This window comes from Campylobacter sp. 10_1_50, from assembly GCF_000238755.1.
Classification (GTDB): domain Bacteria; phylum Campylobacterota; class Campylobacteria; order Campylobacterales; family Campylobacteraceae; genus Campylobacter_A; species Campylobacter_A concisus_R.
Genome location: NZ_JH414887.1, coordinates 364,449 through 422,119, shown reverse-complemented (window position 1 = coordinate 422,119; position 57,671 = coordinate 364,449). Strand labels below are relative to the sequence as shown.

At 38.9% G+C, this 57,671-nt stretch carries 53 protein-coding genes, 4 tRNA genes, 2 pseudogenes and 1 CRISPR repeat array (1 of these 60 only partly in view); of the genes and pseudogenes, 45 read left to right on the top strand and 14 right to left on the bottom strand.

Annotation, left to right across the window (positions count from 1 at the left end; translation table 11 throughout):
* Together HMPREF1019_RS02070 and ccoS are read left to right on the top strand one after the other, a co-directional pair.
* A protein-coding gene (locus HMPREF1019_RS02070; RefSeq protein ID WP_009294021.1) for a heavy metal translocating P-type ATPase crosses the window boundary here: on the top strand, positions 1 to 1,919 show its 3' portion. It extends 460 nt beyond the left edge of the window; only the last 1,919 of its 2,379 coding nucleotides appear in the window; its start codon lies beyond the left edge, outside the window; it ends in the stop codon at positions 1,917 to 1,919.
* The gene (gene ccoS / locus HMPREF1019_RS10570; protein ID WP_009294019.1) at positions 1,919 to 2,236 is read left to right on the top strand and encodes a cbb3-type cytochrome oxidase assembly protein CcoS; all 318 of its coding nucleotides are present in this window, start codon (positions 1,919 to 1,921) and stop codon (positions 2,234 to 2,236) included. The genes HMPREF1019_RS02070 and ccoS overlap by 1 nt, the downstream gene beginning before the upstream one ends.
* Here the strand turns inward: ccoS and HMPREF1019_RS09800 are convergent.
* Positions 2,130 to 2,732, bottom strand: a complete 603-nt coding sequence (locus tag HMPREF1019_RS09800) for a LysE/ArgO family amino acid transporter (protein ID WP_009294018.1) — start codon at positions 2,730 to 2,732, stop codon at positions 2,130 to 2,132. The two genes, ccoS and HMPREF1019_RS09800, sit on opposite strands and share 107 nt — an antisense overlap.
* 117 nt (positions 2,733 to 2,849) lie before the next feature.
* On the opposite strand from HMPREF1019_RS09800, the gene HMPREF1019_RS02055 reads away from it, so the two are divergent.
* Positions 2,850 to 4,514, top strand: a complete 1,665-nt coding sequence (locus HMPREF1019_RS02055) for a DNA polymerase III subunit gamma/tau (RefSeq protein WP_009294016.1) — start codon at positions 2,850 to 2,852, stop codon at positions 4,512 to 4,514.
* 821 nt (positions 4,515 to 5,335) lie between these two features.
* On the opposite strand, the gene glnA is transcribed toward HMPREF1019_RS02055, so the two are convergent.
* Complete coding sequence (gene glnA, locus HMPREF1019_RS02050; RefSeq protein WP_009294014.1) at positions 5,336 to 6,766, bottom strand: type I glutamate--ammonia ligase; 1,431 nt, start codon at positions 6,764 to 6,766, stop codon at positions 5,336 to 5,338.
* An 86-nt stretch (positions 6,767 to 6,852) separates the two neighbouring features.
* Positions 6,853 to 7,632 (bottom strand): histidinol-phosphatase, encoded by a 780-nt coding sequence (locus HMPREF1019_RS02045; protein WP_009294011.1) that lies wholly within the window; start codon positions 7,630 to 7,632, stop codon positions 6,853 to 6,855.
* 137 nt (positions 7,633 to 7,769) lie between these two features.
* On the opposite strand from HMPREF1019_RS02045, the gene HMPREF1019_RS02040 reads away from it, so the two are divergent.
* From HMPREF1019_RS02040 to HMPREF1019_RS10620, 17 genes and pseudogenes are all read left to right on the top strand, one after another.
* Positions 7,770 to 8,519 (top strand): hypothetical protein, encoded by a 750-nt coding sequence (locus HMPREF1019_RS02040; protein WP_009294009.1) that lies wholly within the window; start codon positions 7,770 to 7,772, stop codon positions 8,517 to 8,519.
* Positions 8,519 to 9,778, top strand: coding sequence for a peptidase U32 family protein (locus HMPREF1019_RS02035; RefSeq protein WP_009294007.1), 1,260 nt, complete (start codon positions 8,519 to 8,521; stop codon positions 9,776 to 9,778). The genes HMPREF1019_RS02040 and HMPREF1019_RS02035 overlap by 1 nt, the downstream gene beginning before the upstream one ends.
* Positions 9,775 to 10,269: a 5-(carboxyamino)imidazole ribonucleotide mutase gene (gene purE / locus HMPREF1019_RS02030; protein WP_009294005.1), complete on the top strand. Its 495-nt coding sequence runs from the start codon at positions 9,775 to 9,777 to the stop codon at positions 10,267 to 10,269. The genes HMPREF1019_RS02035 and purE overlap by 4 nt, the downstream gene beginning before the upstream one ends.
* Before the next feature lie 11 nt (positions 10,270 to 10,280).
* Complete coding sequence (locus HMPREF1019_RS02025; protein ID WP_009294003.1) at positions 10,281 to 10,754, top strand: DUF3972 domain-containing protein; 474 nt, start codon at positions 10,281 to 10,283, stop codon at positions 10,752 to 10,754.
* Positions 10,755 to 10,757: 3 nt separating this feature from the next.
* Positions 10,758 to 11,174: a GyrI-like domain-containing protein gene (locus tag HMPREF1019_RS02020; RefSeq protein ID WP_009294001.1), complete on the top strand. Its 417-nt coding sequence runs from the start codon at positions 10,758 to 10,760 to the stop codon at positions 11,172 to 11,174.
* A gap of 10 nt (positions 11,175 to 11,184) precedes the next feature.
* Positions 11,185 to 12,045, top strand: a complete 861-nt coding sequence (gene glyQ, locus HMPREF1019_RS02015) for a glycine--tRNA ligase subunit alpha (RefSeq protein WP_009293999.1) — start codon at positions 11,185 to 11,187, stop codon at positions 12,043 to 12,045.
* A 6-nt stretch (positions 12,046 to 12,051) separates the two neighbouring features.
* Entirely contained in the window at positions 12,052 to 12,774 is a 723-nt protein-coding gene (locus HMPREF1019_RS02010) for a Nif3-like dinuclear metal center hexameric protein (RefSeq protein WP_009293998.1), read from the top strand.
* A gap of 17 nt (positions 12,775 to 12,791) precedes the next feature.
* Positions 12,792 to 13,500: pseudogene (locus HMPREF1019_RS02005) on the top strand (zinc ribbon domain-containing protein).
* 8 nt (positions 13,501 to 13,508) lie between these two features.
* Positions 13,509 to 14,644 (top strand): annotated as a pseudogene (waaA, locus tag HMPREF1019_RS02000) (lipid IV(A) 3-deoxy-D-manno-octulosonic acid transferase).
* Positions 14,641 to 15,399 (top strand): RluA family pseudouridine synthase, encoded by a 759-nt coding sequence (locus HMPREF1019_RS01995; protein WP_009293994.1) that lies wholly within the window; start codon positions 14,641 to 14,643, stop codon positions 15,397 to 15,399. Before waaA ends, HMPREF1019_RS01995 begins: the two are co-directional and overlap by 4 nt.
* Before the next feature lie 62 nt (positions 15,400 to 15,461).
* Positions 15,462 to 16,802: a signal recognition particle protein gene (gene ffh, locus HMPREF1019_RS01990; protein WP_009293993.1), complete on the top strand. Its 1,341-nt coding sequence runs from the start codon at positions 15,462 to 15,464 to the stop codon at positions 16,800 to 16,802.
* A gap of 71 nt (positions 16,803 to 16,873) precedes the next feature.
* Positions 16,874 to 17,101 (top strand): 30S ribosomal protein S16, encoded by a 228-nt coding sequence (gene rpsP, locus HMPREF1019_RS01985; RefSeq protein ID WP_009293992.1) that lies wholly within the window; start codon positions 16,874 to 16,876, stop codon positions 17,099 to 17,101.
* Entirely contained in the window at positions 17,101 to 17,343 is a 243-nt protein-coding gene (locus tag HMPREF1019_RS01980; RefSeq protein ID WP_009293991.1) for a KH domain-containing protein, read from the top strand. The genes rpsP and HMPREF1019_RS01980 overlap by 1 nt, the downstream gene beginning before the upstream one ends.
* Positions 17,336 to 17,866: a ribosome maturation factor RimM gene (gene rimM, locus HMPREF1019_RS01975; protein ID WP_009293990.1), complete on the top strand. Its 531-nt coding sequence runs from the start codon at positions 17,336 to 17,338 to the stop codon at positions 17,864 to 17,866. Before HMPREF1019_RS01980 ends, rimM begins: the two co-directional genes overlap by 8 nt.
* Positions 17,863 to 18,555, top strand: coding sequence for a tRNA (guanosine(37)-N1)-methyltransferase TrmD (gene trmD / locus HMPREF1019_RS01970; RefSeq protein ID WP_009293989.1), 693 nt, complete (start codon positions 17,863 to 17,865; stop codon positions 18,553 to 18,555). The genes rimM and trmD overlap by 4 nt, the downstream gene beginning before the upstream one ends.
* 8 nt (positions 18,556 to 18,563) lie before the next feature.
* Positions 18,564 to 18,920, top strand: coding sequence for a 50S ribosomal protein L19 (gene rplS / locus HMPREF1019_RS01965; RefSeq protein ID WP_002941851.1), 357 nt, complete (start codon positions 18,564 to 18,566; stop codon positions 18,918 to 18,920).
* A gap of 136 nt (positions 18,921 to 19,056) precedes the next feature.
* Positions 19,057 to 19,578: a ComEA family DNA-binding protein gene (locus tag HMPREF1019_RS10620; protein ID WP_009293988.1), complete on the top strand. Its 522-nt coding sequence runs from the start codon at positions 19,057 to 19,059 to the stop codon at positions 19,576 to 19,578.
* Positions 19,579 to 19,737: 159 nt separating this feature from the next.
* On the opposite strand, the gene HMPREF1019_RS09945 is transcribed toward HMPREF1019_RS10620, so the two are convergent.
* The gene (locus HMPREF1019_RS09945) at positions 19,738 to 19,836 is read right to left on the bottom strand and encodes a S26 family signal peptidase (protein WP_107945455.1); all 99 of its coding nucleotides are present in this window, start codon (positions 19,834 to 19,836) and stop codon (positions 19,738 to 19,740) included.
* A gap of 121 nt (positions 19,837 to 19,957) precedes the next feature.
* On the opposite strand from HMPREF1019_RS09945, the gene HMPREF1019_RS01955 reads away from it, so the two are divergent.
* Together HMPREF1019_RS01955 and HMPREF1019_RS01950 are read left to right on the top strand one after the other, a co-directional pair.
* On the top strand, positions 19,958 to 20,251 hold the full coding sequence (locus HMPREF1019_RS01955) for a type II toxin-antitoxin system RelE/ParE family toxin (RefSeq protein WP_009293987.1): 294 nt from the start codon (positions 19,958 to 19,960) through the stop codon (positions 20,249 to 20,251).
* Positions 20,248 to 20,526, top strand: coding sequence for an addiction module antidote protein (locus HMPREF1019_RS01950; RefSeq protein WP_009293986.1), 279 nt, complete (start codon positions 20,248 to 20,250; stop codon positions 20,524 to 20,526). Before HMPREF1019_RS01955 ends, HMPREF1019_RS01950 begins: the two co-directional genes overlap by 4 nt.
* Positions 20,527 to 20,721: 195 nt before the next feature.
* A CRISPR array of direct repeats spans positions 20,722 to 22,993; the repeat unit is 30 nt; unit sequence GTTTCAAACTCCAACGGAGTAAATTCTAAT.
* Positions 22,994 to 23,145: 152 nt separating this feature from the next.
* Here HMPREF1019_RS01950 and cas1 read toward each other — a convergent pair.
* The 9 genes from cas1 to HMPREF1019_RS01905 all read right to left on the bottom strand — a co-directional run bounded on the left by cas1 (position 23,146) and on the right by HMPREF1019_RS01905 (position 31,316).
* Positions 23,146 to 24,144, bottom strand: coding sequence for a CRISPR-associated endonuclease Cas1 (gene cas1 / locus HMPREF1019_RS01945; protein WP_009293985.1), 999 nt, complete (start codon positions 24,142 to 24,144; stop codon positions 23,146 to 23,148).
* Positions 24,145 to 24,153: 9 nt separating this feature from the next.
* Positions 24,154 to 24,432 carry a CRISPR-associated endonuclease Cas2 gene (gene cas2 / locus HMPREF1019_RS01940; RefSeq protein WP_009293984.1) on the bottom strand — a complete coding sequence of 93 codons (279 nt, stop codon included), beginning with the start codon at positions 24,430 to 24,432 and terminating at the stop codon, positions 24,154 to 24,156.
* Positions 24,433 to 24,440: 8 nt separating this feature from the next.
* Positions 24,441 to 24,941 (bottom strand): CRISPR-associated protein Cas4, encoded by a 501-nt coding sequence (locus tag HMPREF1019_RS01935; RefSeq protein WP_009293983.1) that lies wholly within the window; start codon positions 24,939 to 24,941, stop codon positions 24,441 to 24,443.
* Positions 24,941 to 27,154, bottom strand: a complete 2,214-nt coding sequence (gene cas3 / locus HMPREF1019_RS01930; RefSeq protein ID WP_187364900.1) for a CRISPR-associated helicase Cas3' — start codon at positions 27,152 to 27,154, stop codon at positions 24,941 to 24,943. The genes HMPREF1019_RS01935 and cas3 overlap by 1 nt, the downstream gene beginning before the upstream one ends.
* Positions 27,151 to 27,891, bottom strand: coding sequence for a CRISPR-associated protein Cas5 (cas5, locus tag HMPREF1019_RS01925; protein ID WP_009293981.1), 741 nt, complete (start codon positions 27,889 to 27,891; stop codon positions 27,151 to 27,153). Before cas5 ends, cas3 begins: the two co-directional genes overlap by 4 nt.
* Entirely contained in the window at positions 27,891 to 28,766 is an 876-nt protein-coding gene (gene cas7b / locus HMPREF1019_RS01920; RefSeq protein WP_009293980.1) for a type I-B CRISPR-associated protein Cas7/Csh2, read from the bottom strand. Before cas7b ends, cas5 begins: the two co-directional genes overlap by 1 nt.
* Positions 28,759 to 29,175, bottom strand: coding sequence for a hypothetical protein (locus HMPREF1019_RS01915; RefSeq protein WP_009293979.1), 417 nt, complete (start codon positions 29,173 to 29,175; stop codon positions 28,759 to 28,761). Before HMPREF1019_RS01915 ends, cas7b begins: the two co-directional genes overlap by 8 nt.
* A gap of 2 nt (positions 29,176 to 29,177) precedes the next feature.
* Entirely contained in the window at positions 29,178 to 30,569 is a 1,392-nt protein-coding gene (locus tag HMPREF1019_RS01910) for a TM1802 family CRISPR-associated protein (RefSeq protein ID WP_009293978.1), read from the bottom strand.
* A gap of 63 nt (positions 30,570 to 30,632) precedes the next feature.
* Entirely contained in the window at positions 30,633 to 31,316 is a 684-nt protein-coding gene (locus tag HMPREF1019_RS01905) for a CRISPR-associated endoribonuclease Cas6 (RefSeq protein WP_009293977.1), read from the bottom strand.
* A 210-nt stretch (positions 31,317 to 31,526) separates the two neighbouring features.
* On the opposite strand from HMPREF1019_RS01905, the gene HMPREF1019_RS01900 reads away from it, so the two are divergent.
* From HMPREF1019_RS01900 to HMPREF1019_RS01855, 10 genes are all read left to right on the top strand, one after another.
* Positions 31,527 to 31,602, top strand: a tRNA-Lys gene (locus tag HMPREF1019_RS01900).
* 13 nt (positions 31,603 to 31,615) lie between these two features.
* A tRNA-Glu gene (locus tag HMPREF1019_RS01895) sits at positions 31,616 to 31,691 on the top strand.
* A gap of 16 nt (positions 31,692 to 31,707) precedes the next feature.
* Positions 31,708 to 31,783: transfer RNA gene (locus HMPREF1019_RS01890), tRNA-Val, on the top strand.
* Between the two features lie 12 nt (positions 31,784 to 31,795).
* Positions 31,796 to 31,872: transfer RNA gene (locus HMPREF1019_RS01885), tRNA-Asp, on the top strand.
* A 551-nt stretch (positions 31,873 to 32,423) separates the two neighbouring features.
* Positions 32,424 to 33,437: a bifunctional 3,4-dihydroxy-2-butanone 4-phosphate synthase/GTP cyclohydrolase II gene (locus HMPREF1019_RS01880; RefSeq protein ID WP_009293976.1), complete on the top strand. Its 1,014-nt coding sequence runs from the start codon at positions 32,424 to 32,426 to the stop codon at positions 33,435 to 33,437.
* A 10-nt stretch (positions 33,438 to 33,447) separates the two neighbouring features.
* Positions 33,448 to 35,001, top strand: a complete 1,554-nt coding sequence (locus tag HMPREF1019_RS01875; protein ID WP_009293975.1) for a type I restriction-modification system subunit M — start codon at positions 33,448 to 33,450, stop codon at positions 34,999 to 35,001.
* Positions 34,998 to 35,990, top strand: coding sequence for a virulence RhuM family protein (locus HMPREF1019_RS01870; protein WP_009293974.1), 993 nt, complete (start codon positions 34,998 to 35,000; stop codon positions 35,988 to 35,990). The genes HMPREF1019_RS01875 and HMPREF1019_RS01870 overlap by 4 nt, the downstream gene beginning before the upstream one ends.
* A 129-nt stretch (positions 35,991 to 36,119) precedes the next feature.
* A complete protein-coding gene (locus tag HMPREF1019_RS01865) occupies positions 36,120 to 36,722 on the top strand; it encodes a restriction endonuclease subunit S (RefSeq protein WP_009293973.1) in 603 nt (200 codons plus the stop codon).
* Positions 36,723 to 36,724: 2 nt separating this feature from the next.
* Entirely contained in the window at positions 36,725 to 37,291 is a 567-nt protein-coding gene (locus tag HMPREF1019_RS01860; RefSeq protein ID WP_009293972.1) for a restriction endonuclease subunit S, read from the top strand.
* A 10-nt stretch (positions 37,292 to 37,301) separates the two neighbouring features.
* Entirely contained in the window at positions 37,302 to 40,397 is a 3,096-nt protein-coding gene (locus HMPREF1019_RS01855) for a type I restriction endonuclease subunit R (RefSeq protein WP_009293971.1), read from the top strand.
* A 36-nt stretch (positions 40,398 to 40,433) separates the two neighbouring features.
* Here HMPREF1019_RS01855 and HMPREF1019_RS01850 read toward each other — a convergent pair whose 3' ends face one another.
* On the bottom strand, positions 40,434 to 40,892 hold the full coding sequence (locus tag HMPREF1019_RS01850; RefSeq protein ID WP_009293970.1) for a methylated-DNA--[protein]-cysteine S-methyltransferase: 459 nt from the start codon (positions 40,890 to 40,892) through the stop codon (positions 40,434 to 40,436).
* 122 nt (positions 40,893 to 41,014) lie between these two features.
* On the opposite strand from HMPREF1019_RS01850, the gene HMPREF1019_RS01845 reads away from it, so the two are divergent.
* The 13 genes from HMPREF1019_RS01845 (at position 41,015) to HMPREF1019_RS01785 (ending at position 57,624) form a co-directional block, all read left to right on the top strand.
* Positions 41,015 to 43,600 carry a bifunctional aconitate hydratase 2/2-methylisocitrate dehydratase gene (locus tag HMPREF1019_RS01845; protein ID WP_009293969.1) on the top strand — a complete coding sequence of 862 codons (2,586 nt, stop codon included), beginning with the start codon at positions 41,015 to 41,017 and terminating at the stop codon, positions 43,598 to 43,600.
* Positions 43,601 to 43,636: 36 nt separating this feature from the next.
* Positions 43,637 to 44,848, top strand: coding sequence for an ankyrin repeat domain-containing protein (locus HMPREF1019_RS01840; RefSeq protein ID WP_009293968.1), 1,212 nt, complete (start codon positions 43,637 to 43,639; stop codon positions 44,846 to 44,848).
* An 8-nt stretch (positions 44,849 to 44,856) separates the two neighbouring features.
* Complete coding sequence (locus tag HMPREF1019_RS01835) at positions 44,857 to 45,603, top strand: SDR family NAD(P)-dependent oxidoreductase (RefSeq protein ID WP_009293967.1); 747 nt, start codon at positions 44,857 to 44,859, stop codon at positions 45,601 to 45,603.
* Between the two features lie 9 nt (positions 45,604 to 45,612).
* On the top strand, positions 45,613 to 47,316 hold the full coding sequence (locus HMPREF1019_RS01830; protein WP_009293966.1) for a Na+/H+ antiporter NhaC family protein: 1,704 nt from the start codon (positions 45,613 to 45,615) through the stop codon (positions 47,314 to 47,316).
* 2 nt (positions 47,317 to 47,318) lie between these two features.
* A complete protein-coding gene (gene trmA, locus HMPREF1019_RS01825) occupies positions 47,319 to 48,428 on the top strand; it encodes a tRNA (uridine(54)-C5)-methyltransferase TrmA (protein WP_009293965.1) in 1,110 nt (369 codons plus the stop codon).
* Positions 48,429 to 48,442: 14 nt separating this feature from the next.
* Positions 48,443 to 49,654 (top strand): threonine ammonia-lyase, encoded by a 1,212-nt coding sequence (gene ilvA, locus HMPREF1019_RS01820; protein ID WP_009293964.1) that lies wholly within the window; start codon positions 48,443 to 48,445, stop codon positions 49,652 to 49,654.
* A 94-nt stretch (positions 49,655 to 49,748) separates the two neighbouring features.
* Positions 49,749 to 50,582 carry an MBL fold metallo-hydrolase gene (locus HMPREF1019_RS01815; RefSeq protein WP_009293963.1) on the top strand — a complete coding sequence of 278 codons (834 nt, stop codon included), beginning with the start codon at positions 49,749 to 49,751 and terminating at the stop codon, positions 50,580 to 50,582.
* 57 nt (positions 50,583 to 50,639) lie between these two features.
* On the top strand, positions 50,640 to 51,335 hold the full coding sequence (locus HMPREF1019_RS01810; RefSeq protein WP_009293962.1) for a DUF4230 domain-containing protein: 696 nt from the start codon (positions 50,640 to 50,642) through the stop codon (positions 51,333 to 51,335).
* 23 nt (positions 51,336 to 51,358) lie between these two features.
* Positions 51,359 to 52,282, top strand: coding sequence for a Dyp-type peroxidase (locus HMPREF1019_RS01805; protein WP_009293961.1), 924 nt, complete (start codon positions 51,359 to 51,361; stop codon positions 52,280 to 52,282).
* Between the two features lie 51 nt (positions 52,283 to 52,333).
* On the top strand, positions 52,334 to 52,756 hold the full coding sequence (locus HMPREF1019_RS01800) for an EamA family transporter (protein WP_009293960.1): 423 nt from the start codon (positions 52,334 to 52,336) through the stop codon (positions 52,754 to 52,756).
* 97 nt (positions 52,757 to 52,853) lie between these two features.
* Complete coding sequence (locus HMPREF1019_RS01795; RefSeq protein WP_002942837.1) at positions 52,854 to 53,429, top strand: cytochrome c; 576 nt, start codon at positions 52,854 to 52,856, stop codon at positions 53,427 to 53,429.
* 10 nt (positions 53,430 to 53,439) lie between these two features.
* Entirely contained in the window at positions 53,440 to 56,007 is a 2,568-nt protein-coding gene (locus HMPREF1019_RS01790) for a molybdopterin-dependent oxidoreductase (protein ID WP_009293959.1), read from the top strand.
* A 294-nt stretch (positions 56,008 to 56,301) separates the two neighbouring features.
* On the top strand, positions 56,302 to 57,624 hold the full coding sequence (locus HMPREF1019_RS01785; RefSeq protein ID WP_009293957.1) for a nitrate- and nitrite sensing domain-containing protein: 1,323 nt from the start codon (positions 56,302 to 56,304) through the stop codon (positions 57,622 to 57,624).
* Positions 57,625 to 57,671: the final 47 nt, after the last annotated feature.

Genomic DNA, 57,671 nt, shown 5'->3' with positions numbered 1-57,671 from the left:
AAAAAGAGGACGAGCTAGTCAAAAAAAGGCGAAATTTCTACGCAAAAGCGCTTGTTGGCGTCTTTGCCACGATGAATATCATGTGGCTGGCGATCGCGCAGTATGGCGGCTACTTTAGCGGTATCAGAAGCGACGTGAAGGATCTGCTAAGCTTCGCGCAGTTTGTGCTGGCAACGCCTGTGCTTTTCTACACTGGCAGTGAGTTTTTTAAGGGGGCAAAGATCGCCATTAAAAATGCCTCGCCAAATATGGACCTGCTCGTTATCACGGGGGCTAGCATAACCTATATCTACTCGATTTTTGCGATGCTTACGAGAAGTGGCGAGAGTTATTTTGACTCCGTTGCGATGATCATAACCTTTGTTTTTATCGGTAAATTTTTAGAAATTTTAGGCAAGAAAAAGGCGCTTGAGACCTCAAATTTCTTAAGTGATATGCTGCTTGCAAAGGTGTGCGTTTTAGAGGATGGCAAGGATGTTTTAAAAGAGCCAAAAGATGTAAATTTAGGCGAAAAGATCGTGCTTAGATCAGGCGAGAGGGCGCTGCTTGATGGTGTGGTGCTCAGTGGCGAGGCAAGCATCGATAGTTCAAGTCTAACAGGTGAGAGTTTGCCACTTTTACTAAGCTGTGGCAGCGAGGTCAAAAGCGGCGTCGTCTGTCTAAACGGACAGATCGTCTATGAAGCAAGGCAAATTTTTAAAAACTCATATCTTAATAAGCTTATAAATTTACTCCAAAACGCAGAGCTAAAAAAGCCAAATATCGAGCTAGCGGTCAATAAAATCGCCTCGAAATTCTCTCTTGGCGTGCTAACTCTAGCGTTTTTTACATTTTGGTTTTGGTACTTTAAATTTAGCTTTTCAGAAGCGGTGGTGACAGCCGTGAGCGTCATCGTGATCGCTTGCCCTTGTGCGCTTGCCCTTGCCACGCCAGTTAGCAGTGTCTGCGCCCTTGGGATTGCCTTTAAAAACAAGGTGCTTTTTAAGGAGGCTAAATTTTTTGAAAGCCTTGCAAAGTGCGATGTGGCGGTATTTGACAAGACTGGGACGCTCACAAAGGCTAAATTTGAAGTTGGCGAGTTTTTTATAAAAGAGGGCGTTGATATTGATAAAATTTACTCGCTTTGCCTCATCTCAAACCACCAAATAAGCATGGCAGTGGCTGATTTTTTAAAGCAAAAAGGCGCAAAAAAAGTTGAGCTTGAAAATGCAAATTTAAGCGTAGCAAAGGGAGTTAGCGCTGATATTATGGGTGAGCGTTTTGTGGCTGGAAGTAGGCGCTTTTTGGCTGAAAATGGTGTGAAATTTCAAGAGTGCGAAGAAAATGTGAGCTTTTTTGTTGGCAAGCAGGGCGAGCTGGTGGCTAAATTTTACCTAAAAGATAGCGTAAAGCCCGAAGCAAAGGCGCTTATGGACGAGCTAAAGAGCGCTGGTATGAAGGTGTGTATCCTAAGTGGCGACGTGCAAAATGTGGTAAAAAACGTAGCAGACGAGCTTGGCGTGAGCGAGTTTGGAGCAGGGATGCTGCCTGATGAAAAGGCTAAATTTATAAGTGAGCTAAAGCAGCAGGGCAAAAATGTGCTGATGGTAGGGGATGGCATAAACGACGCAGCCGCGCTTAGCCTCGCTCACGTAGCTATTTGCATGGGAAGTGGCGCAGCCGTGAGCTTAGAGAAAAGCGACGTGGTGCTACTTGATGATAGCTTGCAAAGCCTTGCAAAAGCGGTGAAAATTTCAAAATTTACCTATAAAACGATAAAGCAAAATTTGCTCTTTTGCCTGCTTTATAACGCCCTTAGCCTGCCATTTGCCGTGTGTGGCTACGTCATGCCGCTATTTGCCGCGCTTTTCATGTCGGCAAGCTCGCTAAGCGTCATACTAAACTCGCTTTATATAGTTAGAAAATTTAAGGACAAATAGTGGATACAACGACTCTTGCGATGCTTGTTTTTATCTCGGTTTTGATGGGGGCGGCCCTGCTTTTTGGTGTGCTTTGGGGGATAAAAAATAGGCAGTTTGAAGACTACCGCAAATTTTTAGACGGAGCAAATTTAGATGGCGAAGACGCGCTAAATGAAGCCTACCAGCTCGAACTTCGCAAAAAAGAGGCGCTAAAAAAGAGGCTAGAAGCTAGCAAAAAGGAGCATGAAGGCAAGGGCGAGCATGATGAGGCCGACAAAAAAACTCTAAAATTTTCCAAGAGATGGACCTTGCAAAGATGGGTGCTAAAAACCTAGCCAGATAGCCAAGTGCAAAGAAAAAACAAAATGAGGCAAGGCAGGCTCCCACGCCAAATATCAAATTTTCATCTTTAAATTTAGTCGAAACCGAGCCTATTAGTATCATCGTGTCAAGATAGACGTGAGGGTTTAGCCAGGTAAAAGCGAGCGTTAAAAGGATATTTTTCTTTAAATTTGATCTGGCATTTTCGCCGCTGGTATCCATGCTAAGATCCTTAAAAAAGCATGAGTGAAAGCTCTTTAGCGCGTAAAATAGTAAAAATAAAAAACCGCCATATAGGGCGATTTGCTTGATGATGGGGAAGCTTTGCACGAGGCTACCAAGCCCAAAAACTCCTGCAAATATCAAAACAGCGTCGCTAATAGCGCAAATGAGGCAGATGATAAAGATATTTTCTCTTTTGGTGCCCTGTTTTAGCACAAATGCATTTTGCGCGCCAATGGCTAAAATGAGCGATAAAGAGGTGAAAAATCCAGATATAAATGCTTGCAAATTTATCCTTCCCGCTAAATTTTGGCTTAAATTTAGCAAAATTTAACTTTATCATAACCATAAATTTATGCCTTTTTTTATAAAATCAGCAAATTAAAATTGCAAAAAGGAAAGCAGTTGCAAGCACTAGCCCTAAAATATCGACCGAAAAATTTTGACGAGCTCATCGGACAAGAAGCCGTAAGCAAGAGCCTAACCCACGCACTTGACGAAAACAGAGTGAGTCATGCCTATTTGTTTTCAGGCCTTAGGGGGAGCGGTAAGACATCGAGTGCTAGGATATTTGCAAAGGCTTTGGTCTGCGAGAAAGGGCCAACTTCTAGGCCTTGCGAGGTCTGCGCGCAGTGCGTGATGGCAAACGAGTCGCGCCACATGGACATCATCGAGATGGACGCAGCTAGCCACAGAAAGATCGACGATATAAGGGAGCTCATCGAGCAGACAAAATACGCTCCTACGGCTGCTAGATATAAAATTTTCATCATCGACGAAGTGCATATGCTAACAAAAGAGGCGTTTAATGCCCTTCTTAAAACACTTGAAGAGCCGCCAAGCTACGTTAAATTTATCTTAGCAACGACCGATCCGCTTAAGCTTCCAACGACGGTGCTTTCAAGGACGCAGCATTTTAGATTTAAGCAAATAAGCAGGTATGAGATCGTAAAACATCTTGAATTTATCCTTAGCAAAGAGGGCGTGAGTTACGAGAGGGAGGCGCTTGAGATACTAGCTAGAAGCGGCGGCGGCTCGCTAAGAGATACGCTAACACTACTTGATCAAGCTATCATTTATGGCGCTGGCAATATCACAAAATCAAGCGTGGCAGCGATGCTTGGACTTCTTGATCCAAGTAGGATCGAGCAGATCATCGAGCACGTCGCAAATGCCGATAAAAACGCCATAAGAGTGCTTGTGACCGAGCTTGAGACCTATGAGCCAGAGATGATCATAGATGAAATTTTGGCAAATTTAAAGCAGAGATTTTTAGACAACGACCCAAAATTTTCACTTCTTATATATGAGAGATTTTTTAGGATTTTGGCGCAGGCAAAGTCGATGTTAAGCGTATCAAGTGACAATGGCTTTGTGCTGATGCTTATGCTTTTTATGATGATAGAGGCGCTAAATCTGCAAGATATCGATGAAGCGATAAAACTTGCCAAGAGCGAGCCTAGCGTGGCTATGATCGAGCCAAAAGCTGGCGTGAGTGAGCAAATTTTAGCCATAAAAGAGACGCCAAAGACGCCCTACGAGCAGTTTGTGGCAAAAATTTATGATAGAAGCTTTGAGCTTGGAGAAATTTTTAAAAATCACATAAGTTTTAGCTTTTTAAATGAAAATGAGCTTGGACTAATCGTCAATGCAACTGGCGATGAGCTGGCATTTTTCAAAAAAAGCTGGGGCGTAATGCATGAAATTTTACATACAATTTTTGGTAAAAAAATAAAGATCGTAAATGCTAAGACGCAAATTTCTGCCCCAAAGTCTGAGCCACAAACTAAGCCACAAGAGCCACAGGATAAATATAGCTACCTTGACGAGGAGATCGCTAAGATAAAGGCTAGGCAGCAAGACGAGCAAAAAGATGAGCCAGCAAGCAAGCCAGACGTAGTGCTTGAAACTAGGGTAAATGCGCTATCTCAGCCGCAAAATGACTTTGCAAAAGAGCTGATGTCGCTAAGTCAGAGCAAAAGCCCAGAGGAGCTTAAAAAGCAAAGAGAAGAGGGCGTGATAAAAGAGGCAAATAGGCTCTTTGGACAGCCTGAAGTGCAAAATAGCTAGGGATTTGGCTTTTTTGTAAATTTTTAAATAAAAGTGGTCAAAATTAGCTTTTAATAAAATTATCTGCTGCTATCCTAACTAAATGAAATCTCAAATTTATATTACAAATTTAAAAGAGTTATGGCTTATTAAATTTGAACTTTTAGTGATGCAGATAAATTTAAAACTCTGGTAAATTTGTCCCCTGTTTGCAAAATCAAATTTAGTTCAAAATTTATCTGCTGTAGCTATTTCGGATATAAACTTAAGGTTGAAAATTTGTATTAGTTTAGGTTTATTAAATTTAACCTTTCTAAAGCAAAATTTCTAAATAAAATTAGTCAAAATTTATCTTGTCGTTTAGACTTGATACTTAAATTTAAAGCCTAAATTTATCTGTTATAACCATTTTGCTAAGCAAAATCCCTAAACTATGAAAGTAAATTTACAATGGCTATGACTTGTTAATTTTTAAATTTGTCCTTTTGGACAAAATTTCTAAGCAAAAGTAGCCAAAATTTAGATAGGTATTCTTGTTTTTATGTTTAAAGCATGAAGTCTTAAATTTATTCGCATGGCTTTTTGGATATGAGTTTAAAAATCTAAATTTGCATGAGTTGGGCTTATTAAATTTTTAAATTTATTCTTGTGTGTAAAGCCAAATTTAGCCCAAAATTTAACTATATAGATTTTATATTTTTAAAAAATTTATCTGTTGTGGTTAAAAAAAATAAGCAATAATACTTATTGGATTTAGCTCTAAATTTAATAATCGCAGGATTTTATATTTTAAATTTGATTAAAGAAGTCTCCAAGCCCAAAATGAGCTTGGAGATTGCGTTTTAGCAAGAGAAGCAGGTCTTAAACTCATAAGCGGTTGGGCGCGCTTCATAAGGCCAAACCTGAGTTTCAAATTTCATGTGCTGATAAGTGTCGATGAAAAGATCGCTCATTATCGGTTTTAGGTATTCGTTATCGCGGATAAGCGCTTCAAGGCTGCCACGAAGTGTGTGCGGTAGCTGCTCGATGCCGCGCTCTCTGATCTCATCGAGGTGTAGTTTAAATAAATTTTCATCCATCGGACCAACTGGCTCGTATTTGTTTTTAACGCCATCAAGCCCTGCCATTAGCATCGCTGAGAAGGCTAGATAAGGGTTTGCTGTGCTATCTGGAAATCTCATCTCAGCTCTAACTGACTTCTCGCCAGCGCCGTAAGGTATGCGGATGCTCGCTGAGCGGTTTTGGCTCGAGTAAGTGAGGATAGACGGCGCTTCAAAGCCTGGGATTAGGCGTTTGTAGCTGTTTGTGCTTGGGTTTGTGAAGGCTGCAACGCTTCTTGCGTGTTTTAAAACGCCACCGATGTAGTGCCTTGCAAAGTCACTTAAATTTGCGTAGTTGCCCTCTTTATAAAATAAATTTTTACCATCTTTCCAGACTGATTGATGCACGTGCATGCCGCTGCCGTTGTCGCCATAAAGCGGTTTTGGCATAAATGTAACTGTCTTGCCGTTTAGGTGAGCGACCATGCGAACGACGTATTTGTAAATTTGAACGTTGTCAGCAGCCTCGACTAAGTTGCCAAATTTCACGCCGATCTCGCCTTGACCTTGCGCGACCTCGTGGTGTCCTAAAAATACTTCAAGGCCAACTTGCTCTAAAACTTGCATCATTTCAGCTCTTAGATCGACCATGCTGTCGATTGGCTGGGTCATCAAGTAGCCGCCTTTTCTGCGTGGGCGGTGACCTGTGTTGTAGCTATCTTTAAAGTCCGCAGCGTCGTTCCACTCGCCTTCTTCGCTATCTACTTGATACATCGCGCAGTTTGGGCTGTCGATGATTTTGACGTTGTCAAATACAAAAAATTCATTCTCAGGGCCAAAATATGCCTCATCGCCAAGTCCGCTATCTTTTACATATTGCATCGCTCTTTTTGCGATCGAGCGAGGGCATTTTTCATAAATTTGACCTTTGTAAATGTCGTAGATATCGCAAAAAACAACGACTGTGATGTCAGAGGTAAATGGGTCCAAAAACGCAGATGTCGCTTCTGGCTTCATTATCATATCGCTCTTGTCGATTGGCTGCCAGCCGTTCATCGAGCTAGCGTCCATTGGGATGCCGTTTGTGAAATTCTCTTTTGTAACAGCTTTTATGTTGTAGCTTATGCTGTGCCAAGCGCCGTTTAGATCGGTAAATCTAAAATCTACAAATTTAACTTCATTTTCTTTGCAAAAATCAAAAAAATGATCGATGTTTTGGACAAATTTTCCCATTTTTATCTCCTTCTGGTTTTTAATTTTCGTATTGTATCACAAAATTTTATATTTAAGATTATTTTTATATTTTATTTGACCCCAAACTAAAATTTTACTAATTCTCTATCTCTATTTTTAAATATCGCACACTTTGAATATCCCAAATTTCTAGCTATCTGCTCGCAAATTTCGCCGTTTTTACCGATGTCTTCTTTGGCATGAGCGTCTGAGCCAAAGGTGATGGTGATGTCATTTTCGGCGATTAGCTCTAGTAAATTTACGCTTGGATATTGCTCGCCGATAGGCTTTCTAAAGCCAGCTGCGTTTATCTCGACTACCAAATTTGCCTCTTTTATCGCTTTTACCGCGTTTTTGGCTAGGATCCTGACATCTTTTTTGGGTAAAAATTTAAAGAGTTTTAAAAGATCGATGTGCCCCATGATGTCAAATTTACCAAGCCTAGCTGATCTTTCTATGTGGTCAAAATACTCTTGCCAAATTTGATCCAAGTCTTTGCCCTCGTAGCCGCCGATAAATTCAGGGTTGTCAAACGCCCAGCCGTTAAAAAAATGCACAGAGCCTATTAGATAATCAACCTTTCTAGCAAAAACTCGCTCGTCCATAAAGCCATCTAAAAAATCCATCTCGTAGCCAAGTAAAATTTCTATCTCGCCGCTAAATTCATCTCTTAAACGTAAAATTTCGTCTTCGTAGCTTTGCATCTCCTCAAATTTCATCCTATAAGCTTCATCGTAGTTCATCGGCGCGTGATCGCTAAAGCCAAAGTATTTTGTGCCAGCTTTTATGGCGCATCTCACAAATTCTAGCGGTTCGCCAACTGCGTGGTTGCAAAGAGGTGTGTGGTTGTGAAGATCGACGGTCATTTTTTAGCCTTTTAAAGTCGTTTATTTTTCAAAAATGCTACCTAAAATTTGATAAATTTAAAGATAAACGCATACTTTTTAAACTTTCTTTTTATTTAAATCCTATATAATCAAGGCAAATTTTATTAGGAGCTTTTATGACCCAAGAGGAACTTGACGCGCTTATGGCGGGCGGATTAGAGGATGATTTAGGTGATACTAAAGATGCCAGCCAAGAGGTCGCGGACGTCAAAGAGGAAACAGACGAGGTAGCAGAAGTTGCAGAGGCAATGAGTGCTAAAGCAGATGAGCCACAAGCAAATAGTTCAAAACATGGCGAAAACTACAGAGTGAGCGCAGACGGCGTTTGGCCACCACCACCACCGACTGAAGACCATAAAATGGTACATCAGCTTGACGATGTGACAAGAGATAGCGAAGAGAAAGCTACTCAGATGTTTGACAAGCTTGAGACGATAAATAACTTTTTTATGGATGCCGAGAGCGACTCAAATAGCCTAAAAGACGCGATAAACTCAAATGTTGAGCTATTTACGACGCTAAGTGAGAAATTTCCAAATATTGCCGCATTTAGCGAAGCTTTAGAGAAAAACAACACACTTCTTGGCACGATCGATAATATCATCGGAAATTTACAAATGGGACAAGATGAGATTATGATGGCTATGGATATGATGCAGTATCAAGACATCCACAGGCAAAAGATAGAGCGTGTTATCAACGTTATGAGGGCGCTTAGCAAGTATATGAATACCTTGTTTGAAGGTCGTATCGATGACGATAAGCGTGTTGGCTCTGCTGTTCATATCGCTGGTGATACAACGACTGAAAACCTTGTCAGCAACGACGACATCGAAGCCTTGATAGAAAGTCTAGGTAAAAAATAGTGCTAAAAAGGCCTGAGCTTTTATCTCCAGCTGGAAATTTAACAAAACTTAAAATCGCCCTTGAATACGGAGCCGACGCTGTTTATGGCTCGGTGGCTAGCTTTTCACTAAGGACTAGATCGGCAAGGGAGTTTAACCTTGAAACATTTAAAGAGGCGATAGACTACACACACGAAAAGGGAAAGAAATTTTATGCAACCATAAATGCCTTTCCTTTTAACTCTCAGATAGAGCCGCTAAAAAGGCACTTACAAACTATCTCAGCGATGAAGCCAGATGCCTTTATCATCGCAACGCCAGGCGTAATGAGCCTAGCAAAAGAGATCGCTCCAGATATCGAGATACATCTCTCAACTCAGGCAAACGTTATGAACGTTTTGGACGCTAAAATTTATCACGATATGGGCGCAAAACGCATCGTCGTGGCACGCGAAATGAATTTAAAAGATGTTATAAAGATAAAAGAGGAAATTCCAACTCTTGATATCGAAATTTTCGTCCATGGCTCGATGTGCTTTGCCTACTCTGGTAGGTGCCTAGTAAGCTCAGTGCAAAGCGGACGTATGTCAAACCGCGGCAGCTGCGCAAACGACTGCAGATTTAAGTATGAACTCTACGCCAAAAACGAAGAGAGTGGCGTGCTTTTTCGCTTAGAAGAGGATGAAAACGGCACTCATATCATGAACTCAAAGGATCTTTGCCTCATCTCGCACATCAAAGAGATCGTTGATAGCGGTGTCATTGATAGCTTTAAGATAGAGGGCCGCACAAAGAGCGAGTACTACGCAGCTTGCACGGCAAGAGCCTATAAAATGGCGATAGATGACGCTATGGATGATAAATTTGACGCGCAAATTTATGAAAATGAGATAAATACACTGAAAAATCGTGGCTTTACGGATGGCTACTTGGTGCATAGACCTTATGAGCGAACCGATACGCAAAATCACACGAGCAGCCTAGAAGAGGGCACTCATCAGGTAAATGCTATAAGTGAAGACGGTGAGTTTTTTAAGTGCAAGTATAAAATTTCCCCAGATAAGAGCTACGAGATCGTGGCTCCAACTGGCTCGCACATAGATGATAGTGAAAATGAAATTTCAAAGGTCTATTCACAAGATGGCAAGAAATTTATCAAATTTAAGCAGCTCGTTACCAAAAAAGGCAAGGTCATGAGCGAAATTCATAGCGGCAATGAAAATGAGATAAACCTTGGCGTTAAGCTGCCAAAATTTAGTTTTTTAAGGGAGAAGATATGAAATTTGTTTCTATTATAATGGGAAGTAAAAGTGACTATGAGATCGTTAGCGAGGCGGCAAAGACTCTGGAGAAATTTGGCGTAAAATATGAACTGATAATCAGCTCAGCCCACAGAAGCCCAAAAAGAACTAGCGAGTACGTAGCAAATGCCGAGAAAAAGGGCGCAAAAGTCTTTATCGCAGCTGCTGGTATGGCGGCTCACCTAGCTGGTGCGATCGCTGCAAACACAACAAAACCAGTGATCGGCATACCAATGGCAGGCTCAGCTTTAAGCGGTGTTGATGCACTTTACTCAACCGTGCAAATGCCAAGTGGCATGCCAGTGGCAACCTTAGCTATCGGCAAGGCTGGTGCGATAAATGCAGCCTATCTTGCGGTGCAAATTTTAGCCCTTGAAGATGAGGAGCTAGCAAGTGCGCTAAAGGCCGACAGAGAGGCAAAGATAAAGGCTTTAGAGGATGATTCTTCAAAGGTTGAAGTGATACTATAAAAGGAGAAGCGGTGCAGACCTATCTTGGAGTTGATGAATTTTGCAAACTTGTGCACTTGGAGCGCGAAGTTATCGAGGATATGATAAATCGTGACGTTTTAAAAACCAAAGAGGAAAATGGAGAAATTTTGATAGAAGCGAGCGAGGGAACGATGAGCGTGGTGCCTAGTGTTTCGCAAAATTTATCCTTGCAGCCGCAAAGCCAAGATGGTTTTAGCTTTGTCGAAAAGACGATCGGCACGATACTAAATTTACACGAAAAGGTACTAGACGCAAAAGATGAGACGCTTGAGACCTTAAGAAATGAGAATAAATTTTTAAAAGAGGCGCTCATTTCGATGCAAGAGCTCTATGATGAAGATAGAAAAACGGTCGAGACGCTTACAAAACAGCTTAAAATTTCACAAGATGAAGTTGAATTTTTAAAACGAAAATACAAGCTCATGTGGAACCAAGCGGTTGAAAATTTTAACGGACAAAAGTAGTTTATGAAGATTATAAATTTAGATGATAGCTTTGAAATTTATGGAGTAAAAACTCGCACTAAAAATGAAGATGAAATGGACGGCAAGGGCAAAATTCCAGCTTTATGGTCTAAATTTATGGGCGAGCTCTATGATGGCAAGAGCGAAATTTATAGCGTTTACTGCAATTACGAAAGCGATTTTAATGGACATTACGATAACTTTATCGGCACAAGATCACGCCAAAAGGGTGATGAAAATTTAGATATACAAAGCGGAAAATACGCTCTTTTTAGCTTTGCAAATGAGCCGCAAAATGTTGCAAAATTTTGGGGTGAAATTTGGAGATATTTTGAAAGTAGTGAGCTAAAAAGAACCTATAAAACAGACTTTGAAAAATACCTAAAAGACAAAATAGAAATTTATATATCAATAAAATAAAAGGCAAAAAATGACATTTTCACAAATAATACTAACGCTTCAAAACTATTGGCAAGAGCAAGGCTGCGTCATACTTCAGCCATATGACATGCCAGCAGGTGCGGGCACATATCACCAAGCGACATTTTTAAGAAGCCTTGGACCAAAGCCGTGGGCGACCGCATACGTAGCTCCAAGCCGCCGTCCGACTGATGGTAGATACGGCGAAAACCCAAACCGCCTTGGCGCTTACTATCAGTTTCAAGTGCTCATAAAACCAAGTCCAGAAAATATCCAAGAGCTTTATCTAAAAAGCCTCGAAAGACTTGGTCTAAATTTAAAAAATCACGACATCCGCTTTGTTGAAGACAACTGGGAGAGCCCTACACTTGGCGCTTGGGGGCTTGGCTGGGAGGTCTGGTTAGATGGCATGGAAGTGACGCAATTTACCTATTTTCAACAAGTTGGCGGCATAACATGCGAGCTCATATCTGGTGAGATAACATACGGTCTTGAGCGCTTAGCTATGTATCTACAAGATATAAATAGCGTCTATGACATCGTTTGGGACGACTCTAATGACAACATCGTAACCTACGCTGATGTGCATAAACAAGGCGAGTATGAGTGGAGTAAATATAACTTTGAGGTGGCAAACGTTGATATGCTTTTTAACCAGTTTGAAAACGCATTTAATGAGTGCAAACGCTGCTTGGAGGCTAAAATTTCACTGCCAGCGTATGATTATTGCATGCTTGCAGCTCATACATTTAACGTCCTTGACGCGCGCGGAGCGATCAGTGTTACACAAAGACAAGACTACATCTTAAAAATTCGTGAGCTTGCAAAAGAGTGCGCGCTAACATATAAAGAGAGCTTGGAGCAAAAGTAAAATTTGATGAAAATAGCTGAAATTTATAAAAATTTAGATGAAATTTGCCCATTTGCGAGCCAAGAGTCTTGGGACAATAGTGGTCTGCAAGTTGGCTCATTTGATAGCGAATTTGAGCGAATTTATCTAAGTCTTGATCTTGATAGCGAGCTTTTGCAAAATGTCTTGCCAAACTCGCTCATCATAACCCACCATCCGCTCATTTTTAAAGGGCTAAAGAGCCTAGACTACAGCCTCTATCCAAGCTCGCTCATAAGAGAGATGATGATAAAAAATATCTCGCTCATCTCGCTTCACACAAATGCCGACCTTGCCTTTTTAAATGAAAAATTTGTGACGCAGGTTTTGGGACTTGAAATTTCAAGCAAAGAGGGCTTTTTGATCTACGCTGATGTGAAGATGAAATTTAGAGAGCTTTGTAAATTTGTAAAAGAAAAACTTGGGCTAGAAAATTTAAGAGCGGTTCGGGCAAAAGATGAAATTTCTAAAATTTGCATCTGCACTGGAAGTGGCGCAGATCTCATGCAAGATGTCAAAGCAGACGCCTTTTTAACAGGCGATCTAAAGTATCACCAAGCCCTTTACGCAAAGGAAAATGGACTAAATTTGATCGACATAAATCACTATGAAAGCGAGCGTTATTTTAGTGATTTTTTAGCAAAATATTTGCAAAATCTAAAAATTGAAGTTATAATAAGCAATTCTAAAAATCCATTTACATATTGCTAACAAAAAAAGGAAACATTATGAATAAATATTTGCAACAATTAGTTGAATTATCTGATCTTGACAAACAAATAGATGGTTTCACGCCGCGCATACAAGAAGTAGAAAAAGCCTATAAAAGCATAGAAGAAGAGTGTGAAACTATAGCGGTTAATGTAGAAAGACTTGACGAAGAGGTAAATGATCTAAAATCACAAAAATCAGGCACGAACGCTCACATCGCAGAATTTAGCGCTAAGATCAAAGATGTAGCTAAAAAAAGCTCAAGCGCAAAAAAGCGAAAAAGAGATAAAAGCGCTAGGTCTTGAAGAAGATATCGCAAAAGAGCAACTTGAAGCAGCAAACGAAGAGATCACTAGACTTGAAAAACTAATAGACAATAAAAATGCTCAAAAAGATGAGCTAAATGCTAAAAAAACAGAGCTTGAGGGGAATTTAGAAAAGATAAAAAGCGAGGTTTCATCTGAGCTTGAAAAGATCGAAAAAGAGCGCAAAGAGGTTTATGCTAAAAAAGATAAACTTGTCGCTGCGATGAACCAAAAAATCCTAGCATTTTACGAAAAAATAAGAAAATGGGCTCACAACACAGCCGTTGTGCCTGTTAAGAAACAAGCTTGTTATGGCTGCTTTATGCAGATAAATGATAAAACTTTCTCTGCGGTTGTAAAAGGCGAAGATATCGTTACTTGTCCGCATTGTGGCAGAATTTTGTATAAACAAGAGCAATAACATATTTCGTGATAATAATATATTATTTTTTAGCCTCAATACTCTATTTTTTTGGGGCTATTTTTCTACTTTTATTAAGTTTCAAAAAAAATACAATAGATCAATCCCAGCACGTTTTTTTATCTTTAATAACCCTAAATTTCAAGATGCAGATGTGCATTTTCACGCTTGTTCGTTTGGCGAGATGCAAGCGCTTAAGCCTTTGATGCAAAAATTTGACAGCAAAGCCATAAGCGTCGTGACAAATACTGGCTTTGAAGCGGCAAGCAAAATTTGCTCTAACACGAGATTTTTGCCATTTGAAATTTTCTTGCCATTTTGGTTAAAAAAGAGCAAAATTTTAGTCATTTTTGAGGCTGAGCTCTGGCTTATGCTAGTTTTCATGGCAAAGCTAAAAGGCAGCCGTGTGATCCTCATAAACGCTAGAATTTCAGATAGAAGCTATAAAAGCTACCTGAAATTTGGCTTTTTTTACAGATATCTATTTAAATTTATAGATAAAATTTACGCCCAAAGTGAGCTTGATAAAGAGCGGCTAAAGTCGCTTGGAGCAGGTGAAATAGAGGTCGTTGGCAACATAAAAGCTGCGTTTTTACCAAGTGTGAGTAGAGTTTATGAAAAACCAAAAGCTAGAGTGATCGTGCTAGCAAGCACACATGCAGGCGAAGAAGAGATGATTTTAGGTAATTTAAATTTAAAAGAAAACGATCTATTAATCATCGCACCACGCCACCCTGAGAGATTTGCAGAGGTGGAAAAGCTAGCGAGCGAGTACGCTAAAAAGCATGATTTTAGCTTTGCTAAATTTAGCCAAAGGCATAAATTTGAAGCTAAAGTAAATTTGCTTGATACTTTAGGCGAGCTTGTAAATGTCTATGCCATTAGCGATATAGTCGTGCTTGGAGGCAGTTTTGTGCCAAATATCGGTGGGCACAATCCAATCGAGTGCGCACAATTTAACCCAGTGATAATTATCGGCGAGTTTATATTTAACCAAAAGGCGTTATTTAGCCTAGTTGAAAACATCTATATCACAAAGGCTAGCGAGATAGGCGGTATAATAGATAGTGACGCCAAAAAGAGCAAGATCGCCGTGCAAGCAAGCGCTGATGCGATCATAGAAGATATAAGGAGCACTTTATGAGTGAAGAAAAAGCGTATAAAATTTTAGCCAAACAAAAAAATATCTCAAACAACGAGGCAAAGGAGCTAATCGACAGCGGACTAGTCTATGCTAAGGGGCAAAAGGTGATGATCGCTCGTGCGCTAATGAGCGAAAATACTAAATTTAGCGTCGAAGAGATGCCAAAGCCAAGCGTTATCTTTGAAGATGAAAATTTAATAGCCATCAATAAACCAGCTGCCATAACTAGCGAAAAAATCAGCCAAATTTATAAATTTCCACTACTTCACAGGCTCGATAAAGACACAAGTGGCGTGCTGCTTCTTGTAAAAAATGACGAATTTGCTAGCCTTGCCATAAATGAGTTTAAAAAGATGAAGGTTGAGAAAATTTACGTGGCTGCAGTTAGGGGTATCATGAGCGAGGAGGTCGTCGTAAATGAGCCGATTTTAACGATAAAAAATAAAAATGGCGCCTTTTCAAAGATATCAAAAGATGGCAAAGAGGCGATCAGTGAAATTTCACCGCTCATGGTTGTGGGTAAAAAAACGCTTGTAAAAGTTGCCATAAAAACAGGCAGAACGCACCAGATAAGAGTGCATTTGGCTAGTTTAAATTTACCTATCGTTGGCGATGAGAAATATGGCAAAAATAGGGCAAATAGAATGTTCTTGCATGCCTATTCTATCGCTCTTTTAAACTATAAATTTAAAGCGCCAATCCCAAAAGAATTTAACTCTCTTGGATTTGAGCTATCTAATAAATTTGAAATTTAAAGAGCAATAAAGAAATTATTTAGTAATATACGCCCTTTAATAACAATTTAGAAAGGTGATTAGTGTTCGAACAAATTAGCGAGTCTTTTAGATTAGCCGTTAGCAAGATACGTTTTGTAGATGATGAAAAAGCTCTAAAAAACGCACTTGACGTGTTAAAAAAAGCTCTTTTAAAAGCTGATGTTCACCACAAAGTCACCAAAGATCTACTCGCGTCTATCGAAAGCGAACTAAAGCAAACTGGTGTTGGACAAAAGAATTTTCTAGATGCGATCAAGTCAAATTTAACTACTGTCTTAACAGCTCCTGGTAACCAAGGCTTTGTCTATGCACCAGTTGCACCGACCATTGTTTTGATGGCTGGCTTACAAGGTAGCGGTAAAACTACGACAACTATCAAGCTTGCAAACTATCTAAAACTAAGAAAGAAAAAAGTTTTAGTTGCGGCTTGTGATTTGCAAAGATTAGCGGCGGTTGAGCAGCTAAGACAGCTCTGCGTTGCAAATGAGATAGATCTTTTTTATATAGAAAATGAAAACAACCCTATAAAAGTAGCAAAAGAAGCACTAGAAAAAGCAAAAAGCGGTCTTTATGATGTGCTTTTAGTGGATACCGCTGGTCGTCTTGCGATTGATGAAAAGTTGATGCAAGAGATAAAAGATGTAAAAAATGCGATAAATCCACATGAAATTTTCTACGTTGCTGACGCTATGAGCGGACAGGATGCTGTAAAAACAGCTACAAGTTTTAATGAAATTTTGGGAATTTCTGGAGTTATCCTTTCTAAATTTGACTCTGACTCAAAGGGCGGCGTAGCTATTAGCATCGCAAAACAGCTAAATATCCCACTTAGATTTGTTGGTACTGGCGAGAAAGTAGCTGATATCGAGAGCTTTATACCAGACCGCATCGTAAGCCGCATAATGGGCGAGGGCGACTTAGCCACTTTGGTCGAGAAGACATCGACTATTATCGATGAAAAAGAGGCAAAACGTCTAAATCAAAAGATAAAAAAAGGTCAATTTAACTTTAATGACTTTTTGGATCAAATGGAAAGCGTTAAAAAACTTGGTAGTATGAAATCTTTGATGGGGATGATACCTGGACTTTCAAATATTGCAAATCAGATAAAAGATATAGACCTTGATAATTCAAAAGAAATTTTGCATATTAAGGCTATGATAAACTCTATGACACAAAAAGAGCGTGAAAATCCAGATCTTTTAAACAATAGTAGAAAAAGGCGTTTGGCAGCTGGCTCTGGACTATCTCAAGTAGAGGTAAATCGCTTTTTGAAGCAGTTTGAAAATGCTTCAAAGCTTGCTAAGAAATTTTCGGGAAAGGGCGGAGCAAAAGGACTTGCAAATATGCTTTCACAAGCAAATTTAAAAAGACCTGTTTGATAAAAGGGTTTAAATTTGGATATTTGTTATCTAAATTTAAGCTTTATTTAAAAACAAGAGGAGAATATAATATGGCAACAGTAGTAAGACTAACAAGAATGGGACGTAAAAAAAGACCTTTTTATCGTATAGTTGTTACAGATAGCAGAAAAAGACGTGATAGCGGTTGGATAGAGAGCATTGGTTATTACAACCCTATGGTTGAGCCAAATGTTATAAATTTCAACAAAGAGAGATTGGATTACTGGAAAAGCGTCGGTGCTAAACTTAGTGATAGAGTTGCACAAATTACAAAATAATGGTTGAAAATTTTTTATACGAATACGCCAAGCTGATAGCTGATTTTCCTGAAAAGGTGACTATTGAGCGTCAAGAGCTTGGTGAAAATTTTGTCGAGATCATTATAAGTGCCGATAAGGTTGACACTGGAAAGCTTATCGGTAAAGACGGCAAAATGATAAATGCTATAAAGACCGTTATTATTGGCTGTAAAGCCAAAGACAATACAAGTTATAGAGTAACGGTAAAAGCTATTGAATAGTGATATTGTTGAAGTCGCTACCATCGGGAGATGTGTTGGTTTAAAGGGCTATTTAAAGCTTCACAACAAGAGCGACTTCCCAGAGCAATTTAAAAAAGGTGCAACCTTTTTTGATAAAAACAGTGTTCAGCTCACAATAAAAGACTATAACAGACAAAAAGAGCTGGTTCTGTTTGAAAATTTTGATGATTTAGACCTTGCTAAAACACTCGTAAATAGAACTATCTATACCACAAAAGAGCTTACTAGAAAAAACTGCAAACTAAAAAAAGATGAATTTTTTCAGTTTGATATCATCGGTTTAAAAGTTGTAGAAAATGGCGAAATTTTAGGTATTGTAGAAGATATCCAAGATAATTTTGCAAATTCACTTTTATACATAAAAACTGATGAAGAGCTTATCGCATGCGGTAAACCAAAGAATTTTTACATTCCATATTTGGAGCATTTTATCGAAAGCGTAAATTTGGATAGTGGAGAGATTTTGGTAAAAGGCGCTAGAGATATCTTAGAAAATTCATGAAATTTACGTTTATTACACTTTTTGAAAATCTAGTCAAACCTTACTTTTGTGATTCTATTTTAAAACGTGCAATTAGCAATAAATTTATTGAAATTGATTTTATAAATCCAAGAAATTTTACCAACGATAAGCACAATAAAGTTGATGATTGTATGATAGGAGGTGGAGCAGGGCTTTTGATGTTTCCGCAGCCTTTGGATGAGTCAATCAAATTTCTAAAAGAAAAAGATAAAAACACCCATGTGATTTTTTTGACGCCAGCTGGTAAAAAATTTAGTCAAAATGACGCGAAAAGGCTCTCTAAAAAAGATCATATTTGCTTTGTCTGCAGTAGATATGAAGGTCTTGATGAGAGAGTTGTTGAGCTTTGGGCGGACGAAGTTTTTTGTATAGGTGATTTTATTTTAACTGGCGGAGAGCTGCCTGCACTTTGCATGAGTGATGCGATATCAAGAAATGTACCCGGAGTTTTAGGAAACGACATGAGCCTTGAAGTGGAGAGTTTTGAAGGTAATTTGCTTGAAGCCCCATCTTTTACAAAACCTGATAATTTTAAATCCCTCTTTGTGGTTTCAGAGTTTTTAAAGGGTAATCATGCTAAAATCCACAACTTAAAAAACAAGATGGCTCACTGCAAAACAAGGTACTTTCGCCCTGATTTATATCAAAAGCTAAAGCCACATAAATAAGGAAAAACATGAGAAATAAATACATTGAAGCGTTTGAAAATGCTCAAATTGCTGGTAAGAATATCCCTGACTTCCGTGCAGGAGATACATTGCGTGTGGCTACTCGTATTCACGAGGGAGACAAAACGAGAATTCAAAATTTTGAAGGCATTTGTATAGCTAGACGTGGTAGCGGTACTGGTGAAACATTTATCATCAGAAAAATCGGCGCCAACAGTGTTGGTGTTGAGAGAATTTTCCCAATATTTAGCGATTCTATCGAAGAGATAAAGGTTCTTAGAAAAGGTCGTGTTAGAAGAGCTAAGCTATTCTATTTACGCGAACTACGCGGTAAGGCAGCTAAGATCCGCGAACTTAGAAAATAAAACTTTTTCCCTGAAATTTTCAGGGACTCTCTCCTATAAACTATATTTAAAATCATTTTTATATTACTTCATATTTATACTTCATTAATCACTCTTTGCTAGAATTTTACCTCAAATTTACTTTTAAGGAATGGAAATGAAAAAAATTTTGATTTCACTTGCAGCTATTGCGTCTTTGGCTATGGCAGCAATTAATCTAAACACAGCTACAAAAGAGGAGCTTATGAGCCTTGATGGTATCGGCAGTGCAAAAGCAGATGCTATCATTGAGTATAGAAAAGCAAATAAATTTAACTCAATTGACGATCTGAAAAATGTAAATGGCATCGGCGATAAAACTTTTGATAACCTAAAAGGTGAGATTTCTACTACTGGCAAGAGCGAAGTAAGCGAAAAGGCAAAAGCTAGTAAGAAGAAAATGGATGAGGCAAAAGACGAGATGAAAGAAAAAATCTCTGATAAAAAAGATAAATTTAAAAAGAAAGCTTCTAAAACTAAAGAAGAGCTAACTTCTAGTAAAGAAGATGAAACTGGCATGAGCGAAAAAGCAAAAGATGAAAAAGACAAAGTTGTTGACAAGGTAAAAGAAAAGAAAGAAAAAGCTGCTTCAAAAGCTAAATCTAAAAAAGAAAAACTTAAAGAAAAACTAGAGAAATAAAACATTTTAAAACCTGCTTGTCTTTACAAGTGGGTTTTAAAAATTTATATATTTTTTTTAATTATAATTGACAAAAAATATCACAACTTTCTTCAAATTTCATTGATCCAATGATTTGCTTCATTATAATCTTTAGCCAAGGTTTTTTGCTAATTTGTGCTAAAACAGCTGCCATCTAACTTTGCCAACTAAAAATTTATATGGAACTGCCCCGAAAAAACGGCTATCAAAAGAGTGATTGCGGTTATCGCTAACCATATTCAGTGAGCTTCAAACTCCAACAGAGTAACTTCTAATGAACCCGCCGACCTTCGGGTTATGAGTGTTATGCGCTATTTTTATAAGTAGCCATTAAGCTACATTTGTTAAAATTTGCCCTATGAAAGTATTAAAAAGTTCGACATTTGATAAGTGGTTGCATAAGTTAAATAATCCTATTGTCAAGGTTTCTATATTAAGAAGATTAGAGCAGATAGAAACAAAAGATCATTTAGGGGATTATAAATTTATAGATACAGGCTTATACGAACTTAGGTTTTTCAATCGTGGTGGGCTAAGGATATTTTTTACTTTTGATGGCGATGAAATAATTATATTATTAAATGCTGGCGATAAAGATAGCCAAAGCGATGATATTAAAAAAGCAAAAGAGATATTAAAGGATTATAGATGAAAGAAGAATTTACAAAATTTAATTTAGAAGACTACTTAACAACTGATGAATTAAGAAAAGAATATTTAAATCAAGTCTTAGCCGATGGCGATATTGAAGAATTTAAAAGAGCATTATTTTATATAGCAAAGTCAAAAGGTATTGAAAACGTTGCAAAGAAAGCAAATTTAAATAGAGAAAGCTTTTATAAGATGTTTAAAGAGAATTCAAAGCCTAGATTTGAAAGTATATTTAAGGTTGTGAATGCTCTTGATATTAAGCTTGTTTATGCTTAGTCTATTTCATTATTATTTCTAGCTTCTTTTTTTGCTGTATTTGCTGGGGTTTTGGTTTTTCGAAGTATCTGCATAAAACAGTATTATCGTTTGTTTGATACATCTTTGCAAGATAGCAATTATTATTTATTCGATCTATTATTTTAAATCTCTTTTTTGAAAATTTTTGACTTTTAAATTTGTCGCTTATGCGTTGTTTCAAACTCCAACGGAGTAAATTCTAATCCATCTGAAAGGAGTTTATAAGGGGTATAGAAAGGTTTCAAACTCCAACGGAGTAAATTCTAATATTAGTCAAATTGAAGAGATCGACGACGCACTTGAGTTTCAAACTCCAACGGAGTAAATTCTAATACTCTTTTGTGGCACTACTCTGTCCAAAAAGCGAGCGTTTCAAACTCCAACGGAGTAAATTCTAATTTTATAAACATTCTTAATCCTTTATGCTGCTATCCGTTTCAAACTCCAACGGAGTAAATTCTAATAAGATATTTAGGTGGTTTGAAGATGCAAACGACACTTAGTTTCAAACTCCAACGGAGTAAATTCTAATTAAATTGTACGACACCTGTTGGTGGATTATATGGGTTTCAAACTCCAACGGAGTAAATTCTAATCAACGTATGAGGCTCAAGGATGATCTTGTCAAATGAGTTTCAAACTCCAACGGAGTAAATTCTAATAAGTTGGCGCGCTATTTGCTGCTGGTTGCGTACCTAAGTTTCAAACTCCAACGGAGTAAATTCTAATGATTTTCTTTGCCTTGCACCCAAACTTCACTACCAGTTTCAAACTCCAACGGAGTAAATTCTAATACTTAGAGTTCTGCACGCTAGACCTTGCCACTGGGAGTTTCAAACTCCAACGGAGTAAATTCTAATCCAGATACTCGCTTATCCACGCCACGCTCCATTTGGTTTCAAACTCCAACGGAGTAAATTCTAATATGCATCTGGAAAGACCCAGTTGTAGCACAGCAACGCACGTTTCAAACTCCAACGGAGTAAATTCTAATGGCTAACTATTGGGACGCTATGAGGCTTGACGAAAGTTTCAAACTCCAACGGAGTAAATTCTAATTGGGTTTAGTTTTTTATCTTTTACCGCTAGCAACAGTTTCAAACTCCAACGGAGTAAATTCTAATAGCACTAGCTGGTAAATACGTCCCAGAAGATGTCGCGTTTCAAACTCCAACGGAGTAAATTCTAATTGATTATGGGTAGATTAAATTTGGCACAAAGGCTGTGTTTCAAACTCCAACGGAGTAAATTCTAATTTACGGCAAATATTATTAGCGGGGGGCTTTCGTCGTTTCAAACTCCAACGGAGTAAATTCTAATATTAGTTTTACAAGCTCATCGAGATACTCGCCTCTGCGTTTCAAACTCCAACGGAGTAAATTCTAATCGATAAGCGGATTTATGGGCGTTGATGTAAAAAACGTTTCAAACTCCAACGGAGTAAATTCTAATAATACGTTGCTTCACGCCTACCGATAAATGATCGCCGTTTCAAACTCCAACGGAGTAAATTCTAATCGTTTGGGTTTTTGTGTAGTGCGTTTTTAGGGCTGTGTTTCAAACTCCAACGGAGTAAATTCTAATCCCGACGGCAAAGATACATTTTTTCGCCTCGGACACGTAGTTTCAAACTCCAACGGAGTAAATTCTAATTCAAAAGCGCCTTGCGCGTCGTATCTACCATTGTTAGTTTCAAACTCCAACGGAGTAAATTCTAATACGTGTACAAAAAGAAAATACCAAGCCCTATGTAAGTTTCAAACTCCAACGGAGTAAATTCTAATAGCTTTTTAAGCTCTAGGTAGCGTTGTCCGTATTTGGTGTTTCAAACTCCAACGGAGTAAATTCTAATTATAGCGTTTGGCTATCCAGCCGTTGTTGTAAGCGTTGTTTCAAACTCCAACGGAGTAAATTCTAATCCACACGCAAAGTTAGGCATTGTTCCTTGTTTCGGGTTTCAAACTCCAACGGAGTAAATTCTAATCCTTTTTGTGTTAATATGTTAGTGGCTACATCATTGTTTCAAACTCCAACGGAGTAAATTCTAATTTCTGTCGGTTTTTCTATGGTATCGTCTAGCCAAGTTTCAAACTCCAACGGAGTAAATTCTAATGGTAAATTTATCGACGAAACCGTAGGGCTCGACGCTTTGTTTCAAACTCCAACGGAGTAAATTCTAATTTCGATTTTTTGAAGTGGCATTTTTATTCCTTTTTAGTTTCAAACTCCAACGGAGTAAATTCTAATTCAAGGCGTTTCCGTGCCAGTCAAGTTGTATCACAAGGTTTCAAACTCCAACGGAGTAAATTCTAATTTTTATATCTTGCAAGGACTCATCGTTCACGCTAAAGCGTTTCAAACTCCAACGGAGTAAATTCTAATGCAAGCTTTAGGGCGACTATTGGTAGCGGCAAAAGTTTCAAACTCCAACGGAGTAAATTCTAATAGCACCAAAAAGCTGATTTATAGGCCTTTTGATGCAAGAAGTCTATATTTTTTCGCCTTAAATTTGACTAAATTTTAGCCATGTATAAATACGCCAAGCCCTAAATTTCAAGCTTTTTAAAATCTTAAAAAACGCTTTATTAAAATGCGATTTTACTCCCACCTAAAGCCTTCATAAGGCGCGTCCTCGCAGATACACTTTTTAAGCTTATTTGCTTCGCGGCGGATCACCTGCCTCCACGTTAGCTCCCTACCGCCCACCGTGAGCGTATCGCAAAGGCGCGAGATCATCTTTAGCTCGATCTTTTGCACGGCGTCGTTGCTAAATTTTATCCTGCCAGCGTCCGTTTGGAAGTCTTTTGCGGTGATCTCTTTTTTATTTAGCATGTTAAAAATCAGCGTATCTCCCAAGATCGGCTTAAAAATCTCCGCAAGATCGAGATGTAGGCTTAGCGCGCGGTAGTTTGGCTCGTGCAAAAAGCCGATGCGAGGATCTAGCTCGGTCTTGTAAATTTCACTTAAGCAGATATTGTAGATACGCGTATTTACGTAGCTTATGAAGCTGTTGATCTTATCAGCTGGCGGGCGCTTTGAGCGGACGGTAAATTTAAAGCTTCGCTGATCTGCGATGATCTCGTTCCACTTTTCGTAGTAGAGCTTTTGGAATGCACCCTCTACCGCCATGATAGCAGGCACGCTAGTGGCGGCATCTAGTGCCTTTAGGTGTGGCTGTGCGTCAAATTTTACGCCGTGTCTTTTGCAGTTTGCAGCGTCATTTATGATGTGGGCTCTAGTTATCTCGCGCGCGATATATGCACGTTTGATCGCATCATCAAAAGAGCGGAGCTGGCAAAGCAGCACAAAGCCGCTTTTATTTACAGAGTTTGGTGTATTTGGGTAGAAATTCCCGCGAAAACTCTGATACGGACTAAAGATGTGCAAAAGGATGCTATTGTCCGCCAAAAACGCGATGGTGTAGGTGTCGATCTGCACTTTTGCCAGCACGTAAATTTCATCGATCGCATTTATCGGAAGGATCTTACTAGCGACAAGCGCGCCCGTTTCGTCAAATTTTTCAAAGTAGATATTGTTATCTTGCCTATAAAGCCTGCCTGGACTAAGTATAAAGTGCGTCCTGTCGTTCTTTTGCATATTTGCTCCTTAGCTAAATACCGGGCTATTTTTATCTACGCCAATGACGATGCGCTCGGAGTATTTTAGCGAGTTAAATGTATAGATGACGATAGAGTCTAGCTCGCTTACGCACTCTTTTTGCAGCGTCTTGCTTAGTTTTTTAAAGTCGCTCTCACGGATCTCACCCTCATAGACTGAAAACTGCACGCGAGGCAGAAATTTCTCGACGGCTTTTCTGATGCGATTTGCGTTATTTCGCTCTTTTTGCTCGTGTCCTGCGATGTCGTAAAAAAGTATCACATACATCTTATCTCCTAAGCAGTGCAATAGTCGTGATATGCGCAGTTCTGGCAAAATTTACCCTGCGTAAATTTGGGTGGCTTTTCTAAATTTGCAAGTGCGCTTATCTCGCTTAAAATTTGCTCTACTAGAGCGAAATTTTCGCTGCTATCCTCCACTAAAATCACCTTTTTACCGCTTATTAGCTTGCCTTTTACCTCTTTTAAATTTAAGCCCGTTTTTAAAAGGTAGATGTAAAAAAGTAGTTGCATCTTGCCTGCAAGCTCGTTTTTTAGGCTCTTTTTATACTCAGTGATGAGGTAGTGGCCGTGCTGTTTTGAGAGTTTGTCAAATTTTAGGTTGCCAAAGGCAAATTCTTGCAGATCTCGCTCTTTGATATCAGCCAAAGCCTTGCCCATCAGCACGTTTTCATCCTCTTGATCTGCGTGGATCTGATGCGCGTAAAGCCACGCCTCGCGCTTACAGGTGACGTAGTAATTCACAAGCGTACCAGTGACCTGATCTTTTGAGAACATTAGTCAAATACCTCGTCTACTGCCGTTAGCTCAGGCAAAAATCCGTCAAATTTATTATAAAAATCGCTAGGCGCTAAAACATACCTGCCAAAAAATTCTCTAGTATAAGACTTGATATTGCCAAGCATATTTTTGCCAACCGTAATGGTATATAGCGACAGCTCTTTTTCAAGCTCTTTGATATTTGCTAATATGATAAATTTATCTTTGCCTGAAACCAAAAGAGCCTCTCGTTTTTCTAAAAATTCATTGAAATGACCATTGTATTGCTCTATAAAAAGCGATACTTTGTAGTCTTGCTTTGGCATGAAGTTGGCATTAAATTTATCAAATAACGTTTGAAATTTTAACTCTTTAGCAAGGCTTAGCAGATCTATGCTTGTCGTTTCGTCTTTGGTGCTCTGAAAATAACTCTCTAAAATTTGATAAATTTCGCTCTCTTTTATGGAGCGAGATAAAATTTCTTTTACCTTCTCTTCTTGTAGGTCTATATCGTGGTATGGAAATGTTTCGCCGTCTATGTAGTCAAAAACCACGACTTTTGCCGGTTTGCTTGATGTGGCGTTGCGATTTACCCTACCAGCTGCCTGGATGATGGCACCAATGGGTGCAAATTCGCGAAACCCCACGTCAAAACTAAGATCAACTCCGGCCTCGATGAGCTGAGTGGCGACTAGAGTGATTTTCTCGCCACTTTTAAGCTTCTCTTTTATCTCGTCTATTATTTGTACTCTATGAAGTGGGATCTGATGCGTCGTCAAAAGATAGACGCCTTTTTTGCCACTGTTTTTCATGGTTTCATATAGTTTTTTAGCTTTTGAAATGGTATTTACAACGCAAAGCGCGCTTTCGTCTTGATGTTTTAAAATTTCACTTACCAAATCATCAAGCCCTTTTATATCCGGCTCGTAGATGATCTCATATCTATCTTTTTCACGTTTATATAAAATAGGTTCAGAAAGCTCGGTAAAGCTCTCTAGCTCAGCTGCGATATGAGGCATAGTTGCCGACATGATTATAAAATGGATATTGTATCTTTTTGAAAATTCGTTAAAAGCGACTGCGATGGATTTTAGCAGCACTCGCGGAATATTTTGTATCTCGTCTATGATGATGACGCTATCTCGCAGAGTTTCAAGCTTGAGATTGTCTTTATTGTGGTTTGAGAAAAAAGCAAAAAATAGCTGGTTAAAAGTTGTAACTATAAAATTTTCATGCCAGATGTCGGCTAAGAATACCTTTTGCATAAACTGCTCTTGTTCATCGTCGTTTTGGCTTTTATAGCTTGTTAGATGGTGATACTTTAAAACGTCTTGATCTGCTATGATCTTTTGATATTCGGTGTGTGTTTGATCTATGATAGAGGTAAAAGGTATAGCCGTTATAATGCGCCTTTTATTGCCGTTTCTAGCTATTTCTAGGGCTAAATTTAATGCCAAAAACGTTTTGCCGATACCAGTTGGTGCTTTTATGAGAAATGTTTTCTTGTCTTTGTTGGCGTTAAAATTTTTAAATATAATCTCTCTTGCTTTGTCTTTATAATCATCTTGCTTTTTGGTGGCTATTAAACTCTTTATGCGGTCTATGTAAAGATCTATCTTTTTGGCATTTAAAACGGCTAAATTTTGATAGCTTTCTGAAAAAATGGCTTCAAATTTATCAGCCAAAATGAGCCTTGAGTATCTTTTTTTAAAAATAAAAAAGCTCTCCAAACCATAATATTTTGATAGTTCATTTTCTAAGTCTAAAAAATAATCTACAAAATCGTAGATATCTATATCGATATCTAAATTTGCTCTTTGGGCTACCTCATCTATCTTTTTGAGCCTGTCTATTAATTTTGCTTTTGTGGAGCCTATGCTTGATAGAAAGTAGTCTATATCCGGAAAATCAGAGTGGTGCTTTAAGATAGCAAAGAAATTTGCTAAGAAATTTATATCCTTGTTGGCTCTAGCAAAAAAGTATATAAAAGCGCTTTCTAGCGTGTGCGTAGTTTTTAGCTTTTGCCGTGCTTTTTCAAATTCATCTGCCGAGTTAAAATTTTTAGCGTCTAAATTTATATAGTCTTGAAATTTTTGTGAAATTTTAGCTAGATCGTGAAAAGATGCTGCTTCCTTGTGCTCATCGTCATCAAAGCTGTTGGCTATATTTTTAATGTGTGAGTTGTATGATTTTTGCGGATGTGAGTTAAAAACGTCTGAAATTTGCATCATACAAATATGCATCGATAAGTTTTTTGGGCGCAAATCACCTCGCAAACCTCTATATTTTTTGCTCTTATTTGGTCGTTTGAAACTATCAAATTTATGTGCGTTTTTGGAGATCTGTCGCTATCTAGGCTTTTGGCAAAGCAGATTGGCGAGTATAAAACATTTTCGTCAAAGCATATTTTTTGCGCCATACTTTGCGGCACAAACGAGTCAATACTTACCTCATCAAAATTTTTATTTACAAAATTTGCTATCTCCATAAACTCAAAATTGCCTGCAAATTCGCTATTGCCAAGATAAAAAGGAAATTTGGAAATTCTATTTTTTAGACTATCTATCGCTTCATTTTCAAATTTAAATTTATCGATAAAAATCGTATATCTTGGATCGATTAACAATTCTCTGTTTATAGGTTTTTGTGGTGCTGAGCCGTCTCTTAGACCATTTGAAATCTTTTGCATATCTAAATTTTTAAGGCTATTTAGATGAGTTTTTGTTTTTTTGGTGTAGTCGTTTATGTAGTTTTGTGAAAAGGTTTTCTTTGAAATGGCACCGTCCAAAACGACGCTATATCCAAAATCCATAAAATCATCGTCGCCTAAATAATCATCCACGCCAAGTAGCGCCGCTAGCATACCGCCTACGGTAGTTTTTGGCGGTAGCAGCAAAGTGATATTTTGGCTTATAGAAAGCGGATCTCTAAAGCAAGCAAATTTACCCCAAATTTTAAATGCAAACATTATAGCTCTCTTGCGTCTATTTCTAGTCCCAGCTCTTTAAACTGATCCACATACCTCCTAAAAGAGTCATCGTAAAAGATCACAACCTTTTCTATCTTTTGGCTCATATTTTTTAGTGATCTAGTAAGGGCTGTAAAATTTAACTCACACTCGTCAATGCTTCTGATCTGATCGGAATCTTTATTGTCTAGCTTTACAAGCTCGTCAAGTAAGCCTATCATATAAGTATCTTTATAGATAACTCTTATAAGCATTCTTGGCTTTTGACCGACCTTGCTTCTTGTGTTTAGCAACTTTGTGCCTTGCCACATCGAGTCAAGCATCTGTGCGACATCTTCTTCGCTAGTGTTTGATTTGGTGGCATTTAGTGAATTTATAGTGCCATACATGGCAAATAAGCCATACGGTATGTAGTTGTCGGTTCTAAATGTTTTATTGCCGCTGCCGTCTTTGCCAAACGCGCCGGTTCCTTGAGACATTATAGTCTCTGTTTCGTTTAGCGATTTAGCCCAAGAAAATTGCACTGCGCCTATGATTTGGATATTGCTTTTTGGCGCCACGCCTCCAAAAAGTCTATTATCTATGCAGCTTAAAAATGCCTTTTTATCGTCTGCTTCACCTAAAATTTTCTTTACCTCGGCAAATCTAGTTTCTGCTGACTGCACTTGTTCGGCGTTATTTACAAAGATTGTTTGAGACTTTCTGTATTGCAGATCATCTCTAATGGTTCGCTTTACTCTTACGTCACTCACGATAGCTTTTCTGTCGCTCTCATCGTATCTTGGCGCATTGTCGTTTAGCATATCTCCGTTAGGATTTGTCATCTTTGCGTCCCATAAAAACAAAATTTCACTATGTTTTGCTATCTCACTCATTATTTTCTCCTGATTGTTGATTATTCTTTTTAAATTTAACGTAGTCGTTCATACCTCGTATAAATGCAAATGAAATTTCATAGCGAGAAACGCTCTTGCTTTTTTCATTGCAAAAATGCGTAGTTATCAGTTGCGACAGATCGCTATTTGTCGAGCTACCTAGCTTTAGTTTTCTTTCAAATTCATTTGCTTTATTAAAAATTTTCTTTAAATTTGGCGCTATTATTTTTTGATTTGAAAGCCACTTTTCAAATGTCTTATTTTCTTTAGAAACGTCTGAGGCAAAAGAGCTATTTATAATACTCTTTGAATAAGCGCCTATCAAATAAGCACCTTTGATTAGATCATCTTTAAAATAATCTGACTGCTTTTCTAACAGCTCCTTAAAATAATCAGAAAAAAGCTTCATAATCACATCCTTATCGCGTTTATCTCTTGTAAAAACTCTAAAATTTTATTTTCATTTTTGACGATATTTTCAGGAAAGGCTATCCAGTCTTTGACGCCGTCCTTTATCTTTTTCTTGTTTTTGGCATCAAATTCTCTAAAATGTTCAAATCGTTTCAAAAGCTCAATATATTTTACTTTTGCATATCCAAGTAACAACTTTGCTAGAAAAATTTTCTCCTGCATGATTTTATTATCAAGTCCTTTGACTTTTGTAGCAGTAGCATATTTTTCAATAACTCCAAAATAATCTTTGAGATAGGCAAATTTGATATCATCATCTGTATCTTGAATTTGCTTTGAAGAGTCGGTGATATGCTGTTTTTGCATTAGTTTTACAACCTTTGCTATCCTGCTTGGCAAAACGTCTTCAAGTGTAGAAAATATCTTAACGGATAAATTTGTCTGATCAACCTCGGTGAATAAAATATCAAGCGTAAAGCTATTTATTTGGTCGTAATTTTCGATTTGCTTTCGCAATCTTCTCATAAAGCTCTCTTCTCTTTCGGATTCTTCTTGCATATTTTTTGCATTTTTAAGAAAGCTTATTAATCCTTTGAAAATTTCAGCATTGAAATTTGACATAGAAGGGATGATTATGTATTCTAAGCCTTTGTAGTAAAATTTTAAGTTATTTATCGCAAACATCCAACCTTTTTTTATTGCCTTTGCGCTTTCTAGAGACATGGGTAGTTTGTTTATCTGCTGTATGCCGTAGCTATCATCATAATTATCCATGGTGAAAAATTTAATATCAGGATTGTATCCGCAGGCAATTTTTTCTTTTGTGACGACATCTACCAGCTCTTTTAGTAACGGCTCGTTTTTATTATTTTTAATATGAGGGCGGACAAATTCATTAAGATAGTTTTGCAAAACTTCTGGCATAAACTCATAAAAACTCTTGCCATTTACAAGCAAAACCAAAAAATAATCATCCTGTTTAAATTTTTTTAGCTCAAGCTCGTCATTTTCATAATTTTTAATGTATTCAAATACCAAGGCAGCAATACGCTTATTGTCGTCGTTTGCATAGACCATAACCGAATTTTGTAGCGTATGTGAGATGGCTTTAAATTTCTTGTATAGATCTTTTTCGCCTTGATACTCAAAATTTGGATATAGATAGTATGAATTGCTCGTGCCGCCTATCTTTTTGGTAAAAAGCGTCTTTATGTTATCTAGCGAGGCTCTGGATATTTTTGGCTTATCGACAATTTTTAAATTTTCTACTTTAAAATCGATGGTTAAAACAATATGTTCGCTATCTTTAAAATTTGAATTTTTTATCATAGCGATAGTGTCGTCATCGCTTATTAAATTTCCGATCACATGTAACTTATGAGCAAGTCCCATTTTAAATTGACCTTAAAAATTTTTATTAATGCTAAGACAATATACCTTAAATATTTATAAAATTTATTTATCTTCAACTACTTCTAAAAATCCAAGTCCGCAGTTCATACATCCACTACCAACACCAGCATCAAGGATCAAATTTATAAGCTCTGGTTTTGCTTTGATGTGCCATTTTGCAGGCCATGCTCTGACTGGCATATTATTATTGCCATAGTAAAAATATAATGGCTTTTGTAAATTTTGCCAAAGCAAATTTAGCTCAAACTCGCCCTCGTATTTATACCCCATAAGTGTTTCAAATCTTTGAAGTGCGTTTGTTTTCATCATTTCAAGATGTCTTGAGTCTTGCGGCTCAAGATGCACTTTATATCCCAAAAGTCCAACAACCGAACACGCAACACATCCCTGAAAAGTAGCCTCATTTTGTGAAATTCTATGCTCTTTTACTGACACAGACGTATCAAGCAAACAAATATTGCCAAGTTTTAATCCGTCTTTTAGTACAGCAAAAGCGATCGTTTTTTCAAATTCTGGTACAAACGAGCTAAATCTTATCTCTAAACTTAAGTCATTTAATCTAAAATCAAAATTTGATCTTTTAAAATTTTTACCGCTCTCTTTATGTGTATATCCGTCATGTTCAGCCTTTGGCAAATAGCTATAAATATAGCCTTGTATGAGCTTGGATAAAGACTTTGCTATTTTTAAATTTTGAGTAGGTAGGCGTGAATTTATAATGATCATCCTTGCTCCTTATTTGTTGCTAAAATGGATTATAACTCAAAATTTTGTAAAAAATAGACGATTATATAAAATAAATTTTTTAGAATTTATTTTTTATTTTAAAATAATGTAGCTAAATAAAATCAAAGACTTATTTGAAAATTTAAATGATCTTTTCTTGACATATAATAATGTTTTTTGTATAATCTCAATTCTTTTTTAAATAATCATGTCTTGCTAGCTCAGTCGGTAGAGCATCTCACTTTTAATGAGGGGGCCGTTGGTTCGAATCCAACGCAGGACACCATTTTTGGGTTTATGACCCTTTCGTCTAGTGGCTCAGGACTCTACTTTCTCTGTGTAGGAACAGAGGTTCAAATCCTCTAAGGGTCGCCAGATATTTTAAATTTTAGGTCGCTTAGCTCAGTTGGTAGAGCGCCACCCTTACAAGGTGGATGTCATAAGTTCGAGTCTTATAGCGACCACCATTACTTTTAGGTGCAGCGGTAGTTCAGTTGGTTAGAATGCCGCCCTGTCACGGCGGAGGTCGCGGGTTCGAGCCCCGTCCGCTGCGCCATCTACTTTTAAATTTTTCATATTTTTTTATTTTTGCCATTTTTTAAATTAATGCAAATTTTTTATAAAAATATTTTGTTAAATAATATGTAAAATAATACATAATATTACCCTTATAAAATTCAAAATATATTTCTCTCTATTAAAAATTTTTAGTTTTTATAGCAAAAATAACTATAAAAGCCCAATTTCCAATCAATTTTCTAAACAAAGAATATTTAAATTTTAAAACCAAATTTAATATAAATTTTTTAATTATCTTTATAGCATTATTGAAAATCAAAATAAAAAATTATCTCTATTTAATGTACGAGGCATATTTTAAAATTTAAAGTCAAAATTTGTTTTATCGCGCAAATATACATATAAATTTTATACCTATATGAGATAAATTTTATCCTGCCAAATGGCTAATATCAACCTCAAAAGCTTAAATTTTGGTGTAAATTCTATTTTTTCTCAAAAGTGATTACTGGCAAAGAAAAAATATGGTTTTTATCTTTTGATTATCAAAATATCAATATAATCGTAAAAATTTATAAAAGGATAATTATGGCACTTGAAAATGTATTAAGAGCAATTGAGGATATAAAAAATGGCAAAATGGTCGTTATGGTCGATGACGAGGACCGCGAAAATGAGGGCGATCTGGTCTTTTCAGCAGCTAGTAGTGACATGCAAAAGGTAAATTTCGCTATCACTCATGCAAAGGGCGTGCTCTGTCTTGCGATGGACGAGGCAAACGCCAAAAGGCTTGATCTACCGCTAATGGTAGCCAAAAACACATCGAGCCACGAGACAGCTTTTACAGTCACGATCGACGCAAAGGACGCAACAACGGGTGTTAGCGCATACGAGCGCGATATGACGATCAGGCTTGCGGCTGAGGCTAGCTCAAAGCCTGAAGACTTCGTGCGTCCAGGACACATCTTCCCGCTCATCGCTAAAAATGGCGGTGTGCTAGTTCGTACAGGCCACACCGAGGGTTCGGTCGATCTTTGCAAGCTTGCAGGTGTTGCTCCGATGGCTTCAATATGCGAGATCGTAAAAGAAGATGGCACCATGGCAAGGCGTGATTATTTAGAGGAGTTTTGTAAGAAATTTGGGCTAAATATGATCAGCGTTTCTGATCTGGTCGAGTATAGACTAAGCCATGAAAGCCTCATAAAAGTTGGCGAAAAAAGTGACGTGATGATCGCAAACTGCGCTTCAGCAAGATACGATATCACTGATCACAAAGGTAAAATCCACTCAGCTTATCTTTTTGGCGAGCCAAAGAGCAAGGCAAATGTCAAATTTCAAAAGATCCTTACCGATCACGAGCTTTTGAGCAGTCCAAAATACGAAGAGCTTTTAAAAACCATCAAATTTCTAAGCCAAAATGGTGGAATTTTAATCTTTTTAGATAGCGACAACTCAAACACAAGCAAGGATTACGGCATCGGAGCGCAAATTTTAAATCACTTTGGCGTAAAAGATATCGAGCTTCTAAGCTCAAATAAAAATAAGGAATTTGTAAGCTTAGCTGGTTTTGGGCTAAATATAGTCGGCTACAAGGAAATTTAAAGGAGATAAAATGAGCGAAGAGGCACAACGCAGAGCCTTACAAAATCAAATTTGGAGCATCGCAAATGAAGTAAGGGGTGCTGTTGAAGGCTGGGACTTTAAGCAGTATGTCCTCGGAACTTTGTTTTATAGATTTATCAGCGAAAATTTTACTGACTACATAGAGGCTGGGGATGAGAGCCTCGACTACGCCAGCATGAGCGATGATGAGATAGATGATGAGCAAAAAAGGGTCATCATAGAAGAAAAGGGCTACTTTATATATCCTAGCCAGCTTTTTAAAAATGTTGTAAAAAATGCATCAAATAATGCAAATTTAAATACCGATCTGGATCAAATTTTTAAAAGTATCGAGGGCTCAGCCGCTGGGTTTGAGTCAGAGCAAGATATCAAAGGACTTTTTGCTGACTTTGATACGACTAGCATCAGACTTGGCAATAGCGTCTCAGATAAAAACAAAAGACTTGTTGCTATTTTAAACGGAGTTGCTGGGCTTGATTTTGGTGACTTTAAAGATAGCCACATCGATCTTTTTGGCGATGCTTATGAGTTTCTCATCTCAAACTACGCTGCAAATGCCGGCAAGTCAGGTGGCGAGTTTTTCACTCCACAAAATGTCTCAAAGCTAATTGTTGAGCTATCTATGTATGGGCAACAAGATATAAATAAAATTTACGATCCAGCTTGTGGATCTGGTTCGCTACTTTTGCAAGCTAAAAAGAGATTTGATGAGCATAAAGTAGAGCAGGGCTTTTTTGGACAAGAGATCAATTACACGACATTTAACCTTGCTCGCATGAATATGTTTTTACACAACATAAATTTCTCTAAATTTCACATCGAGCTTGGCGATACGCTTTTAGACCCAAAGCTTCAGGATGATAAGCCGTTTGACGCCATAGTCTCAAACCCTCCTTACGCCATAAACTGGATCGGCAGCGATGATCCCACGCTTATAAATGATGCTAGATTTGCTCCAGCTGGCGTGCTAGCGCCTAAAAGCAAGGCAGACTTTGCCTTTATCATGCATGCTCTTAGTTACCTTTCTGCAAAAGGGCGAGCTGCTATCGTTAGCTTTCCTGGCATTTTTTATAGAGGCGGCGCAGAAAAGAAGATACGCGAGTATCTAGTAAAAGAAAATTTCGTAGAAACCATCATCGCCCTAGCGCCAAATCTCTTCTACGGCACATCGATCGCTGTAAATATCCTTGTGCTTTCAAAGCACAAAAGTGAAAACAAAACGCAGTTTATAGACGCTAGTGAGTTTTTTGAAAAAAGAACGAACAATAATGTTTTAACAAATGAGCACATTAAAAAGATAGTAGAAATTTTTGCTAGCAAAGAAGAGATCGCTCACGTGGCTACATCGGTGGATAATGACACTATCGCCAAAAATGACTACAACCTAGCAGTAAGCTCCTACGTCGAGCCAAAAGATACACGCGAAAAGATAGATATAAACGAGCTAAATTTACAGATAAAAGAGACCGTGGCTAAGATCTCAAATTTACGCTCACAGATAGATGAGATCATCGCGCAGATAGAGCTGGATGGCGAGAGATGAAGGCGATTATTTATGTAACAAGTGACGGCAAATCAAAATTTTCTTTGCAAAAATTTGATGAGCAGCTTTGGCTGACGCAACTTGAAATCGCAGAGCTCTACCAAACGACCAAGCAAAATATCAGCAAGCATATAAAGGCTATATTTTTAGAAAACGAGATAGATGAGAGAGCAACTGTCAACTTTAAGTTGACAGTTCAAAATGAAGGTGGGCGCAATATAAAGCGCAAGATAGCCTATTACTCTTTGCCTTTAATCATAGCTGTTGGTTATCGCGTGCGTTCTTCTCGTGGTACGCAGTTTCGGCAGTGGGCTACACAGTGCCTTGGAGAGTATATAAAAAAAGGTTTTGTGCTTGACGATGAACGACTAAAAGGCACTGGTGGCGGCGATTATTTTAAGGAGCTACTCGAGCGGATCCGAGACATCCGCAGTAGCGAGAAGGTGATATATCGCCAAGTGCTTGATCTTTACGCTACTAGCTATGACTATGATCCAAAAAGTGATGAGAGTATAAAATTTTTCAAAATAGTTCAAAATAAGCTTCATTATGCCGTTAGTGAGCAAACTGCTTCAGAAATTATTTTTAGTAGAGTAAATGGCAACAAAGAATTTATGGGTCTTACGAATTTTAAAGGTCAAATGCCTACGTTAAATGAGGCTAAAACAGCAAAAAATTATTTGAGTGAGGATGAACTTTTTAGGCTAAATCGCTTGGTTTCAGCATTTTTTGACTTAGCGGAGATGAAGGCACATGGACGTGAAGTAATGTATATGAAAGACTGGATAAGCGAGCTTGATAAATTTAGTCTAACTTATGGCAAAGGTGTCTTACAAAATGCTGGTTCGGTAAGTCATAGCGAGGCTATGAAAAAAGTTAGTACCGAGTATGAGAAATACTTACAAAATAACTTAACGCCAGTTGAGAAAGAATATATAAGCACTATTAAGAGCATAAATTTAAAGTTAAAAGAGAATGGCAAAAAATGAGTAATTTTTTTGATCTGAACTGCTTTATATCCGTCCCTTTGCGAGTGAGTGGAGCATATTGCGTAGCAATGCGAACGATGGCTCCGAAATTTCACTCGCGAAGCCGAGCAAAATTTTAAAAGGCTTGAAATGAGTAAAATTTTTGATCTGATAAATGAGCTTTGCCCTGATGGGGTTGAATTTAAAGAGCTTGGGGAGATATTTCAGCGGATAAAGGGTACCAATATAACAGCAAATAAAATGAAAGAAATTGAAGTACATGGCGGAGATATCCGCATTTTTGCTGGCGGTAAAACTGTTATAGATACGACAGAGGATAAAATTCAAAATCCCAACATTACAAGAGTACCTTCTGTAATAGTTCAATCTAGGGGCGTTATTGACTTTATATATTATGATAAGCCTTTTACATTTAAAAATGAAATGTGGGGTTATACGTCAGAAAATGAGACGAGCATAAAATTTTTATATTATTACTTAAAAAATAACATAAGCTATTTTAGAGCTGCTTCAATTAGTATGGGTGCGCTTCCTCAAATTTCATTGCCTATAACTGAAAAATTTAAACTCCCTGTGCCTCCGATGGAAGTGCAGCGTGAAATAGTCCGTATCTTGGACTCTTTCACGCTTCTTACAGCAGAGCTTACAGCTAGGAAAAAGCAGTATGAATTTTATCGCGACTTTCTTTTAAGCTTTGACGAGCTTGATAAAAATGGGGGGGGTGTGAGCTAAAAATGCTTGGAGACATCGGAGAAGTTCGTATGTGTAAAAGAATTTTAAAGGAACAAACTTCTGCAAATGGAGAAATACCATTTTATAAAATAGGAACATTTGGTAAAGAAGCAGATGCTTATATTTCAAAAGAACTTTTTGATGAGTATAGATCAAAATATAGTTATCCAAAGATTGGAGAGGTCTTGATTTCTGCAAGTGGAACTATCGGACGTGCTGTGATTTTTAATGGCAATGACGCTTATTTTCAGGATAGTAATATAGTGTGGATTGAAAATGATGAAGGTCAAGTTTTGAATAGATATTTGTTTTATTTTTATCAAATAGCAGATTGGAACATCGCAGAAGGTGGAACAATTAAGCGTCTATATAATGACAACCTAAAAAAAATAAAAATCCCCGTCCCATCACTCCAAACACAACAAAAAGTTGTTGATATCTTAGATAAATTTGATACGCTTGTAAATTCTATAACCGAGGGTTTGCCACGAGAGATAGAGCTAAGGCGCAAGCAGTATGAGTATTACAGAGAGCTACTTTTAAATTTCAAACCAAAAATGACAGCATAAAGGCGTAAAAATGATAGAGAGTAAAACCATACTTGAGTCAGAAAATTTCATCGTTTTAGATAAATACGAGAGATTGCCTCAGTCTTCAAGCTACCAAAGCGAAGCGGATATGGAGCGTGAGCTTATAGATGACCTAAAACAACAAGGCTATGAGTATAAAAAAGATATAAACTCTCAAACAGCACTTTTGCTAAATTTAAAAGAGCAACTAGAGAGGCTAAATAACGTTAAATTTAGCTCGTCTGAGTGGAAAAGGCTAGTTGAAGAGTATATCGACAAGCCAAACGATGGCATAGTGGAAAAGACCCGCAAGATACAAGATGATCATATCTACGACTTTGTTTTTGATGATGGGCATATACAAAATATCTGCCTTATCGATAAAAAAGATATCGCTAAAAATAGCCTGCAGGTGATAAATCAGTTTGAGCAAACTGGCTCATCGCACAACAGATATGATGTCACTATACTTGTTAATGGCTTGCCACTCGTGCAAATAGAGCTTAAAAAGCGAGGCGTGGCGATAAGAGAAGCCTTTAATCAAATTCATCGCTACTCAAAAGAGAGCTTTAACTCATCAAATTCTCTCTTTAAATACTTGCAAATTTTTATCATCTCAAATGGCACAGACACAAGATACTTTGCAAATACAACCAAGCGGGATAAAACCAGCTTTGACTTTACTATAAACTGGGCAAATTCAAAAAACGAAGCCATAAAAGATATAAAGGACTTTACGGCTACATTTTTAGCGAAAAATACACTTCTTAGCATACTTAGCAAATACTGCATCTTTGACACAAATAACACCTTGCTTATAATGCGTCCTTATCAGATAGCAGCGACTGAGCGCATACTTTGGAAGATAAATAGCTCGCATAATGCTAAATGCTACTCAAAGCCAGAGGGCGGCGGCTTTATATGGCATACGACAGGATCTGGCAAGACGCTAACTAGCTTTAAGGCGGCTAGGCTCGCTACGCAACTTGATTTTATAGATAAAGTCTTTTTTGTGGTGGATAGAAAAGACCTTGACTATCAGACTATGAAGGAGTATCAAAAATTTTCAAAAGATAGCGTAAATGGCTCAGCTAGCTCAGCAGAGCTAAAGCGAAATACTCAAAAAGATGACGGAAAGATCATCGTGACAACCATACAAAAGCTAAATAACCTGATGAAGAGCGAAGATGATCTAAGCATATATCAAAAAGAGGTTGTTTTTATATTTGACGAGTGCCACAGGTCTCAGTTTGGCGAAGCGCAGAAAAATTTAAAGAAGAAATTTAAGAAATTTTATCAGTTTGGCTTTACTGGAACGCCGATATTTCCTCAAAATGCCATCGGAGCAGAGACTACGCAAAGTGTCTTTGGAAGCTCGCTTCATGAATATGTGATAGTCGATGCCATAAGAGATGAGAAGGTACTTAAATTTAAGGTTGATTATAACAATGTCGTGCCTAAATTTAAGAGCATAGAGACAGAAAAAGACGAGCTAAAGCTAAGTGCAGCTGAGAATAAAAGTGCATTTTTGCACCCTGAGCGTATCAAAGAAATTTCAGAGTATGTGCTGGAGAAATTTCATCAAAAAACCCACCGCTTAAATGCAAGCGGCAAGGGCTTTAACGCTATGTTTGCAGTAAGCTCGATAGAGGCAGCGAAGCTTTATTATGAAGCGTTTAAAAATTTACAAAGTAATAAAGAACGAGCTTTAAAGATAGCGACGATATTTTCTTTTTCACAAAATGAAGAGCAAGATATGGTTGGCGAGATAGCTGATGAGGGCTTTGAGCCAGAGGCGATGGACGTTAGCTCAAAAGAGTTTTTAAGCAACGCGATAAACGACTACAATGCTTACTTTAAGACAAATTTTAGCGTTGATGGTGGGTCGTTTCAGGACTACTACCGAGATCTAAGCGAACGCACAAAGAAGCAAGAGATCGATCTACTCCTAGTTGTGGGCATGTTTTTGACAGGATTTGACGCGCCTTGTCTAAACACGCTTTTTGTGGATAAAAATTTACGCTATCACGGGCTCATACAAGCATACTCTAGGACAAATAGAATTTATGGTGCTACAAAAACTTTTGGCAATATCGTGACATTTAGAGACCTAGAAAAAGCGACAGAAGATGCTATAACTCTTTTTGGTAAAGGAAGCACCAAAAGCGTTATACTCGAAAAGAGCTATAAAGAGTATATGGACGGCTTTACAGATGCGGTATCTGGTGAGGCAAGAAGGGGCTTTGTAGATGTTGTAAGCGAGCTAGAGGCGAAATTTCCTGATCCTACTAAGATAGAGACGCAAAAAGATAAGAAAGAATTTGTAAAGCTTTTTGGAGAGTATCTAAGGGTAGAAAATGCTTTGCAAAACTACGATGAGTTCGTGGCTCTAAGGGCTTTGCAAGATGTAAATTTAGACGATGAAAAAGCAGTTTGTGAGTTTAGGGATAGATTTGGCTTAAGCGATGATCAAATCAAAGAGATGCAAAGCATAAAAGTGCCAAATGCAAGGGCCTTGCAAGACTACCGCGGAACGTATAATGATATAAGAGAGTGGCTAAGAAAAGAAAAGGCTGGCGAAGAGAAGGAAAAAGAGAGGATAAACTGGGATGACGTGGTATTTGAGGTTGATCTACTAAAATCTCAGGAGATAAATTTAGACTATATTTTGGGTTTGATATTTGAGCATAATAAAAAGATAAAAGATAAAGCAGCTATTACTGATGAGGTGCGCCGCATCATCCGCTCGAGCTTGGAAAACCGCTCAAAAGAGGGGTTGATAATTGATTTTATAAACCAAAGCAACTTGGATAAATTTAAAGACCGGGCCAGCGTGATAGAAGAGTTTTTTAAATTTGCAAAAGGAGTGATGAAAAAAGAGGTGGACGAGCTTATCGCCTCTTTAAATTTAGATGAAGCTGGCGCAAGAAGGTTTATAAGCTCGTCTTTAAAGAGCGGCTTTGTTAGTCAAAGCGGAACGCAAATAGGCGAGATACTTCCTAAAATCAGCCCTTTAAATAAAAACTATCCAATAATAAGGCAAAAAGTGATTGATGAGATATCGCATTTTGTTGATAAATTTAAAGAGGTTGGCTCGTCGGTTTAAGAGGCGCTTTTAAGCAAAATTTATATTGCATTTGGCTTATTTATGCTTTGCTTCGTGTTCTAGTAGCCAAATTTTAGTTGGCAAACCCTCGCCGCCTGAGTAGCCACCAAGGCCACTGCTGGCTAGCACCCTGTGGCAAGGGACGATGATAGGCAGTGGGTTTTTGGCATTTGCTGAGCCTGCTGCTCGGTAAGCGTTCTTATGGCCTGCAGCAAGTGCAAGAGCTGCGTATGTGGTCGTTTCGCCGTATGGCACTTTTTGTAAAACGTCATAAATTTTAGCTCTAAATTTGGTCGTTTTTACATCAAGTCTAACGCTAAATTTTTTAAGCTCGCCCTTAAAATAGGCTTCCAGCTCATCTAAACAAAGCTTTAAATTTTCATCTTTTACCGCTACTTTTTCAAATTTATCTACAAAATTTATCTCGCAAATTCCATTTTCACTAGCAACGATCTCTAAAATTCCAATGGGCGATTTTAGGTAGGCTTTTGACACATTTGCTCCTTGAAATTTGAAATTTTGGGCAAATTTTACTTTAGATTGTTTTGCTTTTTGATAAAATGCAAGCAAAATCAGCGATTTTAGACTAAAAACGAGCAAAATCACAAAGGAAATTTATGAGCTTTTTTACCGACTACGAAAAACACGTGAGTGAGCGAGAAAAAGAGGGCGTGCCACCGCTTGCGCTAAATGCCAAGCAAACAAGCGAAATTTGTGAGCTAATGAGACTTGCTGGCAACTCTAGCGGCAATGAGAAGGCGCAAAATGAGCTAAAATTTCTTATAAATTTGCTCACAAACCGCGTAAATCCTGGCGTTGATGACGCGGCAAAGATAAAGGCGGAATTTCTTGGAGAGGTGATAGACGGGCTTAAGATAGACGGGCTTGATGCGGTTCGTGCCATTAAAATTTTAGGCAAGATGCTTGGCGGATACAACGTAGAAATTTTGGTGCGAGCGCTAAAAAATAGCGATGATGTTATCGCGCAAGCTGCTGCAAACGAGCTAAAAAATATTATTTTGGTGCATGAGCATTTTGATGAGATAGCAAAGCTAGCAAATAGCAATAAATTTGCAAAAGAGGTACTTCTTTCTTGGGCAAACGCGGAGTGGTTTACGCATAAAAAGCCACTTAGTGAGTGCATAAAGGCAGTGGTTTTTAAGGTGCCTGGCGAGACAAATACAGATGATCTAAGCCCTGCAAGCGAGGCCTATACAAGGGCTGATATACCGCTTCACGCAAAGGCGATGCTTGTTAAAAAGATGCCTGAAGGGCTAGAAATCCTAAAAGAGCTGAAAAGCCTTGGCAAGAGCGTGGCGTATGTTGGCGACGTAGTCGGCACTGGCAGCAGCAGAAAGAGTGGTATAAACTCTATCCAGTGGCACCTTGGCGATGAGATAGAGGGCGTGCCAAACAAAAAAACGGGCGGCATCGTGATCGGCACGACCATAGCTCCGATATTTTTTAACACCGCCGAAGATAGTGGCGCACTGCCGATAGTTGCAAACGTAAATGAGCTAGAAATGGGCGATGAGATAGAGATTTATCCATTTAAAGGCGAAATTTATAAGCTCGCAGGCAATGAAAAAAAGCTCGTGGCAAATTTTAAACTTAGCCCAAACACCCTAAGCGACGAGATAAGAGCAGGCGGCAGGATACCTTTGATGATAGGTAGGCAAGTGACCAAAAAGGCTAGAGAGGTCTTGGGGCTTGGCGAGGAGCAAATTTTCATAAAGCCAGATCAGCCAAAAGAGCTAGGCGGTGGCTATACGCTCGCTCAAAAGATGGTCGGCAAGGCTTGTGGCAAGGCTGGCGTGAGAGCTGGGGCATACGTGGAGCCTGAAATTTTGACCGTTGGCTCGCAAGACACCACAGGGCCCATGACTAGAGATGAGATAAAAGAGCTTGCTAGCCTTAGTTTTGGGGCGGATTTTGTCTTGCAAAGCTTTTGCCACACAGCTGCTTATCCAAAGCCAAGCGACCTTTTGATGCACGAGAGCTTGCCTAAATTTATAAATTTACGTGGCGGCGTGAGCCTAAAGCCAGGCGATGGCGTCATCCACTCGTGGCTAAACCGCATGGTCTTACCTGACACGGTGGGCACTGGCGGCGATAGTCACACGAGATTTCCTATTGGCATTAGCTTTCCAGCGGGCAGTGGATTAGTGGCGTTTGCGGCGGTTCTTGGTATGATGCCGCTAAATATGCCAGAGTCAGTTTTGATCAAATTTAAAGGCGAGCTAAAAGAGGGTGTGACGCTTCGTGATCTTGTCAATGCGATACCTTATTTTGCTATCAAAAAAGGGCTTTTAAGCGTTGAAAAGAAAAACAAAAAGAACATTTTTGCGGGCAAAATTTTAGAGATAGAAGGGCTTGAGAGTCTAAAAGTGGAGCAGGCGTTTGAGCTAAGTGATGCTTCGGCTGAGCGCTCGGCGGCTGCTTGCGTGGTAAATTTAAGCGTTGATAGCGTCGCGGAGTACGTTCGCTCAAACGTTGCGCTAATAGAAGCTATGATAGAAGCAGGGTATGAGAGCCATGAGACGCTTGCTAGACGAAAAGAGAAGATGCAAAAATGGTTAGAAAACCCAACTCTTTTAAGAGCCGACAAGGACGCAAGATATGCTGAAATTTTAGAGATTGATTTGTCGCAGATAGATGAGCCGATTTTGGCCTGTCCAAACGACCCAGACGACGTGGCAACGCTAAGTGAAATTTTAGCTGATAGCAAAAGAGCGCACGATATCGACGAGGTCTTTGTGGGTAGCTGTATGACAAATATCGGGCATTACAGGGCGCTTGCTATAATTTTAGAGCGTGAGAGCAAGCTTACAACTAGGCTTTGGATCGCGCCGCCAACTAAGATGGATAAAAAGACGCTTGAAGATGAGGGCGTTTATGAGATATTTAAGAGGCTGGAGGCTAGGACAGAGGTGCCAGGCTGCTCGCTTTGCATGGGTAATCAAGCAAGAGTGAACGATAATGCCGTCGTTTTTTCGACATCGACTAGAAATTTTGACAACAGAATGGGCATGGGCGCAAAGGTCTATCTAGGAAGTGCCGAGCTAGCCGCTGTATGCGCGCTGCTAGGGCGTTTGCCAAGCGTTAGCGAGTATAAAAAGATAGTAAGAGATAGCCTTAGTTTAAACAAAGATCAAATTTATAAATACCTAAATTTTAATGAAATAAGCGAGTTTAGTATATAAATTTGTTACAATATCGCGAAATTTTAAGGAGCTTTGATGAAAAAAGTAGCTTTTTTTCTCTTTTTTAGCAGTTTTCTTTTTCTGAATTTACACGCATTAGAGTGTAGTGATCTTGCTAAAAAAGAGAGCTTTAAAACTACTCCAAATGAGCTTGCTTATGCGAATGAAGGGCTATTTTATTGCGATGGCTCGCTTTTAAATTTAAAAGAGGTAAAAGAGCTTTTTGATGCGAGCGTGGCTGTTAGAAGCGAGTCTCAAAGCTGCGTTGGCGAGGGCGTTTATAGAGAAAATTTAAATAAATTTAGATGGATATTGCTAAAAGCCTCGTTCGCTCCTGAAATCTATCAAAAAGAGCTTGCAAAGCCAGAAGCGGCCGAGGCTCAAAAAGACGCTCAGATGGAGTATTTTAGATACTGGGCGAATGAGAGCTTGTTTAACTTTTTAAAATATAAAAAATTCAGCGAAGCTTATAAAAACGCTCAAACTCCGCTGGTTAAATTTTATGAGGCTTTAGGCGTTGATAGTGCAAGTGCTGCTTACTACGCAACTAGCGTGATAAATGAGTTTTTAAGCTTTAGTGTGGGCAAGAAGGTAAATAAGGCAAAAACTCTAACTTCTGAGCAAAAGATGATGGCTCAAAAGCTAAGCCAAGACGAGCTTGCAAATTTGCTTTATTCTAAAAATTTCACCACCGCAGAGCTTACAAATTTACTTGATATCGCATTGCTAAATGACAAAAGTAGCGAGATGATAGAAGAGATCATAAGGCGCGGGGCTGACGTAAATTTAGGCGATGAGACGCCGCTATTTTTTGCCCTTAAAAATATAGAAAACGTTAAGCTTTTGCTAAAAAACAGAGCCGACGTAAATCACAAAAATTTCTTTGGCAAAAGCGCGCTTTTTTACGCTGTGCAGTTTGATGACAAGGCGCTTTGTGAGCTTTTACTAAAGAGCGGAGCAAATGCGAACGAGAGCTACATAGATGAAAATACTAAGATGAATATGATAAATTTTGGTCAAGCGCAGGTTGAAGATACGTGCGGTTTGGAGCATACAAATAGAAGCGTTTTTATGCACGCAGCAGCTCACGCGACGCCAGAAATTTTAAAGCTTTTGATAGATAACGGCGCTGATATGAACGCCACTGATGATGCCGGATTTAACGCGCTTGATTATGCGATTAAAGATAAAAACGAAAAAAATATTAAATTTTTAGAAGAGCTTGGTTTAAAACCAAATTTTAATTAGGAAGAGATATGAAAAAGACAGCTTTTGTGACAGGCGCTACATCTGGCTTTGGCGAGGCGATCGCTAGAAGACTCTCAAAAGAGGGCTACAAGATAGTCGCTCTTGCAAGGCGCGAAGATAGACTAAAAAAGCTTGCAAGTGAGCTTGGCGATACGCATATCATCGTAGCTGACATACGCGATAAAGAGGCTGTTTTTGACGCAGTTGATAGCCTGCCTGATAAATTTAAAGACATCGAAGTGCTTGTAAACAACGCTGGCATGGCGCTTGGACTTGAAAAGACGATAGATGCGAAAGTGGAGGACTTTGAGGCGATGATAGACACCAACGTAAAGGGTCTCATCTACTCGACAAAGGCCGTTTTGCCACTACTTTACAAGCAAGAAAAGGGCTATATCTTTAACCTTGGCTCAACAGCTGGCTCGTGGCCATATCCTGGCAGTAACGTTTATGGTGCCACAAAGGCCTTTGTAAAGCAGTTTAGTCTAAATTTAAGAAACGATCTAGTTGGTACAAATATAAGGGTGACAAACATCGAGCCAGGGCTTTGCAAGACTGAATTTAGCGAGGTTAGATTTAGAGGAGATAAGGCAAAGGCGGATAGTCTTTATGAAAACACAAATTTCATCACGTCTGAGGATATAGCGACCATTTTGCTTAACTGCCTAAATATGCCTGAGAGTGTAAATATAAACAGGGTCGAAGTCATGGCAAATACGCAGACTTGGGCTGGACTTGCGATAGAAAAATTTTAAGGAGTTTATGTGAGACAAATTTTATTGTTACTATTTTTTAGTGCCGTACTTTTTGGAGTTGATCCAGAAGTCGCCAAAAGAAACGCACAAATTTACGGCGTTTTCACGCTTATACCGCCAGTTGTGGCCATAGCGCTTGCTTTTATCACAAAAGACGTTATATTGTCACTATTTATCGGTGTTTTTAGTGGAACTTTTCTTATAAATATCGTTAATGAAAATGTCTTTATGGGCATCATCAAAGGCTTTACAGGCATCGTTTCAAGGGTCGTTGACTCGATGGCTGATAGCACCGATGCTGGCATCTTGCTTCAAGTGCTTTGTATAGGCGGCGTGGTCGCACTTATCACAAAGATGGGCGGCACAAAAGCGGTTGCTCTTTGGCTTAGCAAAAAGGCAAAAACTGGCGTTTCAGCTCAAATTTCAACTTGGCTTATGGGTATTTTTGTATTTTTCGATGACTACGCAAATGCCCTAATCGTTGGCCCTATCATGAGGCCAATAAGCGATAAATTTAAAATCAGCCGCGAAAAGCTAGCCTTCATCATCGACGCTACTGCAGCACCGATTGCAGGTATTGCTATCATCTCTACATGGGTCGGACTTGAGGTTTCGCTCATTGAAAAGGGCTACGAGCTAATCGGCGAGACAGGCATAAACGCTTATTCTATATTTATCGAGACCATTCCATATAGATTTTACAACCTCTTTATCTTGTTTTTCATCGTCTGCACAGCCTTGATGCAACGCGAGTATGGCCCTATGCTAGCAGCTGAAAGACGCGCTAGAAGAGGCGAGCTTCACTCAGGTAAAACTCAAATTCAAGACCTTGAAGATAAAACTCTTGAGCCAAAAGAGGGCGTAAAACTAAGCGCTTCAAATGCGATAGTGCCGCTTCTTGTGCTAGTTATCGGCGCATTTACTAGCTTTTATTTTAGCGGTCTTGCTGCACTTGAGGGCGATACTCTTAAAAATGCACTTGCAAATCCACTTTCGTTTTCAACATTTAAAGATACCTTTGGCGCAGCTGACTCTGCTACATCGCTATTTCAAGCAGCATTGCTCGCTAGTATAGTAGCTATCGTCATGGGCGTTTGGCGCAAAATTTTTGACGTAAAAGAGGCTATTAGCACGTGGGTAAAGGGCTGGAAAACTATGATCATCACGGTTGTTATCTTGCTTCTTGCTTGGAGCCTTAGTGCGGTTATAAAAGAGCTTGGCACTTCAAGATATTTGGTTGATTTGCTAAGTGATTCAACGCCTAAATTTATCTTGCCAGTGGCTGTTTTCATCCTTGGCTCATTTATCAGCTTCTCAACAGGCACCAGCTACGGCACAATGGGCATTTTGATGCCTCTTGCTATTCCGCTAGCTTATGCAGTGGGCAAAAACTACGGCTTAGATGGCGATGCGATGCACGCTTATATGATCGTAAATATCTCAAGCGTTCTAACTGGCGCTATCTTTGGTGATCACTGCTCGCCGATCTCTGATACTACGATACTTTCATCAATGGGCGCAGGATGTAGCCACATCGATCACGTCTCAACGCAGATGATCTACGCACTTAGCGTTTGTGCGGTTTGTGTGCTTGTTGGCTACTTGCCAGTAGCACTTGGTCTTAGCGTTTGGATCGCACTTCCTTGCGGATTTTTAGCGATCTGGGCTTTGGTTAGATTTGCCGGTAAAAAAGTCGAAGAGAAAGCGGCATAAATTTGGACTGCAAATACCTAAAAGAGTGCGGATCATGCACTCTTTTTACCCCTTATAGTGAGCAAATTTCATTTAAAACTGATCTTATCAAGCAAAATTTCTCCCACTTTTACGAGGGTAAATTTGATCTTTTTAGCTCAAGCCCAAAGCACTACCGCACTAGGGCTGAGTTTGGCATCTGGCACGAGGGTAGCAAGCTTAGCTATACGATGCACGCTAGCGAAAAAGGCAAAAAGGTATTCATAGATGAGTGCCCAAAGGTTTGTGAGCAAATTGGGACTCTCATGCCAAGGCTACTTGAGAGCTTGCAAGATGATGAAATTTTGCGAACAAAGCTCTTTGGAGTGGAGTTTATCGCCTGTAAAAGCGGCACCTTAGTCACGCTTCTTTATCACAAAAAGCTTGATAGTGAGTTTGAAGCGGCGATGAAAATTCTAGCTAGCAAGCTTGATGTGATGATCCTAGCTAGATCACGTGGTCAAAAACTGCTAAGTGGCGAGCTAAATTTAGTTGATGAGCTAAATGTTGATGGGCAAATTTATAAATTTAGCCTAAGTGAAAATGCCTTTATCCAACCAAATAAAGCGGTAAATGAGAAGATGATAGCTTGGGCAAAAGAGTGTGTAGAGGGTGGCGCTGACCTGCTGGAGCTCTACTGCGGACATGGGAATTTTACTATCCCGCTTTCGTTTAAATTTAAAAACGTGCTTGCCACTGAAATTTCAAAAAGCTCGATCGCAAATGCCCTTAAAAACTGCGAGCTAAATGGGGCAGAAAATATCAAATTTTTGCGAATGGACGCTGATGAGCTGATGAGCGCATTTGCTGGCGTTAGGGAGTTTAATAGGCTAAAAGATATAAGCTTAAACGACTTTAACTTCTCGCACGTCCTTGTTGATCCGCCACGCGCAGGACTTAGTGAAAGCGTCATAAATTTCATTAGAAATTTCAAAAACATCATCTACATCTCATGCAACCCAGATACATTAAAAGAAAATTTAAATGAGCTTACTAAAAGCCATAAAGTGATAAAATTTGCGCTCTTTGATCAGTTTGCCAACACTCATCACATCGAGTGTGGCGTGCTACTAGAGGCAAAAGATAAATTATAAAAGGAAAGTTGAAAATGGTCTCATTAAACAAAATAATCCAAGCAAAGATAACGATCGGTCACTTTGTAAATAAAACTCCGTTTGCGTTAAGTGCAAAACTTAGCAAAATTTTAGGCGCAAATGTCTATCTAAAAGAGGAAAATTTACAACGAACCGGAGCTTACAAGATAAGAGGCGCTTACAATAAAATAGCTAGCCTAAGCGAGGAGGAGCGAAAACGTGGCGTCGTGGCCGCAAGCGCTGGCAATCACGCTCAAGGCGTGGCGATAAGCGCAAAAGAATTTGGCGTGCACGCTTGCATCGTCATGCCAGAATCAACCCCGCTTCTAAAGGTAGCTGGCACAAAGGATCTTGGCGCTGAAGTGATCTTGAAAGGTGATAACTTTGATGAGGCGTATGAATTTGCAGTAAATTACGCCAAAGAAAAAGATATGACCTTTGTTCATCCATTTAACGATGAGTACGTCATGGCAGGGCAGGGCACTGTGGGTCTTGAGATGCTTGATGAGATAAGCGACCTTGATATGGTTGTAGTGCCAGTTGGTGGCGGTGGCTTAGCTAGCGGTGTGGCAAGCTGTATAAAACAAGTAAATCCAAAAACTAAAGTCGTTTGCGTCGGTGCAAAGGGCGCTCCAGCGATGTTTAATAGCTACGGCGCTAAAAAGAGCATAAACTCAAAGTCAGTTCGCACCATAGCTGATGGTATCGCTGTGCGTGATGCGAGCGAGATAACGCTTAAAAATATCGTTGAGTGTGTGGATGAGTTTGTGCAGGTCGATGATGAGGAGATCGCAACTGCGATTTTATTTCTGCTAGAGACGCAAAAGATCGTAGTTGAGGGAGCTGGCGCAGCTGGCGTGGCAGCACTTATGCATGATAAGATCAAATTTAAAAAAGGTGCAAAGATAGGCGTGGTGCTAAGTGGCGGAAATATCGATGTTCAGGTGCTTTCTATCATCATCGAAAAGGGTCTTATCAAGTCTCACCGCAAGATGACCTTGCAAATCACACTTGTAGATAAGCCAGGAGCGCTAATGAGTCTAACTGACAGCCTTAAATCAGCAAATGCAAATATCGTCAAGATCGACTACGACCGCTTCTCTACTAAGCTTGACTACGGCGATGCAAGCATCACGATCACGCTTGAGACAAAGGGTCTTGAGCATCAAGAAAAGATCAAAGATACACTTAATAAAAACGGCTTTTCTTTCACTCAACTCTTCTAAATTTACAAGCTCGCTACCTTTTAAAGTGTAGCGAGCATTATTTTTCATTAAATTTACAGGACTAAAATTTCGCAAATTTATTCAAGGACGGGATATGAAAAAGAGTTTATTAAGCCTTGCGTTGTTTTGCACTTTGGCTTTTTGTGCCGATGATGAGGTGGTTAGCAAACAAAACGATCAAGTATGGATAGGAGCTATGGGCGGATGCAAGCTTTATGTATTTTCACTAAAGACGACTGACGCGCCAGTAGATAAGCTAATAGCCAAAGATGAGGCGCAAAAAGAGCTTGTGGCAAATACTAAAAATTTACCAAACAAACACAACGTAATGTTTGCAAAGTGCGATGACTACACGGCGCTCATAGATAGCGGCTATGAAGATAGCTTGGAGGTTTTAAAGTATGATCTGCAAACTTTTGGCAAAATAAAGCCAGAGGATCTAACCTACGTCATCATCACGCACGCTCATCCTGATCACATAGGTGGGCTCATAGACGGCGGCAAAAAGACATTTAAAAACGCCAAGCTTTTTATAGATGAAAAAGAGTGGGACTACTGGATGAAGGGCAAAGATGAGAGGACAAAAGAAATTTTATCGCTTTATAAAGACGATAAGAGCTTTTTTGATCATAAAAAGCCGCTATTTGACGGGGCGCTAAAGATCATGGCTATCCCAGCCTACGGTCACACTCCAGGGCACAACATGATAAGCTTTGAGTCAGATAACGACAAGATCATCTTTATAGCTGACCTTCTTCACGTCCTAGCAGTGCAAGAGGTCGAGCCAAGCATATCTATCACTTATGATATAGATCCAGCCCAAGCTGCTAAAACGAGAGAAAAGGTGCTTGATGGCTTGGAGGACGAGACTACGAAGATAGTAGGCGCTCACATGCCTTATAAGAGCCCCATCACCTTGCCAGAGTGAGTAAATTTCTTTTGCTTTACAAATTTAGGATAAAATGCGGGCTTTAAAGGAGAAAATATGAGCGAATACGCAAATTTGATATTAGCTATCTTGCTAGCTATTTTGGCATTTGCATTTTATAGGTCAAACAAGGCGCTAAAAAAGGCAAAAGATGGTAGCGAAAATGTCTCAGTCAGCACTGAAATTTCGCAGCTTAAAAGCATCGGTGAGCTATCTGTCTTTCAGGTATATAGCAAAGAGATCGTCACAAAGACAGATCATGCGTTTGGAAATTTTGGCAAAGAGTATCTAAGGTGGCTGGTAAGCGAAAAGAAGCTTTCGATGATATTTGAGTTTGAGATAAATTTCATCTACGATTTAACCAGTCCAAAGCTCGAGATCATGCAGATCGCAAACTCTAGCTACAAGATAAAAATGCCTCCATGTAAGTATAAATTTTCAATCGCAGATATGAAATTTTACGACGAAAAAAACGGCAAATTTATACCATTTTTGCTGCCTGACTCGCTAAATGGCTTTTTTGGTAGCACTTTTACAGAAGAAGATAAAAATAGGCTAATCGAAGAGGCTAGAAATGAAGTCAAAAAGATGAGCGTTCGCCTTATCTCGCAGCTTCAAAGTAAAATTCACAAATCAGCTCGTGACACACTTGAAGCGATAGCTAAGAGCTTTGGCGCAAACAAGGTCGAGTTTGTCTTTGACGATAGCGACGAGCAGATCAACGAGCAACTAAATTTAGAAAACATAGCATAAAAACAAAATTTAAAGGAGAAAAAATGAGTGTAAATTCACAAGAGGTCACACAAGCACCTGGCAATAACACAGTCTTTCAAACATGGGTTTTAAAAGGCGACAAAAAGGCATGTAAAGAGGGCTTTGCTAAGCTTTGTGCTTTGGTTGTAAATTTAAACAAAACTGCTAAAGTTAGATTTGGCGCAAATGAAAATGTAAATTGCGTCCTTGGCGTGGGTCATGATGCTTGGAAAAAGCTTGAAATTTCAAAAGAATTACCAAAAGAGCTTGTAAATTTTAAAGCGATCAAAGGCGACAAACACGAGGCTGTTAGCACAAAGGGCGATATCCACATCCACATCCGCGCGCTAAATGCGGCTGACTGCTTTGACATGGCGCAAAATATCAAAGAAGTTTTGTTTAAATTTGCAGAGCTTACAGATGAGACTCAAGGCTTTAAGTACCACGACGGCAGGGCTATCATCGGCTTTGTAGATGGCACTGAAAACCCTGATGGCGAAGATAGAGACCTTTTTGCAAAAGTCGGCAAAGAGGACGCTAAATTTAAAGGTGGTAGCTACGTTTTTGTCCAAAAATACTTCCACAAAATGAAAGAGTGGAACGCCACAAGCGTAAGCGAGCAAGAAAAGGTTATAGGCCGCTCAAAAGAGTATGACATCGAGATGGACGAGAGCGTAAAACCTACAAATTCACACTCAGCTGCTGCAAATGTCGGCGACGATAAAAAGGTCGTGCGCGGCAATATGCCATTTACTGAAGGCAGCAAAACAGGCACTTACTTCATCGCTTATGCAAGCACATTTTCAACGGTTGAGCTTATGCTTAAAAAGATGTTTATCGGCGAGCCAAAAGGCAACTCAGATAGGCTACTTGACTTTAGTACGCCAGTAACTGGGGCTTTATATTTTGCTCCTACGCTTGATATGCTTGGTGACTACGAGGGATAAATTTAGCTTGGGGCGAAGTAAATTTGCCCCTTTAAATTTATAAGGATAAAGATGCCAGAGTGGTTTATCTATGCAGCTCTTTCGGCTGTTTTTGCTGCGCTTACAGCGATCTTTGCAAAGCTAGGCGTAAAAGATATCGACAGCGATTTTGCGACATTTATAAGAACGGTCGTTGTCGTTTTTATGCTTGTTTTGCTTTTAAGTGTGGCTAAAAAATGGCAACCGCTAAGCTCTCTAAGCCCTAAAAACTGGCTATTTCTTATATTAAGTGGCATGGCTACTGGGCTTTCGTGGCTCATGTATTTTAAAGCTATGCAAGCAGGTAAAATCTATCAGGTAGCGCTGGTTGATAAATTTAGCGTTGTGCTGGCTATCATTTTGGCTGTAATATTTCTTGGTGAGAGGCTAAATTTAAAAGAAATTTTAGCTGTTTGCCTTATCGTATCTGGCGTGTTTCTACTCATTTTTAAATAAAATTTTCTGCGTTATTCTTAAAGTATATTTTTAATTTTAATTTGTAATTAATCAAAAAGCCTCTAGAATTTGACAATTTCATTTTGAAGGGAGAAATATGAAAAAAATTATTCTATCAGCCATCGTAGCTTGTGCTGCATTTGGTGCAGGTATGAACTACACAGATGTCGTAAAGGACGTATATGCTGACGCAAACTCAGCTAAGAGCATAGGCAGGCTGCTACCAACCAACGCAGTTGAAATTTTACAAACAAGTGGCGACAGAGCGCAGATAAAAGTAAAAGGCTATCAAAACCCAGCCGTTAGCAACGTAGTTTATTTTGCTGATGGCGCGAGGATCATCTCAGTAGCATTTGCAAAAACTGCACCTTTTGATATCAAAGTGATAAAAGAGGGCAAAAACGGCAAATGGAACGAGGTGGAAACGACAGTTTTTGTTCAAAAAGATGGCTTTAGCACCGATGTAAATGCGATGTTTGCAAAAGCTGATAAGATGTATAAAGAGAGCTGTGGCGTTTGCCATGCGTTGCCTCAAACTACGCACTTTAACGCAAATCAATGGCCGTCACTTCTAAAATCAATGATCGGCAGAACTGCAATAGAGAAAAAAGACGAGTGGCTAGTTATCGAGTACCTACAAAAACACTCATCTGACGTAAATTTAGGCAAATAAGGAGAAAACGATGAACGAGAACAGACGAGATTTTCTAAAAAAAGGTGCAACAGCGCTTGCAGCTACACCTTTACTTTCAGGCGTAACAGCTTCAAATTTGTTTGCTGATGAGGTTAAAAAGGGCGTTGTAAAAAATGGCGAAACTCTTACGGCTGCTCACTGGGGCATGCTAAAAGTGACAACTAAAAACGGCATCGCTGTAAAGTCAGAGCCTATCCAAAAGACAAGTGAAATTTACAACCCACTTCAACACTACACACCAGATATGATCTACAAAAGTCGTATCAAGCACACAATGGTAAGAAAGAGCTACCTTGAAAACCCAGATAGCCCAAAACCAGAGCTTCGTGGCATTGATGAGTGGGTCGAGGTGCCTTACGAAGAGGCGATCAAGCTAGTTGCTAAAGAGCTTAAAAAAACAAGAGCGCAAAAAGGCTTACAAAGCGTTTTTGCAGGCAGTTACGGCTGGAAATCAAGCGGCAATGTGCATAACTCAAGAATTTTACTTCATAGATTTATGAACCTTAGTGGTGGCTTTGTTGGCTCGCTAGGCGACTACTCAACAGGCGCTAGCCAGATCATCATGCCTCACGTTGTGGGTAGTATCGAGGTCTATGAGCAGCAAACTAGCTGGCCAGTAGTGCTAGAAAACTCAAAAGTCGTAGTCATCTGGGGCGCAAACCCACTTGCGACACTTCGCATAGCTTGGACAGCGACTGATGAGCAAGGCTTTAAATACCTTGAAGAGCTAAAAAACAAAAAAGATATCAAAGTGATCGTGATCGATCCTATCAGGTCTGAAACAGCACAATACTTCGACAAAGCTCAGTGGATCGCTCCAGTGCCAAACACCGACACAGCAATGATGCTAGGCATGATGCACTACCTATATGAAAGTGGCAAATACGATAAAGAATTTATCGAAAACTACACTTATGGCTTTGATAAATTCCTCCCATATCTACTTGGCAAGACAGACAACACTCCTAAAAATTTAGAGTGGGCGAGTAAAATTTGTGGTATCGACAAAGATACTTTAAAAGAGCTAGCTGATACATTTGTAAGCAACCGCACGATGCTAATGAGTGGCTGGGGTATGCAGCGCGCTCACCACGGCGAGCAACCACACTGGGCGATGGTAACGCTAGCTTCTATGATCGGTCAGATAGGCCTACCAGGTGGAGGCTTTGGCTTAAGCTACCATTACTCAAACGGCGGCGCACCAACATGCAAAGGCGCAGTCATCGGCGGCGTAAATAGCGCAAGTGTGGGTAAATTTAACGAAAAAGGCGAGTTTATCGGCACTGATACGGGCGAATTTGACAAACATGGTCGCTTCGTCGCAAAAGCAGCCGCAGTAGCAGGCACAGGTCAAAGCTGGCTACAAAAAGCAACCAACTATGCCTTCCCAGTAGCTCGTATAGCTGATGCGTTGCTTCACCCTGGCAAAGTGATAGATCACGACGGCAAAAAGATCACCTACCCAGACATCGACTTTATCTACTGGGTCGGCGGCAACCCACTTGTGCATCACCAAGATACTAATACAAATTTAAAAGCGTGGAGAAAGCCTAGAACCGTAGTCGTTCACGAAGCTTACTGGACACCAACAGCTAAGATGGCTGATATCGTCTTTCCAGTCACAACAGAGTATGAGAGAAACGACATCACGATGACAGGGGACTACTCAAACATGAACATCGTGCCGATGAAACAAGTCGTTGAAAAATACCGCGAAGCAAAAGATGACTATCAAATTTTCACTGATCTTTGCAAGGCTTATGCTAAAAATTTAGTCGTTGCCTACACAGATAACGGCAAAGACGAATTTGACTGGATCAAAGAGTACTATGACGCAGCCTACGCTCAAGTAAAAGCGGTCCCTGAGCTTGCAAGCGACATGAAGCCATTTGAAGAGTTTTGGAATGAAAACAAACCAGTCACATTTGCCTCATCTCAAGATAGTGATAATTGGGTAAGACTTGGCGAGTTTAGAGAAGATCCTGTGCTAAACGCTCTTGGAACGCCTAGCGGTCTTATCGAAATTTACTCAGATACGATCGAGAAAATGGGCTATGATGACTGCAAGGCGCACCCAACTTGGTTTGAGCCGATCGAGTGGCTAGGCATGAAAGACAAACCAGCAAAATACCACATGATAAGCGCTCACCCAACTGACCGCTTGCACTCACAGCTAAGCCAAACTTCACTTCGTGAGAAGTATGCTATCGCTAACCGCGAGCCAGTGTGGATAAACGAAAATGATGCAAAAGAGCTTGGCGTAAAAACAGGCGATTTGGTGTGTGTATTTAACGCTCGTGGCGAGGTGTTAGCAGGTGCGTATGTGACTAAAAACATCAAAGAGGGCGTTGTAAAACTAGCTGAGGGCGCTTGGTATGACGGCTTTGATAGTGGCATCTGCAAAAACGGCTCTGCAAACGTGCTAACCATAGATATCCCAACAAGTAAGCTAGCAAACGGCAACATCAGCCACACAGCTCTTGTAAATATCAGAAAATATCAAGGCGATGAAGCGCCAAAACTTACAGCGTTTTCTGAGCCAAAATTTTCTAAATAATTTCAAAGCAGGGGAGTGATCTCCTGCTTTCATACTTAAAATTCTAAAGTAAATTTTCTATTTACAAAAAGCTTAAATTTATATTTGAAGTCCTATAATTCCGTAAATTTTATTTCACAAGGAGTGTTGAGATGAGGTACAAGGCAAACTACAACTATTTAAAAGACAAGGTTGTCGAGCTAATTATTCAAAATCTATACCATATTTCAAAAACATTATGTCGGTAATTTTACTGATCTAATTTGCAAAATTTATACAAAAATTAAAAACAGCAGGAAGGGACAAATTTAAGGGATGAACAGGTTAAGTATAAAATTTAAGATATCTTTGATATCTTTTTTAGGTTTAGTTTTTTTAGTAGTTGCAAGTGTATATATTCTAAATGGACTTTTAAACACTAGAAATGCAGCTTCAAAAAGTGTTGAAATGGTTGAGAATATTACTCTACAAGGAGAGTTTATACATGAACTTCAAAAGGAGCGTGGATATAGTGGAGGATTCATTAGCAAAGCACCAGGTTCAGCTGAAGTTTTAAAAGCTCAAAGAGAAAAAGTTGATGCTATTATGCCTAGGCTTATCAACAAAGATGAGGTAATGCAAAAAGTAGTTGATACAAGATCAAAAATAGATGCTGGTGGTGATGCTTCATTGCTTAAAAATTTCAATGAAGTTATTGCACTTACACTTATAAATGCAAATGCTCAAAGTGAACAAGCACAACCCGACCTAAAAGATGAATTAACAAGAATTTTGACTATTTCAAAAATAAAAGAGTATTTTGGTATCACAAGAGCTATGATGAATGTAGTGTTTATCAAAAAAAGCATGAATGAAAATGCTTATGTAAATCTAGTTTCATATCATGCAATAATCTCTAACTTGATAAATGATTTCGAGAAATTTAATCCTAAGTCTTATCCGAAATTTAAAGAAAGTGTGCTTGATACAAATGAATATAAAAGCATTGATGACATAATCAGTAGTGCTATTGCAAATAAAGACGAAACTGCTGCAAAGATAGATGCAAAAGCTTGGTTTGGTACTATTACTACACTTATAGATGAATTTAGAGATTATGAACTTTATCTACTAAATAATATGAAAGCCACAGCTATACAAGATAAAGCAGCGGCTGAACAAAGAGCCGTATTTGTCGGTATTTTGCTTGGCATTGCTATTTTGATTTTGCTTGTTATATCATTTGTTGTTGGCAAAAATATAATAAGAGGCATTGACTTAACTAAAAATTCATTAAAAGATTTCTTTGACTTTTTAAATAATAAGACAAATAGTGCGCATCTTTTAAATATTAAAGGTAAAGATGAAATTTCTCAAATGGCAGCTTTGATAGATGAAAATATTGAAAAGATTAGAACAGCTAAAGAAAATGAAAATGCTTTCATCCAAAAAGCCAACACCTTTGTAAATGAGATAAAAGATGGCAACTATGAAGCAAGCCTAGAAGCAGATACTAATAACCCAGCTCTAAATCAACTAAAAAGCACATTTAAAGATCTACAACTTGCTCTTAAAAATGCAATCTCAAGTAATGGCAAAGATGTACTTGATCTACTTAACACTTATAAAAACCAAGACTTTACAAAAAGACTTAGATGATGATGGTAAGATAGCAAGTGGTATAAACTCACTAGGCATTGAAATAT

Coding starts and splice junctions, on each gene's coding strand:
- HMPREF1019_RS01810 (WP_009293962.1), top strand. CDS start 50,640: ATGAGCGAATACGCAAATTTGATATTAGCTATCTTGCTAGCTATTTTG.
- rpsP (WP_009293992.1), top strand. CDS start 16,874: ATGGCAACAGTAGTAAGACTAACAAGAATGGGACGTAAAAAAAGACCT.
- HMPREF1019_RS01815 (WP_009293963.1), top strand. CDS start 49,749: ATGAAAAAGAGTTTATTAAGCCTTGCGTTGTTTTGCACTTTGGCTTTT.
- cas1 (WP_009293985.1), bottom strand. CDS start 24,144: ATGCAAAAGAACGACAGGACGCACTTTATACTTAGTCCAGGCAGGCTT.
- HMPREF1019_RS01790 (WP_009293959.1), top strand. CDS start 53,440: ATGAACGAGAACAGACGAGATTTTCTAAAAAAAGGTGCAACAGCGCTT.
- HMPREF1019_RS02020 (WP_009294001.1), top strand. CDS start 10,758: ATGAAGATTATAAATTTAGATGATAGCTTTGAAATTTATGGAGTAAAA.
- HMPREF1019_RS01955 (WP_009293987.1), top strand. CDS start 19,958: ATGAAAGTATTAAAAAGTTCGACATTTGATAAGTGGTTGCATAAGTTA.
- cas3 (WP_187364900.1), bottom strand. CDS start 27,154: ATGATGCAAATTTCAGACGTTTTTAACTCACATCCGCAAAAATCATAC.
- trmD (WP_009293989.1), top strand. CDS start 17,863: ATGAAATTTACGTTTATTACACTTTTTGAAAATCTAGTCAAACCTTAC.
- glyQ (WP_009293999.1), top strand. CDS start 11,185: ATGACATTTTCACAAATAATACTAACGCTTCAAAACTATTGGCAAGAG.
- glnA (WP_009294014.1), bottom strand. CDS start 6,766: ATGGGAAAATTTGTCCAAAACATCGATCATTTTTTTGATTTTTGCAAA.
- HMPREF1019_RS01875 (WP_009293975.1), top strand. CDS start 33,448: ATGAGCGAAGAGGCACAACGCAGAGCCTTACAAAATCAAATTTGGAGC.
- cas2 (WP_009293984.1), bottom strand. CDS start 24,432: ATGTATGTGATACTTTTTTACGACATCGCAGGACACGAGCAAAAAGAG.
- HMPREF1019_RS01910 (WP_009293978.1), bottom strand. CDS start 30,569: ATGGGACTTGCTCATAAGTTACATGTGATCGGAAATTTAATAAGCGAT.
- HMPREF1019_RS01935 (WP_009293983.1), bottom strand. CDS start 24,941: ATGTTCTCAAAAGATCAGGTCACTGGTACGCTTGTGAATTACTACGTC.
- rplS (WP_002941851.1), top strand. CDS start 18,564: ATGAGAAATAAATACATTGAAGCGTTTGAAAATGCTCAAATTGCTGGT.
- ilvA (WP_009293964.1), top strand. CDS start 48,443: ATGGTCTCATTAAACAAAATAATCCAAGCAAAGATAACGATCGGTCAC.
- HMPREF1019_RS01795 (WP_002942837.1), top strand. CDS start 52,854: ATGAAAAAAATTATTCTATCAGCCATCGTAGCTTGTGCTGCATTTGGT.
- HMPREF1019_RS01860 (WP_009293972.1), top strand. CDS start 36,725: ATGCTTGGAGACATCGGAGAAGTTCGTATGTGTAAAAGAATTTTAAAG.
- HMPREF1019_RS01840 (WP_009293968.1), top strand. CDS start 43,637: ATGAAAAAAGTAGCTTTTTTTCTCTTTTTTAGCAGTTTTCTTTTTCTG.
- HMPREF1019_RS01845 (WP_009293969.1), top strand. CDS start 41,015: ATGAGCTTTTTTACCGACTACGAAAAACACGTGAGTGAGCGAGAAAAA.
- HMPREF1019_RS01905 (WP_009293977.1), bottom strand. CDS start 31,316: ATGATCATTATAAATTCACGCCTACCTACTCAAAATTTAAAAATAGCA.
- HMPREF1019_RS02010 (WP_009293998.1), top strand. CDS start 12,052: ATGAAAATAGCTGAAATTTATAAAAATTTAGATGAAATTTGCCCATTT.
- HMPREF1019_RS01805 (WP_009293961.1), top strand. CDS start 51,359: ATGAGTGTAAATTCACAAGAGGTCACACAAGCACCTGGCAATAACACA.
- HMPREF1019_RS01785 (WP_009293957.1), top strand. CDS start 56,302: ATGAACAGGTTAAGTATAAAATTTAAGATATCTTTGATATCTTTTTTA.
- HMPREF1019_RS01915 (WP_009293979.1), bottom strand. CDS start 29,175: ATGAAGCTTTTTTCTGATTATTTTAAGGAGCTGTTAGAAAAGCAGTCA.
- HMPREF1019_RS02045 (WP_009294011.1), bottom strand. CDS start 7,632: ATGACCGTCGATCTTCACAACCACACACCTCTTTGCAACCACGCAGTT.
- HMPREF1019_RS01995 (WP_009293994.1), top strand. CDS start 14,641: ATGAGTGAAGAAAAAGCGTATAAAATTTTAGCCAAACAAAAAAATATC.
- HMPREF1019_RS01880 (WP_009293976.1), top strand. CDS start 32,424: ATGGCACTTGAAAATGTATTAAGAGCAATTGAGGATATAAAAAATGGC.
- HMPREF1019_RS10620 (WP_009293988.1), top strand. CDS start 19,057: ATGAAAAAAATTTTGATTTCACTTGCAGCTATTGCGTCTTTGGCTATG.
- purE (WP_009294005.1), top strand. CDS start 9,775: ATGAAATTTGTTTCTATTATAATGGGAAGTAAAAGTGACTATGAGATC.
- HMPREF1019_RS01835 (WP_009293967.1), top strand. CDS start 44,857: ATGAAAAAGACAGCTTTTGTGACAGGCGCTACATCTGGCTTTGGCGAG.
- cas5 (WP_009293981.1), bottom strand. CDS start 27,891: ATGTTTGCATTTAAAATTTGGGGTAAATTTGCTTGCTTTAGAGATCCG.
- HMPREF1019_RS01980 (WP_009293991.1), top strand. CDS start 17,101: ATGGTTGAAAATTTTTTATACGAATACGCCAAGCTGATAGCTGATTTT.
- HMPREF1019_RS01870 (WP_009293974.1), top strand. CDS start 34,998: ATGAAGGCGATTATTTATGTAACAAGTGACGGCAAATCAAAATTTTCT.
- HMPREF1019_RS02040 (WP_009294009.1), top strand. CDS start 7,770: ATGACCCAAGAGGAACTTGACGCGCTTATGGCGGGCGGATTAGAGGAT.
- HMPREF1019_RS01855 (WP_009293971.1), top strand. CDS start 37,302: ATGATAGAGAGTAAAACCATACTTGAGTCAGAAAATTTCATCGTTTTA.
- HMPREF1019_RS01800 (WP_009293960.1), top strand. CDS start 52,334: ATGCCAGAGTGGTTTATCTATGCAGCTCTTTCGGCTGTTTTTGCTGCG.
- HMPREF1019_RS09945 (WP_107945455.1), bottom strand. CDS start 19,836: ATGGTTAGCGATAACCGCAATCACTCTTTTGATAGCCGTTTTTTCGGG.
- cas7b (WP_009293980.1), bottom strand. CDS start 28,766: ATGAGTGAGATAGCAAAACATAGTGAAATTTTGTTTTTATGGGACGCA.
- HMPREF1019_RS01865 (WP_009293973.1), top strand. CDS start 36,120: ATGAGTAAAATTTTTGATCTGATAAATGAGCTTTGCCCTGATGGGGTT.
- HMPREF1019_RS01950 (WP_009293986.1), top strand. CDS start 20,248: ATGAAAGAAGAATTTACAAAATTTAATTTAGAAGACTACTTAACAACT.